Origin of the sequence: Candidatus Skiveiella danica, from assembly GCF_022705245.1 — a bacterium.
GTDB lineage: Bacteria > Pseudomonadota > Gammaproteobacteria > Burkholderiales > Burkholderiaceae_C > Skiveiella > Skiveiella danica.
In genome coordinates this window covers 112776-169429 of the sequence record NZ_JAKJEW010000004.1, presented here as the reverse complement: position 1 = coordinate 169429, position 56654 = coordinate 112776, and the positions used below count along the sequence as shown (strand labels likewise).

52 protein-coding genes (1 of these 52 only partly in view) are annotated in these 56654 nt (G+C 67.2%); 27 read left to right on the top strand and 25 right to left on the bottom strand.

Annotated features, from left to right (window positions below):
• The 8 genes from ACMUOY_RS03975 to ACMUOY_RS03940 form a co-directional block, all read left to right on the top strand.
• A protein-coding gene (locus ACMUOY_RS03975) for a PhzF family phenazine biosynthesis protein (RefSeq protein WP_413891323.1) crosses the window boundary here: on the top strand, window positions 1-954 show its 3' portion. 3 nt of this gene lie to the left of the window's left edge; the window shows 954 of its 957 coding nt (coding positions 4-957); its start codon lies off the left edge, out of view; its stop codon occupies window positions 952-954.
• Complete coding sequence (locus ACMUOY_RS03970) at window positions 951-1664, top strand: VOC family protein (protein ID WP_413891321.1); 714 nt, start codon at window positions 951-953, stop codon at window positions 1662-1664. Before ACMUOY_RS03975 ends, ACMUOY_RS03970 begins: the two co-directional genes overlap by 4 nt.
• Window positions 1661-2620, top strand: a complete 960-nt coding sequence (locus tag ACMUOY_RS03965; protein ID WP_413891319.1) for a threonine dehydratase — start codon at window positions 1661-1663, stop codon at window positions 2618-2620. The genes ACMUOY_RS03970 and ACMUOY_RS03965 overlap by 4 nt, the downstream gene beginning before the upstream one ends.
• Before the next feature lie 132 nt (window positions 2621-2752).
• A complete protein-coding gene (locus tag ACMUOY_RS03960; RefSeq protein ID WP_413891317.1) occupies window positions 2753-3421 on the top strand; it encodes a histidine phosphatase family protein in 669 nt (222 codons plus the stop codon).
• 48 nt (window positions 3422-3469) lie between these two features.
• On the top strand, window positions 3470-5140 hold the full coding sequence (locus ACMUOY_RS03955) for a sigma-54 interaction domain-containing protein (protein WP_413891343.1): 1671 nt from the start codon (window positions 3470-3472) through the stop codon (window positions 5138-5140).
• A gap of 238 nt (window positions 5141-5378) precedes the next feature.
• Window positions 5379-5942, top strand: a complete 564-nt coding sequence (locus ACMUOY_RS03950) for an OsmC family protein (RefSeq protein ID WP_413891315.1) — start codon at window positions 5379-5381, stop codon at window positions 5940-5942.
• Between the two features lie 38 nt (window positions 5943-5980).
• Window positions 5981-7126, top strand: coding sequence for an acyl-CoA dehydrogenase family protein (locus ACMUOY_RS03945; protein ID WP_413891313.1), 1146 nt, complete (start codon window positions 5981-5983; stop codon window positions 7124-7126).
• Window positions 7123-8463: an FAD-dependent oxidoreductase gene (locus ACMUOY_RS03940; RefSeq protein WP_413891311.1), complete on the top strand. Its 1341-nt coding sequence runs from the start codon at window positions 7123-7125 to the stop codon at window positions 8461-8463. Before ACMUOY_RS03945 ends, ACMUOY_RS03940 begins: the two co-directional genes overlap by 4 nt.
• 175 nt (window positions 8464-8638) lie before the next feature.
• Here ACMUOY_RS03940 and cynS read toward each other — a convergent pair whose 3' ends face one another.
• The 6 genes from cynS to ACMUOY_RS03910 all read right to left on the bottom strand — a co-directional run bounded on the left by cynS (window position 8639) and on the right by ACMUOY_RS03910 (window position 14358).
• A complete protein-coding gene (gene cynS / locus ACMUOY_RS03935; protein ID WP_413891309.1) occupies window positions 8639-9082 on the bottom strand; it encodes a cyanase in 444 nt (147 codons plus the stop codon).
• Window positions 9083-9135: 53 nt separating this feature from the next.
• Entirely contained in the window at window positions 9136-9930 is a 795-nt protein-coding gene (locus tag ACMUOY_RS03930; protein ID WP_413891307.1) for an ABC transporter ATP-binding protein, read from the bottom strand.
• A 118-nt stretch (window positions 9931-10048) separates the two neighbouring features.
• Window positions 10049-10921 carry an ABC transporter permease gene (gene ntrB, locus ACMUOY_RS03925; RefSeq protein ID WP_413891305.1) on the bottom strand — a complete coding sequence of 291 codons (873 nt, stop codon included), beginning with the start codon at window positions 10919-10921 and terminating at the stop codon, window positions 10049-10051.
• 3 nt (window positions 10922-10924) lie between these two features.
• Complete coding sequence (locus ACMUOY_RS03920) at window positions 10925-12328, bottom strand: CmpA/NrtA family ABC transporter substrate-binding protein (RefSeq protein ID WP_413891303.1); 1404 nt, start codon at window positions 12326-12328, stop codon at window positions 10925-10927.
• A gap of 138 nt (window positions 12329-12466) precedes the next feature.
• Complete coding sequence (locus ACMUOY_RS03915) at window positions 12467-13150, bottom strand: response regulator transcription factor (RefSeq protein ID WP_413891301.1); 684 nt, start codon at window positions 13148-13150, stop codon at window positions 12467-12469.
• On the bottom strand, window positions 13147-14358 hold the full coding sequence (locus tag ACMUOY_RS03910) for a PAS domain-containing sensor histidine kinase (protein ID WP_413891299.1): 1212 nt from the start codon (window positions 14356-14358) through the stop codon (window positions 13147-13149). Before ACMUOY_RS03910 ends, ACMUOY_RS03915 begins: the two co-directional genes overlap by 4 nt.
• A 208-nt stretch (window positions 14359-14566) precedes the next feature.
• Between ACMUOY_RS03910 and ACMUOY_RS03905 the strand changes: the two genes are divergently transcribed.
• A complete protein-coding gene (locus ACMUOY_RS03905) occupies window positions 14567-14971 on the top strand; it encodes an MAPEG family protein (protein ID WP_413891297.1) in 405 nt (134 codons plus the stop codon).
• Window positions 14972-14997: 26 nt separating this feature from the next.
• On the opposite strand, the gene ACMUOY_RS03900 is transcribed toward ACMUOY_RS03905, so the two are convergent.
• The 5 genes from ACMUOY_RS03900 to ACMUOY_RS03880 form a co-directional block, all read right to left on the bottom strand.
• A complete protein-coding gene (locus ACMUOY_RS03900) occupies window positions 14998-16029 on the bottom strand; it encodes an MBL fold metallo-hydrolase (protein ID WP_413891295.1) in 1032 nt (343 codons plus the stop codon).
• Window positions 16026-17117, bottom strand: a complete 1092-nt coding sequence (locus tag ACMUOY_RS03895) for an RNA methyltransferase (RefSeq protein ID WP_413891293.1) — start codon at window positions 17115-17117, stop codon at window positions 16026-16028. Before ACMUOY_RS03895 ends, ACMUOY_RS03900 begins: the two co-directional genes overlap by 4 nt.
• The gene (locus tag ACMUOY_RS03890) at window positions 17117-18106 is read right to left on the bottom strand and encodes a Bug family tripartite tricarboxylate transporter substrate binding protein (RefSeq protein ID WP_413891291.1); all 990 of its coding nucleotides are present in this window, start codon (window positions 18104-18106) and stop codon (window positions 17117-17119) included. The genes ACMUOY_RS03895 and ACMUOY_RS03890 overlap by 1 nt, the downstream gene beginning before the upstream one ends.
• A gap of 114 nt (window positions 18107-18220) precedes the next feature.
• Window positions 18221-20098 (bottom strand): 7TM diverse intracellular signaling domain-containing protein, encoded by a 1878-nt coding sequence (locus ACMUOY_RS03885; RefSeq protein ID WP_413891289.1) that lies wholly within the window; start codon window positions 20096-20098, stop codon window positions 18221-18223.
• Between the two features lie 18 nt (window positions 20099-20116).
• Complete coding sequence (locus ACMUOY_RS03880) at window positions 20117-20950, bottom strand: creatininase family protein (protein WP_413891287.1); 834 nt, start codon at window positions 20948-20950, stop codon at window positions 20117-20119.
• A 92-nt stretch (window positions 20951-21042) separates the two neighbouring features.
• Between ACMUOY_RS03880 and ACMUOY_RS03875 the strand changes: the two genes are divergently transcribed.
• The 7 genes from ACMUOY_RS03875 to hemE all read left to right on the top strand — a co-directional run bounded on the left by ACMUOY_RS03875 (window position 21043) and on the right by hemE (window position 28270).
• Complete coding sequence (locus tag ACMUOY_RS03875) at window positions 21043-21810, top strand: alanyl-tRNA editing protein (RefSeq protein ID WP_413891285.1); 768 nt, start codon at window positions 21043-21045, stop codon at window positions 21808-21810.
• A 46-nt stretch (window positions 21811-21856) separates the two neighbouring features.
• The gene (locus tag ACMUOY_RS03870; protein WP_413891283.1) at window positions 21857-22210 is read left to right on the top strand and encodes a DUF167 domain-containing protein; all 354 of its coding nucleotides are present in this window, start codon (window positions 21857-21859) and stop codon (window positions 22208-22210) included.
• A gap of 132 nt (window positions 22211-22342) precedes the next feature.
• Window positions 22343-24535, top strand: a complete 2193-nt coding sequence (locus ACMUOY_RS03865; RefSeq protein ID WP_413891281.1) for a protein-disulfide reductase DsbD family protein — start codon at window positions 22343-22345, stop codon at window positions 24533-24535.
• A gap of 45 nt (window positions 24536-24580) precedes the next feature.
• On the top strand, window positions 24581-25195 hold the full coding sequence (locus ACMUOY_RS03860) for a thioredoxin family protein (protein ID WP_413891279.1): 615 nt from the start codon (window positions 24581-24583) through the stop codon (window positions 25193-25195).
• A gap of 75 nt (window positions 25196-25270) precedes the next feature.
• Window positions 25271-25786, top strand: coding sequence for a CoA-binding protein (locus tag ACMUOY_RS03855; protein WP_413891277.1), 516 nt, complete (start codon window positions 25271-25273; stop codon window positions 25784-25786).
• Between the two features lie 10 nt (window positions 25787-25796).
• Window positions 25797-27125, top strand: coding sequence for an O-acetylhomoserine aminocarboxypropyltransferase/cysteine synthase family protein (locus ACMUOY_RS03850; protein ID WP_413891275.1), 1329 nt, complete (start codon window positions 25797-25799; stop codon window positions 27123-27125).
• 29 nt (window positions 27126-27154) lie between these two features.
• The gene (gene hemE / locus ACMUOY_RS03845; RefSeq protein ID WP_413891273.1) at window positions 27155-28270 is read left to right on the top strand and encodes a uroporphyrinogen decarboxylase; all 1116 of its coding nucleotides are present in this window, start codon (window positions 27155-27157) and stop codon (window positions 28268-28270) included.
• A 75-nt stretch (window positions 28271-28345) separates the two neighbouring features.
• On the opposite strand, the gene ACMUOY_RS03840 is transcribed toward hemE, so the two are convergent.
• Window positions 28346-28579, bottom strand: a complete 234-nt coding sequence (locus tag ACMUOY_RS03840; protein WP_413891271.1) for a hypothetical protein — start codon at window positions 28577-28579, stop codon at window positions 28346-28348.
• Between the two features lie 110 nt (window positions 28580-28689).
• Between ACMUOY_RS03840 and priA the strand changes: the two genes are divergently transcribed.
• A complete protein-coding gene (priA, locus tag ACMUOY_RS03835) occupies window positions 28690-30837 on the top strand; it encodes a primosomal protein N' (RefSeq protein WP_413891269.1) in 2148 nt (715 codons plus the stop codon).
• A 27-nt stretch (window positions 30838-30864) separates the two neighbouring features.
• On the opposite strand, the gene ACMUOY_RS03830 is transcribed toward priA, so the two are convergent.
• Genes ACMUOY_RS03830 through ACMUOY_RS03800 form a run of 7 tightly spaced genes read right to left on the bottom strand, consistent with a single transcriptional unit; the run spans window position 30865 to window position 37055 of the window.
• Window positions 30865-32646: a nickel-dependent hydrogenase large subunit gene (locus ACMUOY_RS03830; protein WP_413891267.1), complete on the bottom strand. Its 1782-nt coding sequence runs from the start codon at window positions 32644-32646 to the stop codon at window positions 30865-30867.
• A gap of 12 nt (window positions 32647-32658) precedes the next feature.
• The gene (locus ACMUOY_RS03825) at window positions 32659-33105 is read right to left on the bottom strand and encodes a hypothetical protein (RefSeq protein ID WP_413891265.1); all 447 of its coding nucleotides are present in this window, start codon (window positions 33103-33105) and stop codon (window positions 32659-32661) included.
• A 5-nt stretch (window positions 33106-33110) separates the two neighbouring features.
• Window positions 33111-34376, bottom strand: coding sequence for a (Fe-S)-binding protein (locus ACMUOY_RS03820; RefSeq protein WP_413891263.1), 1266 nt, complete (start codon window positions 34374-34376; stop codon window positions 33111-33113).
• Window positions 34373-35032, bottom strand: coding sequence for a nitrate reductase (locus tag ACMUOY_RS03815; protein WP_413891261.1), 660 nt, complete (start codon window positions 35030-35032; stop codon window positions 34373-34375). Before ACMUOY_RS03815 ends, ACMUOY_RS03820 begins: the two co-directional genes overlap by 4 nt.
• Before the next feature lie 2 nt (window positions 35033-35034).
• Window positions 35035-36126 (bottom strand): hydrogenase small subunit, encoded by a 1092-nt coding sequence (locus ACMUOY_RS03810; RefSeq protein WP_413891259.1) that lies wholly within the window; start codon window positions 36124-36126, stop codon window positions 35035-35037.
• Between the two features lie 46 nt (window positions 36127-36172).
• Entirely contained in the window at window positions 36173-36592 is a 420-nt protein-coding gene (locus ACMUOY_RS03805; protein ID WP_413891257.1) for a hydrogenase expression/formation C-terminal domain-containing protein, read from the bottom strand.
• A complete protein-coding gene (locus ACMUOY_RS03800) occupies window positions 36582-37055 on the bottom strand; it encodes a HyaD/HybD family hydrogenase maturation endopeptidase (protein WP_413891255.1) in 474 nt (157 codons plus the stop codon). Before ACMUOY_RS03800 ends, ACMUOY_RS03805 begins: the two co-directional genes overlap by 11 nt.
• A 145-nt stretch (window positions 37056-37200) precedes the next feature.
• On the opposite strand from ACMUOY_RS03800, the gene ACMUOY_RS03795 reads away from it, so the two are divergent.
• The 7 genes from ACMUOY_RS03795 to hypE all read left to right on the top strand — a co-directional run bounded on the left by ACMUOY_RS03795 (window position 37201) and on the right by hypE (window position 43822).
• Window positions 37201-37452, top strand: a complete 252-nt coding sequence (locus ACMUOY_RS03795; RefSeq protein ID WP_413891253.1) for a HypC/HybG/HupF family hydrogenase formation chaperone — start codon at window positions 37201-37203, stop codon at window positions 37450-37452.
• Window positions 37453-37584: 132 nt separating this feature from the next.
• Entirely contained in the window at window positions 37585-37917 is a 333-nt protein-coding gene (hypA, locus tag ACMUOY_RS03790) for a hydrogenase maturation nickel metallochaperone HypA (protein WP_413891251.1), read from the top strand.
• A 68-nt stretch (window positions 37918-37985) separates the two neighbouring features.
• Window positions 37986-38924 carry a hydrogenase nickel incorporation protein HypB gene (gene hypB, locus ACMUOY_RS03785; RefSeq protein WP_413891249.1) on the top strand — a complete coding sequence of 313 codons (939 nt, stop codon included), beginning with the start codon at window positions 37986-37988 and terminating at the stop codon, window positions 38922-38924.
• A gap of 12 nt (window positions 38925-38936) precedes the next feature.
• Entirely contained in the window at window positions 38937-41339 is a 2403-nt protein-coding gene (locus ACMUOY_RS03780) for a hypothetical protein (protein ID WP_413891247.1), read from the top strand.
• A 25-nt stretch (window positions 41340-41364) separates the two neighbouring features.
• Window positions 41365-41607, top strand: a complete 243-nt coding sequence (locus ACMUOY_RS03775; protein ID WP_413891245.1) for a HypC/HybG/HupF family hydrogenase formation chaperone — start codon at window positions 41365-41367, stop codon at window positions 41605-41607.
• Entirely contained in the window at window positions 41604-42761 is a 1158-nt protein-coding gene (hypD, locus tag ACMUOY_RS03770; protein ID WP_413891243.1) for a hydrogenase formation protein HypD, read from the top strand. The genes ACMUOY_RS03775 and hypD overlap by 4 nt, the downstream gene beginning before the upstream one ends.
• Window positions 42758-43822 carry a hydrogenase expression/formation protein HypE gene (gene hypE, locus ACMUOY_RS03765; protein WP_413891241.1) on the top strand — a complete coding sequence of 355 codons (1065 nt, stop codon included), beginning with the start codon at window positions 42758-42760 and terminating at the stop codon, window positions 43820-43822. The genes hypD and hypE overlap by 4 nt, the downstream gene beginning before the upstream one ends.
• A 55-nt stretch (window positions 43823-43877) precedes the next feature.
• Here hypE and katG read toward each other — a convergent pair whose 3' ends face one another.
• Both katG and ACMUOY_RS03755 read right to left on the bottom strand, forming a co-directional pair.
• Complete coding sequence (katG, locus tag ACMUOY_RS03760; RefSeq protein WP_413891239.1) at window positions 43878-46079, bottom strand: catalase/peroxidase HPI; 2202 nt, start codon at window positions 46077-46079, stop codon at window positions 43878-43880.
• Window positions 46080-46335: 256 nt separating this feature from the next.
• Window positions 46336-47301: an AEC family transporter gene (locus ACMUOY_RS03755; protein ID WP_413891237.1), complete on the bottom strand. Its 966-nt coding sequence runs from the start codon at window positions 47299-47301 to the stop codon at window positions 46336-46338.
• A gap of 107 nt (window positions 47302-47408) precedes the next feature.
• Between ACMUOY_RS03755 and ACMUOY_RS03750 the strand changes: the two genes are divergently transcribed.
• Window positions 47409-49499, top strand: coding sequence for an ATP-dependent helicase (locus tag ACMUOY_RS03750; RefSeq protein WP_413891235.1), 2091 nt, complete (start codon window positions 47409-47411; stop codon window positions 49497-49499).
• A gap of 95 nt (window positions 49500-49594) precedes the next feature.
• Window positions 49595-49960: a hypothetical protein gene (locus ACMUOY_RS03745; protein ID WP_413891233.1), complete on the top strand. Its 366-nt coding sequence runs from the start codon at window positions 49595-49597 to the stop codon at window positions 49958-49960.
• Window positions 49961-49984: 24 nt separating this feature from the next.
• Here the strand turns inward: ACMUOY_RS03745 and ACMUOY_RS03740 are convergent, their stop codons facing one another.
• Window positions 49985-51079 (bottom strand): glycosyltransferase, encoded by a 1095-nt coding sequence (locus ACMUOY_RS03740; RefSeq protein ID WP_413891231.1) that lies wholly within the window; start codon window positions 51077-51079, stop codon window positions 49985-49987.
• A 6-nt stretch (window positions 51080-51085) separates the two neighbouring features.
• Window positions 51086-52636 (bottom strand): glycosyltransferase family 39 protein, encoded by a 1551-nt coding sequence (locus ACMUOY_RS03735; RefSeq protein ID WP_413891229.1) that lies wholly within the window; start codon window positions 52634-52636, stop codon window positions 51086-51088.
• A 212-nt stretch (window positions 52637-52848) separates the two neighbouring features.
• Here ACMUOY_RS03735 and ACMUOY_RS03730 point away from each other — a divergent pair, with 212 nt between their 5' ends.
• On the top strand, window positions 52849-53676 hold the full coding sequence (locus tag ACMUOY_RS03730; RefSeq protein WP_413891227.1) for a hypothetical protein: 828 nt from the start codon (window positions 52849-52851) through the stop codon (window positions 53674-53676).
• Between the two features lie 27 nt (window positions 53677-53703).
• On the opposite strand, the gene ACMUOY_RS03725 is transcribed toward ACMUOY_RS03730, so the two are convergent.
• Together ACMUOY_RS03725 and ACMUOY_RS03720 are read right to left on the bottom strand one after the other, a co-directional pair.
• Complete coding sequence (locus ACMUOY_RS03725) at window positions 53704-55203, bottom strand: VWA domain-containing protein (RefSeq protein ID WP_413891225.1); 1500 nt, start codon at window positions 55201-55203, stop codon at window positions 53704-53706.
• A gap of 13 nt (window positions 55204-55216) precedes the next feature.
• Complete coding sequence (locus ACMUOY_RS03720) at window positions 55217-56599, bottom strand: AAA family ATPase (protein WP_413891223.1); 1383 nt, start codon at window positions 56597-56599, stop codon at window positions 55217-55219.
• Window positions 56600-56654 lie beyond the last annotated feature (55 nt).

Here is a 56654-nt window from a genome sequence, read left to right as displayed (position 1 = left end):
CCCATCCGCCCGTTCAAGCAGATCGACGTCTTCACGGCCACCCCGTACTTCGGCAACCCGCTGGCCGTGGTGCTGGACGGCGCGGGCCTGGACGACGAGGCCCTGCAGCGCTTCGCGCACTGGACCAACCTGTCGGAAACCACCTTCGTGCTGCCGCCCACCGAGGCCGGCCGCGCGGGCGGCGCGGACTACCGCGTGCGCATCTTCACGCCCGGCGGCGAGCTGCCGTTTGCGGGCCACCCGACGCTGGGCACCTGCCACGCGTGGCTCGAAGCGGGTGGCACCCCGCGAGCGTCAGGTGCTGCGGGGGGCACCCCGCGCCACGAGGAGGTCATCGTGCAGGAATGCGGCGTCGGCCTGGTGCGCATCCGCCGCAGGGGCCATCGGCTGGCCTTCGCCGCACCCCCCGTGCAGCGCAGCACCCCCGGCCCGGCCCTGCTGGCCAGGGTGGCCGGTGCGTTGGGGCTGAAGGCGCCGCAGATCCTGGCCGCCCAGGTGCTGGACAACGGCCCGGTCTGGCTCGGCCTGCTGCTCGACAGCCCCGACACCGTGCTCGCGCTGGACCCAGACCATGCCCGGCTCAAGGAATTGGGCCAAAAAGTGGGCGTTGCCAGCGTCAATCGGTCACAAGACGCTATTCAACTGATAGCACGTTCCAGCCGGGAGGCCCGGTCTTTTGCCGGCCACGACGCGCCGGCAAGCCCCGAACCGGACCTGGTGGTCCGCGCGTTCGCCGCGCCGATCGGCGTGAACGAGGACCCGGTCACCGGCAGCCTGAACGCCAGCCTGGCGCAATGGCTGATCGCCGACGGCCACCTGCCAGCGGCGTACCTGGCCGGCCAGGGCGAGTGCCTGGGGCGCGCCGGACGGGTGCACATCGAGCGCGATGCCGACGGCCAGGTCTGGGTCGGCGGGGAGTCGGTCACCTGCATCACGGGCACGGTGACGCTGTGAACGCGCCGTCGCCTGCCGCAGGGCCCGCGCTCGATCACCTGGTGGTGATGGCCGCCAGCCTGCCCGAGGGCGTGGCCTGGTGCGAGGCCACGCTGGGGGTGACACCCGGCCCCGGCGGCGAACACCCGCTGATGGGCACGCACAACCGGCTGCTGCGCATTGCCACGCCGGATTTCCCCAACGCCTACTTCGAGATCATTGCTATCAACCCAGTAGCAAAAAAAGACCAAAGGACGATGGGAAAGCGCTGGTTTGACATGGAAAACCCGGGTTTGAGCGCCCAAGTGGCGCGCGAAGGCCCGCAACTCATCCACTGGGTCGCCCGCGTGCCTGACGTGCAGGCCGCCGTGGCCGATCTGGCGGCGCTGGGCATCGACCGCGGCGATGTGCTCCAGGCCAGCCGCGCTACGCCGGGTGGCCAGCTGCAGTGGCAGATCACCGTGCGCCCCGATGGCCAGCGCCTGTTCGACGGCTGCCTGCCCACGCTGATCCAGTGGGGCGATGTCCACCCAGCCGCGTCCATGCCCGACAGCGGCGTGACGCTGCGGTCGCTTGATCTTCGGCACCCCGACGCCACCGCCCTGCGCGGCGCCTGCGACCGCCTGGGTCTGGTGCAAGCCACCGTCAAGCCGGGCCCGGCGCGCCTGAGCGCCCGCCTGCAGACGCCCAAGGGCCTGATCGAGCTTCACTCAGGGAATCCGCTTTCATGATGCACCTGCCCGACCTTCCCGAAATCGAGGCTGCCGCCCAGGTGGTGTACCGCCAGTTCCAGGCCACGCCGCAGTACCGCTGGGCGCGCTTAAGCGATCGCCTGGGCACCGACTGCTGGGTCAAGCACGAAAACCACACGCCGGTCGGCGCCTTCAAGATCCGCGGCGGCCTGACCTATTTCGACCAGCTGGCGCAAACCGGTGCCCTGCCGCGTGAAGTCATCAGCGCCACGCGCGGCAACCACGGCCAGAGCATCGGCTGGGCCGCGCGCGCCCACGGCGCGGCCTGCACCATCGTCGTTCCGCACGGCAACTCCGTGGAAAAGAACGCCGCAATGCGTGCCCTTGGGGTGACGCTGATCGAGCATGGCGACGACTTCCAGGCCGCCCGCGAGCACGCGCAGCAGCTGGCCGCAGAGCGCGGCGCCCACATGGTGCCCAGCTTTCACCCCGCGCTGATCAGCGGCGTCAGCACCTACTGGTGGGAATTCTTCAAGGCCGTGCCGCAGCTCGACGTGGTCTACGTGCCGATCGGCCTGGGCTCGGGCGTGTGCGCGGCGATTGCCGCCAAGCTGGGGCTGGGTCACCGCGCGCGCATCGTCGGCGTGGTCAGCACCGGCGCCACCACCTATGCCGATTCGCTGGCCGCAGGCCACGTGGTCGAGGCCCAGGTCACCACCCGGCTGGCCGACGGCATGGCCGTGCGCGTGGCCGATGCCGATGCGCTGGCCGTGCTGCAGCAGCACCTGGACCACCTCGTGCAGGTGAGCGATGGCGATGTGGCCCAGGCCATGCGCGACCTGTTCACCGACACCCACAACGTCGCCGAAGGCGCAGGCGCGGCCAGCTTCGCCGCGGCCATGCAGGAGCGCGCCCACCTGAAAGGGCAGGTGGTGGGCACGACGCTGTGCGGCGGCAACGTCGATGCGAGCGTGTTCGCACAGGTCATTTCCTGATCAAAACAAGCACTTCCCAGCGTCGACCGGTCATCGCCTGCTCTGTTTATTGAAGCATCCGGTGATCGACCCGGCAGCTCCCGTCGCGCCGGAGACAAAACCGCCGGCGGGCTTCGTTCACCATCGCGCCCCATGGGAACCCTCTACCTTGTGCGCCATGGCCAGGCTTCGTTTGGCGCGGATGACTACGACCAGCTGAGCGCGCTCGGACGGCGCCAGAGCGTGCGGCTCGGCGAATACCTGCGCGGCAAAGGGCTGACCTTTGACGCCGTGCTGACCGGCACGCTGCGGCGCCATGCCCAGACCTGGGACGGCATCGCCGAAGGCGCCGCCCTCGACCTGAAGCCCGTGCTCTGGCCCGGCCTCAACGAGTACGACAGCCATGCCGTGATCGCGGCGGTGCACCCGCTGCCGCTGGAAAAGCCCGACTCGCCCGAGCTATACCGGCACCACTTCCGCTTGCTGCGCGACGGCCTGGCGCAGTGGATGGCCGGCGTGGTCAGCCCCAGGGGCATGCCCGACTATGTCGATTTCGTGCGCGGCGTCACCAGCGCGCTCGACCACGTTCGTCAGACCTATATCGGCAACGTGCTGATGGTGTCCAGTGGCGGCCCGATCGCCACCGCGGTCGGCCACATCCTCGGCACCCCGGCGGAGACCACCATCGAGCTCAACATGCGCATCCGAAACAGTGCGCTGACCGAGTTCGCGTTCACACCTAAACGCCACATGCTGCTGACCTACAACACACTGCCGCACCTGGACCACGCCGACTACAAGGACTGGGTGAGCTACGCCTGAGGCAGTTTTCCCGGCCCGGAACTTGCTGACTCCTGGGCCATGTCGACGATGCCGCCCCGCCGCCCCCAGCCGGACCCCGGCCTGAGCCCGAGCGAATGGCACACCCAGGAGCTGCTGCTCATGCGCGAGGTCATGCGCGGCATCGGCCGCAGCCTGGCACCCGCGCTCGTCCTGCGCGAAATGCTGCACCTGATGAGCGAGCTGCTCGGCCTGAACCGAGGCCGCATTGTGCTGGCTGATCCGGCGCCGGGGCACAAGAGCCAGCCCCCCACCGCATGCATCCAGCATGCCTACGGCCTGACGCAGGCGGAAGTCGCGCGCGGGCGCTACGCCTGGGGCGAGGGCATCACGGGACGTGTGCTGGCCACCGGACAGCCGGCCATCGTGCAGGACATCGACGCCGAGCCTCTGTTCCTGTTCCGCGCCGTGGAGCGATCCCATCTGCCGCCCGTGACCGTGGCCTTCATCGCCCTGCCCATCGAAGTCAACAACGTGCCGATCGGGGTGCTGGCCTGCCACCGCATCCGCAGCCGCCAGCGCCACCTCAATGACGACCTGGCCGTGTTGCGTGCGATGGCCACACTGGCCGGTCAGTTGCTGCAGCTTGAAGAACTGGTCGCCGAGCAGACGCGCCGGCTCGAAGCCCGCAACGCGGTGCTGGCGCAGGCGCTGAACACCAACAGCGCGCGCTACGGGCTGATTGGCAATTCACCGCCGTTGCTGCAGGCGCTCAACGAGCTTGAGCAAGTGTCACAGACTGCCGCCACGGTGCTGTTGCTGGGCGAGTCGGGCACCGGAAAGGAGTTGTTTGCGCGCGCCGTGCACCTGGCCAGCCCGCGGCGCGACCAGCCCTTCATCAAGGTCAACTGCTCGGCCATTCCGGATGCCCTGTTCGAGTCCGAGCTGTTCGGCTACGAGCGCGGCGCCTTCACCGGGGCTGGCTCGGCCCGCGCTGGATGGTTCGAACAGGCGCATGGTGGCACGATCTTCCTGGACGAGATCGGCGAACTGCCACTCGCGATGCAATCCAAGCTGCTGCGGACCTTGCAGGAAGGTACGCTGGCGCGTCTCGGTGGCAAACAGGAAGTGCGCGTGAACGTGCGCGTGGTGGCCGCCACCAACCGCGATCTGGCGCGCGAAGTGGCCACAGGCCGCTTCCGCCAGGACCTTTTCTACCGGCTCAACGTGATTCCGATCCAGCTACCTTCCCTGCGCGAGCGGCGCGAGGACATCCGCGCGCTGGCGCTTCATTTCGTGAGCCGCGCCAACCAGGCGCACCAGCGCAACGTCAACCTGGCCAGCGACGCCCTGGCGCGCCTGGAAGACCATGCCTGGCCCGGCAACGTCCGCGAACTCGGCAACCTCATCGAGCGCCTCGTTCTGCTGGCCGACCGTCCGCTGCTCACGGCCGTCGACCTGGAGCGATTCCTGCCGCAATCGGATTCAGCACTGGACACAGGTCGGGCGGACTCGCCCTTGCCGGCGGTCGGTCCTGAAGCTGCGGCCGGGCCAGCGCTGGCCCCCCTAGAGCCGCGAAGCCCGCCGCCCACAATCGCCGCCCCGCTGGTGCGGGACTACGCTTGGGCTCACTCCCACAACGTGGACACGCTGCAGGCCGCGCTGGCGCTGGCCCAGGGCAACCAGTCGCGCGCGGCGCAGAGCCTGGGACTGACACTGCGGCAGTTTTCCTACCGGCTGCGCAAGGCCGGGCTGCGCTGATCCCAGCACCGGCCAATGTGTCGACATTGTGTCGACATATTGGCAACCCACCCTAACCCCAAACCAGTATCCCGTGGCTGCGCACGGTGATGAGTCCTGTATTGATAGCAAAGAGCGCCCCATAGACGATGGGCTTGCGCCTATTCGACTCAACACTGGATCCCGTTCGGGTCCTGGCACGCAGGTTGCAATGAAACGGGCAGGCCCCACCCCGTGTCCGTCAAACCAAGGAAACCCCATGTCCACCACCGCTGTCCTCGAGCCCGTCACCACGATCAAGACTTATCTGCGCCCCATCGACGGCACCGGCCTGGCCGCCTTCGCCGCCAAAGGCAAAGCCAACCCCGCCAGCCGCGGCACCAACAAGGTCCACACCGTGATGGAAGGCCAGTACCGCTCGCTGAGCACCGTCGGCAACCACGCCCCGGTGGTGGTCGACGAGCCGCTGCACCTGTTTGGCCAGGACACCGCGCCCGCGCCCGGCGAGATCGTGCTGTCAGGCCTGGGCGGCTGCATCGCCGTCGGCGTGACGGCCGTGGCCACCTGGAAGGGGGTGAAGCTCAGCCGGCTCGAAGTCTTCCTGGAGGGCGACATCGGCAACCCCGCCGCCTGGGGCGCCGGCGGCGCGCTCGAGAAAACACCGCCTGAGATGGGCTTCCAGGCCATCCGCGTGAAGGTGCTGGTCGAGGGCGACGCCCCGCGCGAAGTGCTCGACGAGATCGTGAAACACGCCAACTACTACTCGCCCGTGGCCAACAGCATGCGCAACCCGATCCCGTTCGAGATCAGCCTGGCCGACTGAGCCCCGCTCGCCTTCGCCATTACTCCGAGGATTCCGCCATGAACGCCGCCGACCTGCCCCCCGAACTCGCCCAGCCCGCCACCCCCGGCCTGATGGACGCGGTACGCAGCATCGCCCAAGGGTCGCTGGCCGGCCGGGCCTACGCGATCGATCGCGGCGCTTACCCGGTGGACCTGCTCAAGCAGCTGGCCGCCGCCGGCGCCATGAGTGCCCACCTGGAAAAAGCCGACGGCACCCCCGGCGACTACGGCCTGGCGATCCTGGCCATGGCCGAGGCCGCCAAGGTCTGCGGCGCCACCGGCTTCATGATGTGGTGCCAGTGCGTGGCCGGCCTGTACCTGCAGGCCTCGGGAAACCCCGGCCTCACCGGCGAGCGCCTCGCACGCCATGTGCGCGGCGAAACGCTCGGCGGCACGGGGCTGTCCAACCCCATGAAGAGCTTCGCGCAGATCGAAAGCCTGCTGCTCAAGGCCACGCCCGTGGACGGCGGCTATGTTGTCAACGGCGTGCTGCCCTGGGTCAGCAACCTGGCGCCCGACCATTACTTTGGCGCCATCGCCGCCGTGCAGACGGACGGCCCCGGCGCCAGCCGCGAGATGATGTTCATGCTGCGCTGCAACGCGCCCGGCGTCACACTCAAGACCTGCCCGGAGTTCTCCGGCATGGAGGGCACCGGCACTTTCAGCGTGCACTGCAAGGACCTGTTCGTCGGCGCGGACGACATCGTGGCCGACCCGGCCAAGCCCACCATTGCCCGCATCCGCGGCGGCTTCGTGCTGCTGCAGTGCGGCATCGCGGCCGGCATCATCCAGGGCGCCATCGACAGCATGTGGGCAGTGGAAGGCCAGCTCGGCCACGTCAACCAGTTCCTCGAAGACCGGCCGGCCGATCTGCAGGCCGAGTTCGACGCACTGGCCGGCCGCATCCTGAAGCTGGCCGAAACGCCGTTCGACACGTCCACCGACTACTTCATCGACGTGCTCGACGCCCGCGCCCACGGCGCCGAGCTGTGCCTGCGCGCCGCCAACTCGGCCTTGATGCACCAGGGCGCGCGCGGCTACCTGATGGGCTCCGAAGTGCAGCGCCGCGTTCGCGAAGCCCAGTTCGTCGCCATCGTCACGCCGGCCATCAAGCACCTGCGCAAGGAAATCGCGCGCCTGTCGGCCGAGGAGATGCCGGCATGACCCTGCAACCAACGCCCGTTTCCGCAGCCGTGCAAACCCTCGCGCCTTGGCAAAGTTACATCTGCCACGCCTGCGGCTACATCTACAACGAAGCCGAGGGCGACCCCGACAGCGGGCTGGCCGCCGGCACGCGCTTCTGTGACATCCCCGAGGACTGGGCCTGCCCGCTGTGCGGCGTGACCAAATCGGATTTCGCGCTGTATGAAGCGCCCAGCCTGGACGCGCTGCGAGCCCAGGCCAGCGACTGTGCCACGGCCGCCTGGACCAACACCTCGCGCAGCGCGCACGGGGTGGTCATCGTCGGTGCCGGCCGCGCCGGCTGGCAGCTGGCGGAGGCCGTGCGCGCGCGCGACAGTGCCATCCCGATCACGATCGTCACCGCCTGCGCGGGCGACGTGTACGACAAGCCCCTTCTCTCGGTCGCCCTGGCCCGCCGGATCGCCCCGGAAAAACTCATCAAGGAAACCGGGGTCGCCGCCGCCCGCCGGCTGAAGCTGCGCCTGCTGCCCCACACCCATGCCGTCCGCATCTGCAAGGAAACCCGCCAGCTGCGCACCACGCGCGGCACCCTGCGCTACGACCAGCTGGTGCTGGCCCATGGCGCAAAGGCCTTGTTGCCGCCGGCCCTGCCCGCTGCGCTGTGCTGGCGCATCAACCACCTGGGTGCCTACCTGAAACTGCGCGAAGCCTTGGGCGACGCGGCAACAACCGGCCCCAAAGACCTGCTGATCGTCGGCGCCGGCCTGATCGGCAGCGAACTCGCCAACGATCTGGCCCTGGGCGGGCACCGTGTCACCCTGCTCGACGTACAAGGCGAGCCGCTGGCACGCTGGCATGCCGCCCAGGCTGGCTCCCAGGTGCTGCAGGCCTGGAAAGACCTGCCGATCCGTTTCGTGGGCGGTGTGAAAGTGGCCAACGTCGAGCGGCTGGCGCTGAACGCCGAACGTCTCTGGCACCCTCAGCCCGCAGGCACGGCCTGCGCCGGGCAGACCACGCGGTTGCGGATTACCACCGAATGTGGCCAGCACTTCGCCGCCGACGAAGTGATCGTCGCCGCCGGCCTGCAGACCCCGAGCCGTCTGGCCCGAAGCGCCAATCTGGCCTGGGCCGACGGCATCGCAGTCGACCCCCACACCCTGCGGACCAGCGATGAACGCATCCATGCGATGGGCGACTGCGTCACGCTGGATGGACAAGCCAGCCGCTTCATCGAACCGATCTTCCGCCAGGCGACAACGATCGCGGCCACCATCACCGCTTGTGCGCCCGTTCCTTATGAGGTGAGGCCCACCATCGTGCGGGTCAAGACGACATCATTGCCTTTGACCCTGCATTGAACGTTGACCGCCGGGACCCGCGCCCAGGCCTTTGCGCCAGGCGCGGGTCACTGCGCACGACCGACTGAAGCCGGAAACCCCAAAGAAAAAGCCCCCGGCCCAGCGTCGGAAGGTCACCGTTCGCTATGAATTTGTGACCCTCCTGAGGTTGACACCGAGGCGAATATCCGGGGCCTCAATACTCCTTGTACGGCAAGAACTTGCCCGACAGCACCACATTCACGCGGTCGCCCTTGGGGTCGGGCTGGCGCACGATGTCCATGGAGAAATCGATGGCGCTCATGATGCCGTCGCCGAATTCCTCGTGGATCAGTTCCTTGATGGTGGTGCCGTAGACGTTGACGATCTCGTACCAGCGGTAGATCAGCGGGTCGGTCGGCACGGCGGTCGGTAGCGAACCCTTGTAGGGCACGACCTGCAGCCATTTCTGTTCCTCGGCATTGAGCCCGAAGATCTTGCCCAGGATCTTGGCCTGCTCCGGGCTGGCGGTCATCTGGCCCAGGCACAGCGCGGTGGTCCATTCCTTGGACTGCCCGACCTTCTTGGCGACGTCGGCCCACTGGATGCCCTTGGCAACTTTTGTGCTGATGATTTTTTCGGTGACTTCAAGGCGATTCATGGCTTGCTCCTGCATTCTTGGGGGAGGTTGATGGGAAAAGTGGTGAAGTGAACTCAATGCGCGGTCGCGCGGGTCACAAGGAAATCCACGATGTGGTTGCGAAAGTCGTAATAGCCGTCCAGATGGTGCAGGCTGGCGCGGGTGCGCTGGCGCGGCAGCGGGTTCGTCACCACCTCGGCAATGCCGCCAGGCACATAGCCGGCGCCGGTTTCACTGCCATTGCTCATCAGCAGGATGCGATCGGCCAGCAGGATGGCCTCGTCCACGTCGTGCGTGATCATGAAGACGGTCTGTTGCGTCTCGCGCACGATGGCCATGAGCTCGTCCTGGATGGTGCCGCGCGTCAGCGCGTCCAGCGCTCCGAAGGGCTCATCGAGCAGCAGCATCTTGGGCTGGATCGCAAACGCCCGCGCGATGCCCACGCGCTGCTTCATGCCGCCCGAGAGCTGGGAGGGCTTCTTGTCGATGGCCGCACTCAGGCCCACCATCGCGACGAACTTCTCCACATGCCTGTTGATCTCGGCCACTGACCACTGCGGCCAGCGCGACTTGACGGCGAAGGCGATGTTCCTGCGCACCGTCAGCCATGGCATCAGCGCATGGCTCTGGAACACCACGCCACGCTCCAGGCTGGGGCCGGAGACTTCGCGGCCGTCCATGAACACATTGCCGGACGTGGCCGTGTCCAGCCCGGCGAGCACATTGAGGATGGTGGTCTTGCCGCAACCCGAGTGGCCGATGATGCACACGAACCCGCCGCGGTCCAGCGTGAACGACACGTCGGCGAACACCGGCTTGGCGGCGACATACGCCTTGCTGAGTGCTTCGATCTTGAGAAAGTCCTGCATGGCCCTGTCCTTTGGATGATGCTGGCCGATGTGGGGAGCGGCGTCCCGGATCAGGTCTGGGGCAGGCTCGCCCAAGGCCGCCAAAACAGCCTGCGGCGAGGAGACCGCAACGCCGGTTTCACTCCACATAGGTCACCGCCTTCTGCAACTGGCCGAAGGCCAGGTCCAGCAACATGCCGACCACGCCGATCACCAGGATCGCAAAGATCACATTGGTCAGCGAGAGGTTGTTCCACTCGTTCCAGACGAAGTAGCCGATGCCCGTGCCGCCCACCAGCATCTCGGCAGCCACGATCACCAGCCAGGCGATGCCCATGCTGATGCGCATGCCGGTCAGGATCGTGGGCGCTGCCGCAGGAAGGATGACCTGGAAGGCCTTGCGCAACGGCGTCACCTCCAGCGTACTGGCCACGTTGAGCCATTCGCGCTTGACCGAGGCCACGCCAAACGCCGTGTTCACCAGCATCGGCCAGACCGAGCAGATGAAGATCACGAAGATGCCGCTGATCGACGAGTCCTTGATGGTGTAGAGCGCCAAGGGCATCCAGGCCAGTGGGCTGATCGGTTTCAGCACCTGTATGAAGGGGTCGAACGCCCGGCGCAGCAGGGGCGACATCCCGATCACGAAGCCCAGCGGAATCGCCACCAGGCAGGCCAGACCGAAGCCCAACCCCACGCGCAGCAGCGAATGGGCGAGCTGGATGGCGATGCCCTTGTCGTTGGGGCCGTTGTCATAGAAGGGGTTGGCCAGGTGGCCCCAGACCGTACTGCCCATCTGGGTCAGCGTGGGAAAGCCGCCACTCTTGCCAGTGCCCACCTCCTTGCCCATCATCTTGGCGTATTCGATCTGTTCTGGCGTCAGGCCTGAGGCCCCGCCACCGGCAGCAACCGTGGGGGCCGTGGCGGCGTACCAGATGGCCAGAACCAGCAGCAGGATCAGCGCGGACACCACGCCGGCCCGAAAGCCCAACGACCTGAAAAGGGTAGCCATGGTTCAGCCCGCTTTGGCGATGGCGAAGCTCTTGGCGTAGGCGTCGGCCTTGGCCGCATCGAACTCCTTGCCCATGATGGTGAACTTGGGGAACGCGCCATCGGGCACTTTCTGGTCCAGTGCCTTCATCTGCTTTTTGGCATCGGTGATCAGGAAGACCTTTTCGGCAATCTGCTTGTAGTTGATGTCGCCCTTGACGTAGCCCCAGCGTTTCATCTGGGTCAGCATCCACACCGCCATGGACTGCCAGGGCATGGGATCGAAGTCCACGCGGTCCGGGACGTTCCTGATGTTGCCCAGCCCATCGGGGAACCGGCCGGTCAGAACTTGCGTGAGAACGGCCTCGGGCTGGTTCAGGTAGGCCTGCGGTGCAATCACCTTGGCAATCAACTCGCGATTCTTCGGGTCGCGCGCCATCGCGGCCGCCGTCAGAACCGCACGGTACAGGGCGGCGAAGGTATTGGGGTTCTTCTGGATGAACTCGGTGCTGGTGCCAAAGGCGCAGCACGGGTGGCCGTTCCATAGATCCTTGGTCAGGACGTGGATGAAGCCCACCTCCTCGTAGACGGCGCGCTGGTTGAAGGGATCCGGACCCAGGAAACCGTCGATGTTGCCGGCGCGCAGGTTGGCCACCATCTCGGCCGGCGGCACGACGCGCAGCTGCACGTCGGTGTCGGGGTTCAGTCCCGCCTCGGCCAGGTAGTAGCGCAACAGGAAGTTGTGCATGCTGTACTCGAACGGAATCGCGAACTTGAAGCCCTTCCAGTTCTTCGGGTCGCGGTTGTCCTTGTGTTTCAGGGCCAGCGTGATGGCCTGGCCGTTGATGTTCTGGATCGTGGCCACGTTCATGGGCGTCGCGTTCGAGCCCAGGCCCATCGAGATGGCCAGAGGCATGGGGCTCAGGAAATGCGTGGCGTCGTATTCCTTGTTCATCATCTTGTCGCGGATCAGTGCCCAGCCGGCGGTCTTGGTCACCTCGACGTTCAGGCCCTGTTGCTTGTAGAAGCCCAGCGGGTGCGCCATGATCAACGGCGTGGCGCAGGTGATCGGAATGAAGCCGATCTTGAGATTGGTCTTCTCAAGCGCGCCTTTCTCCTGCGCCATGGCCTGCAGGCTGGCCACGGGCAGCACACTGGCAATGGCTGCCATGGCCGTGCCCTTGCCCACCGCGCGCAGGAAGTTGCGGCGCACGTCGTCATGGGGGAATATGGCCTTGACCAGCGTGGCCTCGATAAATTCGTTGCTGTAGACCTCGAACTCGCTGGTGAGGCTGCGCCGGCGCAGTTCAACGGCAGCGGCATCGGCGGCCACTTCGGCGTGATGATCGGCCAGCGTATGGTCACGCCCGCAACTGCACTTGAGCATCAGGGGACGGTCAGCGTCGTAAGGGGAGAAAAACTCGGACATGGCGCACCTCTGCAAAGTTGATGCATCGACTACGCAAGTGGCGGGCCAGCTTTGCGCCACGAAGCCATCGGCCTGGCATTTCATGGCCGCTCGAACGACAGGCTGTAGGGCCAGCCCTACAAACGCCCGTCGACAGGACTACAGCCCGGCCGCAGGCCCCTGCCGTTCGGCCAGCAGGGCCAGCTCCACATCGTTGCGCGCGCCGGTCTTTTCGAGAATGCGCATGCGGTAGGTGCTGACCGTGTTGGGCGCCAGCCGGAGCTGCGCACCAATTTCGCTCACCGTGCGCCCGCTGATCAGCAAACGGAACACCTGGTGCTCGCGATGCGACAGGGATTCAATGCCGGCCGGGGCACCCGAACGCACCAGCCCGGTGCGCCCCACCGCACCGGCCAGCGCCTCGGCGGTCGCGTCCGTCAGATAGCGCCCGCCACCGGCCACTTTGCGCACCGCGGCCACCATGTCGTCGGGATCGGCGCTCTTGTGCAGATAGCCCGCCGCACCAAGCTGGATGCAGCGCACCGCGTACTGCTTTTCCGGGTAGGTGCTCAGCATCAGCACAGGCAGGCCGGGATATTCGCGCCGAATGACCTGCAGAACGTCGAGCCCGTCGCGCTCGGGCATCGCGATATCCAGAAGCACCACGTCGAGCCCGGTCCTGTCGCCCTGCGGGGCCGCGCCCATCAGCGCCTGCACCTGGGCCAGCGCTTCGGTACCCGTGCGGGCCTCGCCACACACCATGATGTCCGCATCGTCGGCGAGCACCTGCCTGAGCCCCTCGCGCACGATGCGGTGATCGTCACACAGCAGCACCCGGATCATTGGAAACGCTCCGCCCGCATCAGGGGCCAGAAGAGGCTGCACAACGTGCCACGCCCGCTGTGGCTGAGGATCTCCATGGTCCCCCCGAAATGCAGGGCCCGCTCGCGCATGCCCATCACGCCGTAGGCATCGGCGGCCTCGAAGGCCTGCGCTGGCGCGCCGCGGCCGTCGTCCTGCACCGAGAGTGCCAGCAGCCCCTCCTCGACGGCGATGCGGATCACGACGCGGCTGGCCTGGGCATGCCGCACGACGTTGCTCAGCATTTCCTGGAAGACGCGGAACACCGCCATGGCTTCGGCCTCGGGCAGGGTCAGGCCCGACGGCACATCCATGTGCCAGTCGAGCGCCAGTTCGGCGGCCGGCAGCAGATCGTGTGCCTGCCACTCCAGCGCTGCCCAAAGGCCCTGGTGATCGAGGATGCTGGGACGCAAGTCGGTGATGATGCGCCCCACGTTGTCCACCGCCGTCTCGATCAGGCGGCTCATGTTCTGGCATTTGCCGCGCATGCGCCGGCGCATGTCCTGTGCCGCTTCGAACGTTCGCGCTTCCTGTTCACCCAGGCGCTTGTCCAGCCAGTTCACGTCCATCTTCAGCGCCACCAGAAGACTGCCCAGCTCGTCGTGCACCTCGCGCGCGATGCGCGTGCGCTCGTCCTCGCGCACCTTCTCCGCGCGGGCGGCCAGTTCGCGCAACTGGCCCAGCGCGGCGGACAGTTCGCGGGTGCGCTCGCTCACGCGCAGTTCCAGTTCATCCTTCGCCTTCTGCAGCGCCTCTGCGGCAGCCCGGCGCCCGGTGATGTCCACAAAAGTCACGACCGCACCGCGCACCTGTGCTCCGTCCAGGATCGGGTAGCTGGAATACTCCACGGGAAAGGCCGATCCATCACGGCGCCAGAACACCTCGGCGTCGATGCGGCAAGGGCGCGCTTCGCGAAAGGCGTTGAAGATCGGGCAATCGTCCACCGGATAGTGCCGTCCGTCCGGGTGCGAGTGATGGGTCAGTTCATGCATGTTGCGACGCAACACATCAGCAGGATCCCAACCCAACATGCCTGCGCCGGCGCGATTGATGAAGGTGCAATTGCCGTCCATGTCGATGCCAAAGATCCCTTCGCCGGTGGATTCCAGCAGAAGGCTCAAGGGGTCCGGCCACAATCCGGTGCTTGCCGCGCTGGCGCCATCAGGCGGGAGTTGGGGGTCGTAGGGCATGCACCAGCCCTCAAGCAATGGGTATGCCAGCACACCTGCAAGCGACCGGAACCCGCGCGGCGTGTCTGCGCGACACCCATCCATTCCTGAAAAAATGGCCTCCTCCCACCGTCGAATGATCATTCATTGCTATAAATGGGTGACTCTTCAGCGCTCCGGAGCTGTCCCTGCCAGGCCCTGAATCCCATTTTTTGAAAGCCGTAACACCATGACCCCGATCCAGGTCCTTCTCGGTTTCGCCGCATGGACCCTGCTCCTGATCGCCGGCGTTTTCCTGTACCGGGGCATGCGGTTCCTTACCGGCACCCCCATCAACCACTGGCCCCGCGGCAACAAGCCCGCCGATGACGCGCCCTTCGTCAAGCGGCTCGAAGACGCCCACGCCAACTGCCTGGAAAACCTGCCGGTCTTTGCTGTGATCGTGCTGGTGGCGGCCGCCCTCGGCCGGCTGGCCGACATCCAGGCATTGGCGCCCTGGGTGCTGTATGCACGCATCGGGCAGTCGCTCGCGCACCTGTCCGGAACCGGGCCCGTGAACGTGTTCGTCCGCGCGAGTTTCTGGAGCGTCCAGCTCGCGCTGTTCGGCTGGATGCTGGTGAAGCTGCTGGCCTGAAGCCGGCGCAGGTCAAGTCGCCCTGCTCAACCCGACGCCAAAGGTATCGCGCGGGTTTCCCCATGACGCAGCAGCCAGACCGCATCCGGCCGCAACCCGCGTTCGCGCAATGCAACAGCCAGATCGCGAGGCGGCTGGTCGAACGCTTCCTGCGTGAGCCGGAACGTGCCCCAGTGCACACCCATCGCCTGTTTCGCCTCCAGGTCCAGCAGGATCTGCACCGCATCCGCGGGGTTGGCGTGCATGGCTTTCATGAAGTCACGCGGCAGATACGCACCGATCGGCACCGCCAGGAAATCCACCGGTCCCAGGCGTTCGCGGATGCGCTTGAAGTCCCCCGAATAACCGGTGTCGCCCGGGAACAGGAAGCGCCAGGGTTGGGCGCCCCTGCGATGCCATTCCAGCATGAAGCCACCCCACAAGGTGGCATTGGTGTCGAACGGGGTGCGCCGGCTCCAGTGCTGGGAGGGTGTGAAATGGATGCGCAGGTGCGCGCCGGCCACACGGGTGGGCACATCGACGCTGTCCCACCAGTCCAGCTCGGTCACTGGCCCGATGCCGCGCGCATCGAACCAGGCCTTCAGGCCGAGCGGCACGAGAATGCAGGGCTGCTGGCCTGCCGCGATCAGGCCCGCGATCGTCGCATCGCACAGGTGGTCGTAGTGGTTGTGGGAGACCAGCACGATGTCGATCGGCGGCAATTCGCGCGGCATCAGCGGCGCCGGCACCATGCGCGGCGCGCCGAAGCGGCCGTACGGCCCGGCGAAGCCGGCCAAGGTCGGATCGGTCAGGATGTTCAGACCGGCCACCTGCAACAGAACCGTGACATGACCGAGCCAGGTGACGACCGGCTCAATCCGGCGCACCGCAAGCCGCGCACGATCCACCGGCATGCTCCAGTCCCGCGCAAAGCCGGCGTAGCCGCCCGCGGGCTTCGCCAGCGGCGTGAAATCGCCGCGCAGCCCGCGCCAGACCATCTCGTACCAGGGGAAGTTACCGATCACGATAGCGGGGTTGCTGTTGCGAAAGCCGCCACTGCGGTGATGGCTGGGCTTCATGCCTGCACGACAGAATGCTGTGCACTTGACCGCTTGGCCACCCAGCGGATGGGCGCCGGCGACAGGCTACGCGCGCGCAGTTGCCCGCAACCACCCTCGACATCCTGCGCCGCCGACTGGCGCAGCTTGGTCAGCACACCACGCCGGTGCAGGGCCCGCGCCATCTCGGCCGCACGCTCCCAGGACGGGCGCTCGAACGGCAGGCCTTCGACCGCGTTGTAGGGGATCAGGTTCAGGATCGCGTAACGGCCCGCCAGCAGGCGCGCCAGACCTTCGATCTCGTCGTCGCCGTCATTGACACCGCGCATCAGCGTCCACTGGTATTGAATGGGATAGCCGGTGGCGCGGGCATAGCGTTCACCCTGTTCGATGAGATCGGCCGGATCGATGCGCGGCGCGCGTGGCAGCAACCTGGCCCGCAACGCCGCATCCGTGCTGTGCAGCGACAGCGCCAGCGCCGGCTTGACCCGCCCCAGCGGCAGTCGCTCGAACACGCGCGCGTCGCCCACCGTGGAGAAGACCAGGTTCTTGTGCCCGATGTTGCCCACCGTGCCCAGCAGATCGATGGCTTCCAGCACCGCGTCCAGGTTGTGAGCCGGCTCGCCCATGCCCATGAACACGACTTTGTTCACGGCGCGCCGCGCGCGCGCCAGCGCCACCTGCGCCACGATTTCGGCACTGCCCAGTTGGCGCAGCAAGCCGCCCTGGCCGGTCATGCAGAACACGCAGCCGACTGCGCAGCCCACCTGGGTGGACACGCACAGTCCGGCGATGCGGCCCGGCGGCAGCAGCACGCTCTCCACCGTCTGCCCATCGGCCAGCTCGACCAACAGCCGGGCCGAGCCGTCCTGCGCCGGGTGTTCCGATCGCAGGCGCGCCAGGCCGGCCAGGCCCTCAGCCACCGCCGGCAACGCGGTGCGCAACGCGGCGGGCAGAAAGTCCTCCAGCCGCCGACGTCCACTGTCCTGGGGCAGGGCCTGGGCCCACAGGCGAAGCACCCGCTGCTCATGGCCGGGTCCGGCACCCAGCGCACGCAACTGGCGGCGGATATCCGCCAGGTCCTGCAAGGCCAGCGGGCCCGAATCCATCACTGCGGCTGGAAACCGCTGTGCTTGATGATGCGCGCCCAGACCTGGGCATAGGCCTGCTCGCGGGCTGCGAGTTGCTGCGGCGTCATGTAGCCGACCGTCAGACCCATCGCGGTGAGCTTCTCGCGCACCTCGGGCATGGCGATCGCCTTGGCCACGGCGGCCGAGAACTGGTCGACCGTCGCCTTGGGCGTGCCGGCCGGCGCGAAGATGCCGTAGTAGGGCACGTCCTCGAAACCGGCCAGGCCCAGTTCGGCAAAGGTCGGCACATCGGGCATCGCGGCCTGGCGCTTGTCGCCCAGCACGCCGACGACCCGCACCTTGCCGGCCTTGTGGTTCTCGATGAAGTCCGGCACCGAGGCCACGCCGGCCGCGATCTGGTTGCCCAGCATGTCGGCCATCATCGGTGCGCTGCCACGGTAGGGCGCCGCCACCAGATCCAGCTTGTATTTCTCGCCGATCACCTTGACCAGGAACTCGGGCGTGGAAGCGGGCGCCGGCACGCCCACAGAGCCCTTGCCGTTGCCCTGGGTACGCACCCAGTTGACGTACTCGTTGAACGATTTGGCCGGCGTGCCGCCGGAGACCGCAAACGCATTGACGAACGTGGCGAAACCGGCCACCGGCATGAAGTCGGTCGCCGGCGCAAAGCCGGGATTCTTCGTGACCATCGGCAGGATGGTGATGGTGTGGTCATGCGACAGGAAATAGGTCGTGCCGTCGGCCGGCGCGGCCTTCAGCGCCTGCGCCGCGATCTGGCCGCCTGCGCCGGGCTTGTTTTCGACGATGACCGGCACGCCCAGCTCATCCTTGAGCCGCTCCGCCAGGATGCGCGCGATTGCGTCGGTGCCGCCACCCGGCGGGAAGCCCACCATCAGCTTGACCGGCTTGGCGGTCTGGGCGCTGGCCACGCCGAGCGCGCCGAAAGCGGCCAGGGCAATAATGGTGCGGGACAGGCGGGACAAGAGTCCGCGGCGCGAGTAGGTCATGGGCGACTCCGGTGAACAAAGGACAGACAAGCCCAAATTATCGTTCCTGCGCCCGGCTCCGCCGCCACGGCCGACCGCACACCGGGCGCCAGGCGCCAGGCGCCCTCCCGATCATCAGACGATCGCGCCCGGGCCGGCGGAGTCGGGGCCGCTTGAGCGGCCCTGCGAACGGCCCCTGGAACCGGACTGGCTGCTGACCGTTCCCGCCGGCGCACCCCCGTCTGTCGGGTTGTTCCGTGGTGGCCCCCGGCTGTCGTCAGGATCCAGGAAGCGGATCGGACGGCGCGTGCGCGGCGACATGCTGGCCAGCAGCCGGTCCAGGTCGCGCAGGAGCAGAGCGGGCGTCATGACCCGCTCGCTGAGCAGCACGCAGGCCAGGTGAAACTGCAGCGGAATATCCAGCGCCGCGCCGCGCGCCGGTGTCAGCCCGGCTGTCAGCAGGCGCACCATGCGCTCCTGCAACTCGGCGCGCGAGCGCACGCCTTCCAGCACCAGGCCGAAGCGGCCGGGCGCAATGCGCCCGGCCGGATCGGAATCGCGCACCACGCGGTGCAGCTTGATGACCGCGCGAAGCAGGCATTGCTCGGCCATTTCATCCCCATAGGCCTGTCGGATGGCCTGCAGGTTGACCACTTCCACCACCACGACGGCCGCGGCCTCCCGGCGCATGATGGCGCCCGACACCGCACCCTTGAGTTGCTCCTCGAACGCCATGGCGGACAGCAGACCGGTCAGCGCGTCCTGCTGGGTGAGCTTGTTCACGCGGGTGCGCACGCCATGGCGGTCCCGCGAACGCGCATGGAGCGCCCCCAGCAGAAGCGGCACGGCCAGCGCCGAGGCCGCCGCACTGGCGTCGAACGTGAGCCAGCTCGCGGTGATCCACCCATACAGGCGCACCACCACCACCACGATCGTCAGGGCCAGAGGCGCGTAGGCCAGCAGCACCCAGCCACCCACGGGATCGCCGCGGCGCCACGCCAGACCGGCCAGAACGAACGTCAGAACCAGGCTGGCCAGCAGACTGAAGGAAACCATGGCATTGCTGGCCCAGCCTTCGACCCAGGGATAGGCAGCGCTCATCAACAGAACCAGAACGCCTGTCCCTAACGCCAGCCGGTCGACCTTCGGGTAGCGCGCGGCCAGGCTGCACAGGTGCCGCAGGAACAGGATGTTGATCCCGGACAGCGCAATGGGCAGCACACCTTGCGCACGGTCGGCCCAGAACGGCGACTGATTCCAAAACAACTGGCCGGCCACCCCGGTGACCGCGGCCATCGTGAGGGTCATCGCGGCCGCGTAGAGACCGTACCAGGCGTACACCGGATCCCGATGAATGCCCGCCTGGATCAGGCACCACGCGGTCAGCAGCAGCAGCGTGCCCAGAATCATGCCCAGGGGAAGGTAGTCGATCTTGCGTCCCTGCTCCAGCGCAGACGCCGGCGCGATGCGCAGCTCGAATCCGATCGGGTCGCGGTGGCGCACCTGCAGAAAGACCTCGCGCGTGACGCCGGGCGGCAGGTTCAGGTCAAAGCTGGCATAGCGCCCGGGCCGGCTCCAGGAGGCGACGGCCAGCGTGTCGCCCGCGCGCTGCGCTGACCATTTGCCATCCGGCCCTTTTTCGTAAAGCGTCACGAAATCCAGCAGGGGGACCGGCAGGTCAAGCCCCCATTCAGGCCTGTCGCCAGGATCGGCCTGCAGCCGCAGGCGCAACCACAAGGTCTTGCCCGGACCCAGGTCATGCACCGCATCGGGCAACACCGGCTTGAAGCGCTGGGCTGCGGCGGCGCTGACCTGATCGATCGTGGCCTGGGTGCCGTTCTCGATCCAGCCGTCAAGCGACTGTCGCGCGGTCTGGGCGCTGTGGGCCGCGCCGACCAGGATCAGGCCCAGCACGAAGGCCAGGAAAGCCGAACCCAGGATCTTGCTCCAAGCCCGCCACGCCGACGCGCACCGGATCCACGGTGATCGTCCGGACAAGGTCGCGCGCATCATGGGTTGCTCGGCGCGATGTCAGGCTGCGCCACCCGCATCGGCAAGGGTGGACAGGGACAACTGCGACACCTCCAGCAGCAGCCGGGCCAGTTGCAGGCCCGCTGCCTCAATCACGCAGCGTCCCTTTTCCGGCGTGGCTGCCGCCGCATCGCCCACGGCGCCGGCAGGGTGGTAGTCCTGCATCTGCCAGCCCAGCTTCGCGCTGCGTCCGTTGCCCAGCAGCGGCCAGGCGGCCGCGCGGTCCTGGGACGTGGACCGGAAATTGCGCGCGTGCTGCATGCGCACCTGTTCGGGCCGCAGCGCCAGCATCATCGAGGTTTCGATGTCGCCCGCATGGATGCCGAACCGGTGCTCGTCGGCGCTGAACAGCGCTGCGACATCACGCCCTTGCGCATCGAGCATCGGCAGGTTGAACCAGTTCACGCTGTACACCAGCAGGCCGCGGCGCGCGCGCAGGTCCCGCGCCACCGGGTCCATCAGGCCGACCTGCCCGCCATGGGCATTGAACAGCACCAGCTTCTTCAGGCCGCTGTCGGCCACCGAGTCGCCGATGTCGGTCCACAGGCGCAGCACCGTCTCGGCCTTCAGCGTCAGCGTGCCGGCAAAGCGCGCGTGCTCCGGGCTGAAGCCGACAGCCTGCGTGGGCAGGAACAGCACCGGGAGATCCGCCGGCAGGTGAGGCAACGCGGCCGCCACGATGCCATCGGCCAGATCGGCATCGACGGACAAGGGCAGGTGCGGCCCATGCTGCTCGGTCGCTGCGACCGGCAGCACGGCCACGGTGCGCGTGGCATCGAGCCCGGCAAAGTCGGTGGTGGCCAGGTCAGACCAGAAGCGAGGCAGCAAGCTCATCGGCCGCATCTTAATGCGAATGGTTGCATCGTGGCGCCCGGAAAAGGCACTGCCCAGTTCGAGCACCCGCACCGCCGAACTATCATCCGTCCATGACCCAGGACCTCTTCCGCACCGATGCCTATCTGGCCGAATGCACCGCCACCGTCACGGCCATCACCGACCAGGGCGTCGTGCTGGACCGCACCGTGTTCTACCCGCTGGGCGGCGGGCAGGCAGGCGACGCGGGCACCCTGATGCTCGCCGACGGCCGTGCGCTGCCCATCAGCGACACCCGCAAGGGAAAAGACGCTGAAGGACAGTTTACGAACGATATCTGCCATGTCCCAGCACAAGATGGTCATTCTTCGCTATCGATTCAGGACTTCTGTCAACAGCAAGGACTGCAGGTCGGCGACACGGCGACCGCCCGCATCGACTGGGCGCGGCGCCACCGGCTGATGCGCTTTCACACCACCACCCACCTGCTGTGCCATGTGGTGCCGCAGCTGGTCAACGGCTGCTCCATCACGCCCGACTACGCGCGCCTGGACTTCAACATGACCGATCCACTGGACAAGGATGCGCTGACCGCCGCCATCGCCGCGCTGGTGACCGCAGCGCACCCGGTGGCGGTGGGCAGCATCACCGATGCCGAGCTCGACGCCAATCCGGCACTGGTGAAAAGCATGAGCGTGCAGCCGCCGCGCGGCAGCGGCACCATCCGGACGATCCGCATCGGCGCGACCGAGCTGATCGACTTCCAGCCCTGCGGCGGAACGCATGTGGCCAATACCGCGGAAATCGGCGCGGTGGTGGTGACCAAGATCGAAAAGAAATCGGCCACCACGCGCCGTGTGGTGCTCGGATTCGCCACCTGATGCGTCGCGCGCCGGAGCAAGGCGCGCCCGGACATCCGCCCCCTTCATGCAGCACCGCAACATCACCGGCGATTCGTTCTTTTGCTGGGAGGGCGATGTGCTGATCGTCAACATCCTGGGCAAGCCCAGCGCCAGGAGTGACGCCATTGGCGAACCCCTGGGCAACCAGCTGCGTGTCAGCGTGAAGGCCAAGCCCGAGAACGGCCGGGCCACCGACTACATGGTCAAGTTCCTGGCGCCGCTGTTCGGCGTGCGCGTGACCGACATCGAGGTGGTGTTCGGCCAGGAAAACGTGAACAAGCAGCTGCGCATCAAGGCGCCCCAAAGATTGCCCGCCGTGTTCGGGGCCGCACCGCCGCCCGCAACGACAGGCCCGGCCGCACCCCGCCGCGCCCGCTGAGCACCCCTGCAGCGGCCGTCCCGGCAAGCGGCGACAATGGCAGCTGTCGCGCCCGACCGGGCTGCGGCGGGTGCTGCCGGGGAACCAAATCCGACCCGACGCACTCCCACGGCCTCAGCCCCAGCATCAACCATGATTCGATTCCGTCTGCCGCGCATTCTCTTTCCTGCTTTGATTCTGATAGCAGGATGGGTCCATTCGACGCTGGGATGGGCTCAAAATTCTTCCAAAACCGTCGTCACGACGCCTCAGGTGCGCGCCGAGCTGCTGGCGTTCGCACCGCAGGGCGTTCCTGTGGGACTCGGCGAAGCGGCAGCGGCCAAGCAACCGGTCTGGGTCGGGCTGCAACTCGCGCACAAGGCCGAGTGGCACACCTACTGGAAGAATTCCGGCGACTCCGGCCTGCCGACCACGCTCGAATGGACGCTGCCGCCGGGCGTGATCGCCGGCGACATTGCCTGGCCGATCCCGAAGAAGATCCCGATTGGCAGCCTGGCCAACTACGGCTACGAGGGCACGGTGCTGCTGCCGGTGCCGCTGACGATCACACCCGACTTCAAACCGCCTCTGACGGGCCACACGCTGGACGTCAAGCTCAAGGCGTCCTGGCTGGTGTGCCGCAAGGAGTGCATCCCGGAAGAAGGCGAATTCGCCCTCCAGATCCCCCTCAAGGGCTCCACGGCGCTCAACGGGGCGGCGTTTGAGGCCGCTTTCAAGGCCCAGCCCCGGCCAGCGCTGACCACCCAGGGCATCCTGCCCGACAGCGTGGTCCGGATCGACGGCAACCTGCTGCGCTTCAGCGTGCAGGGCCTGCCGGTGGAGTTGCGCGGCAAGACACTGGATGTCTTCCCGGAAACGCCCGAAGTGATCGAGACCGCCGCCACGCCCAAACAGGCCTGGAATGGCGCCGAATGGACCGCGAGCATCCCGCTGGCGCCACAGCGGCTGAACAGTCCTTCCTTGATGCCGGTCGTGTTTGCGTCGGGCGGCCAAGGCTGGCGCGCCGAGCTCAAGGTGCTGGGCGAATGGCCCAAGGTCGCCGCCGGCCCAGGCGTATCGAGCGCACCCGACACCGCGCTCAAGGCCAACGCCGCCGCAACCGCCGCGGCGCCTGCGGGCGGCTCCACGTCGCTGGTGCTGGCGCTGCTGGGTGCTCTGCTCGGCGGCCTGATCCTGAACCTGATGCCCTGCGTGTTCCCGGTGCTGGCCATCAAGGTGGTCGGCTTCGCCCGCCACGCCGATGACCGGCGCGCCCACCGCCTCAGCGGCGTGGCCTACACCGCCGGCGTGGTTCTGTCCTTCACCGCGCTGGGCGCGCTGCTGCTGGCCTTGCGCGCCGCCGGCGAAAGCCTGGGCTGGGGCTTCCAGCTGCAGAGCCCCGGCGTGGTGGCGGCGCTGGCGGCGCTGTTCACCCTGATCGGCCTGAACCTGGCCGGTCTGTTCGAGTTCGGCTCGTTCCTGCCCTCCAGCGTGGCCAGCCTGCAGGCGCGCCATCCGGTGCTCGACGCCTTCCTGACCGGCGTGCTGGCGGTGGCCGTGGCCTCGCCCTGCACCGCGCCCTTCATGGGCGCCTCGCTCGGGCTGGCCGTCAGCCTGCCGGCTGTCCAGGCGCTGGCCGTTTTTGCCATCACGGGTCTCGGGCTGGCGCTGCCCTACCTGGCCGCCAGCCTGGTGCCGGCGGTGGCGCGCGCGCTGCCCCGCCCCGGCGCCTGGATGCAGACCTTCCGCCGCCTGATGGCCTTCCCGATGTTTGCCACCGTGGTCTGGCTGGTCTGGGTGCTGGGCCAGCAGACCGGGATCGACGGCGCCGGCGCCCTGCTGACGCTGCTGGTCAGCGGCGCGTTCGTGGTGTGGGCGCTCACGCTGAACGGCCGCGCCCGCCTGGTCTTCGCTACGTTATCCATAGCAGGCTTCACCCTGTTGACGCTGGGGATTGGCCAAAATATCGTGAAATTTGCCGATTCCACGCCAGTATCAGGCTCCGCCGAGCGCTGGCAGCCCTGGGCGACGGGCAAGGTGGACAGCCTGCTGGCGGCCGGCCAACCGGTGTTCGTCGATTTCACCGCGGCCTGGTGCGTGACCTGCCAGTACAACAAGAAGACCACGCTCGCCAACGCCGCCGTGCTGGCCGACTTCGACGCGAAAAAGGTGCACCTGCTGCGCGCCGACTGGACCCGCCGCGACCCCGCCATCACCGCCGCGCTGAGCGCCCTGGGGCGCAATGGGGTGCCGGTGTATGTGCTCTACCAGAAAGGTCGTGCCCCGGTGGTGCTGTCGGAGATCCTGGGCGTGGACGAGGTGCGCTCGGCATTGGCCGCGCTCTGACATGGGGTTCGGTTGTTCCGTCTCTCAAATGGAGGTGAAAGCATCATGCAACGTCGTTCATTCCTGAGCGCTGCCGCCGCGGCAACCATCCTCATGCAGGGCCATGCCATGGCCGCACCCGCGGTGGTGGGCCAGAGCGCGCCCGGCTTCACCCTCACGGACACCGCCGGCAAACCGGTGCGCCTGGCCGATTTCAAGGGCAAGACCGTGGTGCTGGAATGGAACAACCCCGGCTGCCCCTTCGTGCGCAAGCACTACCAGGGCAACATGCAGGCGCTGCAAAAGGAAGCTGCCGCACAGGGCGTGGTCTGGCTGGCGATCAACTCCACCGAGACCGCCAGCGGTGACTACCTGAGCCCCGCGCAGCTGGCGCGCTGGATGCAGGACAAGCAGGCCGCCCCCACCGCCACGCTGATGGACGAGGACGGCGTCGTGGGCAAGGCCTACGGCGCCCGCGTCACGCCGCACATGTACATCGTCAACGCCCAGGGCGTGCTGGTGTATGCCGGCGGCATCGACAGCATCCCGTCGTCCCGCGTGGACGATATCCCCAAGGCCAACCCGTACATCCGCCAGGCGCTGGGCGAAATCAAGGCCGGCAAACCGCTGTCGGTGTCCACCAGCCAGGCCTACGGCTGCAGCGTGAAGTACAAGTCCTGATCGGGGCGCGCGGGCCCTGATGCGATGGCAGCGCCGTCGCGTTCTGTCAGCGCGGCGAGTGCGTACACTGCGCCCATGAGCCGCACCCCCGACACCATCAGCACCCTGCGCGACGTCCTGGGCCACTGCCGCACGATCGCGGTGGTGGGCCTGTCCCCACAGTGGCACCGCCCCAGCTACTTCGCCGCCAAGTACATGCAGTCGCACGGCTACCGCATCATCCCGGTCAACCCGCTGGTGGCCCGCGAGGACGGCAGCATCCTGGGCGAGCGCTGCTTTGCCAGCGTGGTTGAGGCGGCGCAGGCGATCGCGCAGCAGGGTGGGCGCATCGACCTCGTGGACTGCTTTCGCAAGAGCGACGACATCCCGCCGCTGGCCGAGGAAGCCATCGCCATCGGCGCGCGCTGCCTGTGGCTGCAGCTCGGCGTGGTGAATGAGGAAGCCGCCGAGCGCGCCGAGGATGCCGGCCTGCAAGTCATCCAGAACCGCTGCGTGAAAATCGAACACGCGCGCCTGTTTGGCGGCTTGGGCTGGGCGGGCGTGAACACCCGCGTGATCTCGGCCAAGCGGCCGCAGCAGCTGCCGTATTGAGGGCCGCACCATGAGCCAACCTCCAAAAAGCGGTGACCGTGACTACGCATTCGCCACCCGCGCCATCCACGCCGGCGCCATCCCCGACCCGGTGACCGGCGCGCGCGCCACACCCATCCACCAGACGACCAGCTTCGTGTTCGACAGCGCCGAACACGCGGCCAGCCTGTTCAACCTGCAGACCTTCGGCAACGTCTACAGCCGCATCAGCAACCCGACGGTGGCGGTGTTCGAGGAGCGCGTGGCCAGCCTGGAGAACGCACGCGCGGCGCTGGCCTGCGCCAGCGGCATGGCGGCGCAGATGACGGCGCTGCTGGCCATCCTGAAAGCGGGCGACCACATCGTCGCGGCCAGCACCTTGTATGGCGGCACGGTGGGGCAGCTCGGCATCGGCTTCTCGCGACTCGGCATCGAAACCACCTTTGTCGATCCGTCCGACCCCGAAAACTTCGCGCGCGCGATCCGGCCCAACACCCGCGCGGTGTATGGCGAGACCATTGGCAACCCGCTGGTCAACGTGCTGGACATCGCGGCCGTGGCCGAGGTGGCGCACGCGCACGGCGTGCCGCTGGTCATCGACAACACCGTGGCCAGCCCGTATCTCTGCAACCCCTGCGACTGGGGTGCCGACATCGTGGTGCACAGCGCCACCAAGTACCTCGGCGGCCACGGCACCACCATGGGCGGCGTGGTCGTCGAAGGCGGCAAGTTCCCCTGGGACAACGGCAAGTTCCCCGAGATGGTGGAGCCCAGCCGCGCCTACCACGGCGTGAAGTTTTACGAGACTTTTGGCGACTTTGGCTACACCATGAAGGCGCGTCTGGAGGTCAACCGCACCTTTGGCGCGGTGCTGTCGCCCATGAGTGCCTGGCAACTGCTGCAGGGCACCGAGACACTGCACCTGCGCATGCGCGAGCACTGCCGCAACGCGCTCAAGGTCGCCCAGTTCCTGCAACAGCACCCGAAAGTGCGCTGGGTCAATTACCCCGGCCTGCCCGATTCGCCGTACTACGAGCTGGCAAAGAAGCAGTTCCGCACCGTCGATGGCCAGCCCGGTGCATCGGGCATCCTGACCTTCGGCATCGAGGGCGGCGCCGCGGCCGGCGAGCGCTTCATCGACGCCTGCGAGTTCCTTAGTCACCTGGCCAACATCGGCGATGCCAAGACGCTGGTGATCCACCCTGCGTCCACCACGCACCGCCAGCTCAACGACGAGGAACTGCGAAAGGCCGGCGTCAGCGCCGACATGGTGCGCCTGTCTGTGGGTATCGAGGACGTGGACGACATCCTCTGGGACATTGACCAGGCCCTGGAGCGCGCCACCCGCGGCGCAGCCTGACCCCTACCGGGGCCTGCGACAATCGGGGCATGACTTCCACGTTCGCCCCCCTGAAAAACGACACGTTCCTGCGCGCCTGCCTGCGCCAGGCCACCGACTACACCCCGCTGTGGCTGATGCGCCAGGCCGGCCGTTACCTGCCCGAATACTGCGCCACGCGCGCCAAGGCCGGCAGCTTCATGGGGCTGGCCACGAATGTGGACTACGCCACCGAAGTGACGCTGCAGCCGCTGGAGCGCTATCCGCTGGACGCGGCCATCCTGTTTTCCGACATCCTGACCGTGCCCGACGCCATGGGCCTGGGCCTGTCGTTCGCGCAGGGTGAAGGCCCGCGCTTTGCCTCGCCGGTGCGCGACGAGGCCGCCGTGGCCGCGCTGCAGGTGCCGGACATGGACAAGCTGCGCTACGTGACCAACGCCGTCACCTCGATCCGCAAGGCCCTCGATGGCCGCGTGCCGCTGATCGGCTTCTCGGGCAGCCCCTGGACGCTGGCTTGCTACATGGTCGAGGGCAAGGGCAGCGACGACTATCGCCTGGTGAAGACCATGCTGTACAGCCGCCCGGACCTGATGCACCGCATGCTGCAGGTCAACGCCGATGCCGTGGCGGTGTACCTGAACGCGCAGATCGATGCCGGCGCGCAGGCCGTGATGATATTCGACAGCTGGGGCGGCGTGCTGGCCGACGGCGCGTTCCAGGCCTTCAGCCTGGCCTACACGGCCCGGGTGCTGGCGCAGCTGAAACGCACCGGTGTGGACGGCCAGATCGTGCCGCGCATCGTCTTCACCAAGGGCGGCGGCCTGTGGCTGCAGGACATGAAGGCGCTGGACTGCGAGGTGCTGGGCCTGGACTGGACCATGAACCTGGGCGCGGCGCGCCAGATCGTGGGCGGTGACGTGGGCGGCCCGGGCAAGGCGCTGCAAGGCAACATCGACCCCAACGTGCTGTTTGCGCCGCCCGAGGCCATCCGCGCGGAAGTGGCGCGCGTGCTCGACAGTTTCGGCCTGCCCCACACCGACCGCGGCACCAGCGGCCCGACGCAGATCTTCAACCTGGGCCACGGCATCAGCCAATACACGCCACCCGAGAACGTGGCCGTGCTGGTGGAAGCGGTGCATGCCCACTCGCGCGCGCAGCGCGCCTGAAGATTCGGTCCGCCGGCTCGGGCGCGGGTCCGGACCGGGCCCGACGCGCGCTTCTAGGGCGCAAAATCGATGCCGTCAAGCCTTTTCGGCAGGTTTCCCAGAAAAATAATTCGCTACCCAAGGGGACTTATGCACAAAATTTGTGGTGCGGTGCCGCAATGTATTGTTGAAGCGCCCAGTCACGCTATAAAACCCATAGTGATCGCAAGTCATTGATTCATATAGGTTTAAAAGTTTGCTTTTTTCATGGGCAATCCAGCCAAAGCCTTGATTTTCAAGGCTTCCGGGGCCGCCGGGACAGGTTTTCAACAAAGTTATCCACAGAAACGTTGGATTGCCCTTCAATCCCTTCTAAATCAACGACTTGAGGCCGCTTTGCAAAGAAGACTTCAAGAAAGCCCGGTAAACGCCGCCTTCGCATGAACCACTGGATCTCGGTCGCCGTCCAGACACCAGCGCACAGTTCGGTGGCCGGACCGCTGACCTACCGAAGTGAGTTGCCACTACCGCCGGGAACGCTGGTGCGTGCGCCCCTGGGGTCGCGCGAGGTGCTGGGCATCGTCTGGTCACCGGCCGACGGACCGCCGGATGGGCGGGCCGCGGAGGCCACCCGGACGATCGCGGGCGCGCTGGAGGGCATCGAACCCCTGTCCGCGCCCTGGCTGGAACTGGTGGCCTTTGCGGCCGGGTACTACCAGCGCGCCTTGGGCGAACTGGCGCTGGCCGCACTGCCGCCGCAGCTTCGCGAGCTCAGCAGCACCCAGCTGGCCCGCCGCCTGAAGGCCGGCGCCGGCAAACCGCGCGACGTCGGCGCCGGCAATGCCGCCGGGAAAAGTCCTGATTTCATAGCACTCAGCGACCAGCAGGCGCTGGCATTGGCCGAATTTGATTCAAAACCAGGCCCGTTTCTGCTGTTTGGCGCCACCGGCAGCGGGAAAACCGAGGTCTATCTGCACGCCGTGGCCGCGCTGCTGGAGCGCGACCCAGGCGCGCAGGCATTGGTGATGGTGCCCGAGATCAACCTCACGCCGCAGCTGGAGGCGCGTTTCAACGCGCGCTTCGCGCCGCGCTACGGCGACCGCGCCGTGGTCTCGCTGCACAGCGGCATGACCCACCCGCAGCGTCTGAAGAGCTGGCTGGCCGCGCACAGCGGCGCCGCGCGCATCGTGCTGGGCACGCGCATGGCGGTGTTTGCCTCGATGCCGGCGCTCAGGCTGATCGTGGTCGACGAAGAGCACGACCCCAGCTACAAGCAGCAGGAAGGTGCACGTTATTCGGCGCGCGACCTGGCCGTCTTTCGGGGTCGGCTCGACGGCGCCAAGGTGCTGCTGGGCTCGGCCACGCCTTCGCTGGAAAGCTGGCACCACAGTCGCCCTGCCAGCGTGGACGATCCCGGCGGCCGTTACACCCGGCTGGTGATGCCGGGGCGCATCGGCGATGCCGGTTTCCCGAAGGTGCGGCGGGTGGACATGAACCATCAGCCCATGAGGACCGTGTTCTCGGCGCCGCTGCTCGATGCCATTCGTGCCCGGGTGGCGCGCGGCGAGCAGTCCATGGTATTCCTGAACCGGCGCGGCTACGCCCCCGTGTTGCATTGCGCCGACTGCGGCTGGAAAAGCGAGTGTCCGCACTGCAGCGCATTCCGCGTGTTCCACAAGATCGACCGCACCCTGCGCTGCCACCACTGCGGTTTCACCGAACGGGTGCCACGGGCCTGCCCGGCCTGCGGCAACATCGACATCGCCCCGCTGGGCCGCGGCACCGAGCGGCTGGAGGAGCACCTGGCGGAGCTGCTGGAAGGCGTCACCCGGCCGGACGGCACGCCGATTCGCATCGTGCGCATCGACGCTGACACGACCAAGCTCAAGGGCGCGCTCGAATCCCAGCTGGCGCAGGTGCATTCAGGCGAGGTGGACGTGCTGGTCGGCACGCAGATGATCGCCAAGGGCCACGACTTTCGCCGCATCACGCTGGTGGCCGCAGTAAACCCGGACGGCGCGCTGTTCTCCAGCGATTTCCGCGCACCGGAGCGGTTGTTCAGCCTGCTGATGCAGTCGGCCGGACGCGCCGGGCGCGATGCCGCCCTGGTCGCTGCCAGCGATTCGGCCAGCGAGATGTGGATCCAGACCTTCCACCCGGCGCACACGCTGTTCGAGGCGCTCAAGAAACACGACTACCCGGCGTTCGCCGCGCGTGAACTTCAGGAGCGCCAGGCGGCGGCCATGCCGCCCTTCAGCTTCCAGGCGCTGGTGCGGGCGGAGGCGCGAACGCAGGAGGTAGCGCAAGGCTTCCTGAACGCGGCGAGCACTGGCGCCCAGGACACGCTGGCCGCCCGGGAAGGCTTCGAGGAGGTGATGGCGCGCATCACCCTGTATGGCGCGGTGCCCATGACGGTGCAGCGCGTGGCCAACGTGGAGCGCGCGCAGATGCTGGTGGAAAGCGGCTCGCGCGCCGCGCTGCAGCGCTTTCTGGCCGCCTGGCAGGAGGTCCTGCGCCAGACGCGGACCGACCCGGCGCACAAAGGCCTGATCCGCTGGGCCATCGACGTGGACCCGCTGACGATCTGACAGGACCGACCGTCCCGCCGAAGCGGCTCAGGTCACCTTCACCTGCACCAGTTCCTCGCCTTGCGGATCGGTCACGTGCACGGCGCACGCGATGCAGGGGTCAAAACTGTGCACCGTGCGCAGGATCTCCAACGGTTTCTTGGGGTCGTGCAGGACATGGTTGTCCTGCAAGGCAGCTTCATAAGGCCCGGGCTGGCCCTTGGCATCTCTCGGGCCGGCGTTCCAGGTGCTGGGCACCACGGCCTGGTAGTTGCTGATCTTGCCGTCATCGACCACGATCCAGTGCGAGAGCCCCCCGCGCGGGGCCTCCATCAAGCCCACGCCCTGCATGTGTTTCGGCCAGCTGGAAGGATCCCAATACTGGTCGTTGAAGGTGCGCACGTCGCCCGCCTTGATGTTGGCAATCAGCGCGTCGTACCAGCCCTGCATGGCGTCGGCGATGATCTTTGATTCGAGTCCCCGTGCCGCCGTGCGTCCCAGGGTGGAAAACAGCGCGGAGACCGGCACATCCAGGGTTTTCAGGGTGGAATCGACGAGTGCCCGGGTCTGCTGGTGACCCTTGGCGTACATCAACAGCACACGCGCCAGCGGGCCCACCTCCATGACCTTGCCCTTCCATCGCGGCGACTTGATCCAGGAGTATTTCTTGTCCACGTCCAGGTGCTCATACGGCGGCTTCGGACCGGTGAAGTTGAGGGCCGTCTCGCCCTTGAAAGGATGCAGGCCTTGTGCGTCTCCGGCGCCGTACTGGTACCAGGAGTGGCTCACAAATTCCTGGATCTCGTCGTCCTTGTCCAGATCGATGGGATGAACGGTGGAGAGGTCGCCATTGAGAATGACACCGCGCGGGATGAGGAAGGAATCCTTGTCCCAGATGGACTTCCCAGGAAGGTCACCGAAGGCCATGAAGTTGCCGCCGGTGTTGCCGATGCCGCCCCAGTCCTTGTAGAACGATGCGATGGCCAGCAAGTCGGGCACGTAGACCTGATCAACAAACTCCTGCATCTGCTTGATCACGTTCTGCACGATCTGCAGCCCGACCATGTTGACGGCTGTAGCCGCCTGACCGCCGCCGCCGCGCTGCGGGCCGGCACTGGTCTGAACCGAGATGGCGCAAGGCACGCCGCCGACCACGAAATTCGGATGCGGGTTCTTGCCGCCAAAGATGGTGTGCAGTTTCACCACCTCACGCTGCCAGCTGAGTGCTTCGAGGTAATGGGCCACTGCCATCAGATTGGCTTCCGGCGGCAGCTTGTAAGCTGGATGGCCCCAGTAGGCATTGGAGAAAATGCCCAGTTGCCCCTGATCGACGAAGGTCTTGATCTTCTTTTGCACATCCGCAAAGTAGCCCGGCGAGGACTTGGAATAGCTGGAGATGCTTTGCGCCAGCGCTGAAGTCGCCTTGGGGTCGGCCTTGAGGGATGAAACCACATCCACCCAGTCGAAGGCATGCAGGTGGTAGAAGTGCATGACATGGTCATGCACGTACTGGGTGGCGATCATCAGGTTGCGGATCAGCTCCGCGTTGCGGGGAATGGTGTACCCGGGGATGGCGCGATGCAGCGCATCCTCGACGGAACGCACCGAGGCGACCCCATGCACCAGGGTGCAGACCCCGCAGATGCGTTGGGCGAAGGCCCAGGCGTCCCGCGGGTCGCGTCCGCGCAGGATGATTTCGATTCCGCGCACCATGGTGCCGGCGGAATAGGCCTGGGTGATCTTGCCGGCGGCATCGGTCTGCGCCTCGATGCGCAGATGGCCTTCAATGCGCGTGACAGGGTCAACAACAATGCGCTGTGCTGTGGTCATGGTCAGGTTTCCTCAACGCTGCAGGAAGGTTTCAAGAATCCGGTATTGCTCCCGGGCTTCGGTGTTCTCGGTGCCCAGGCCTTCCGCGACTGTCTGGCAGGTCCGCGCCAGTCGCGCCTGCATGGCGGCGTCCCATGCGATGCTCTCGCCCGGAACAGCGATTCGCACGCACGCCTGCGCGGCCTTGGCAACAAAGTGGCCGGACTGCGCGGTCCAGCTGGCGTCGCTCCCGCACTGGGCAAAGCTGTCCACCCGCGCGGCATGGGCGGCATGAGCGGCCAGCTGCAACTCGGCCTCCGTGATGTCGGGCCTCCCGGCGGACTCCAGGGCGGACTTCACCCGCGCATCGTGGGAGAGGTCCAGGACCCGCCGGCAAAATGCGACGGCGACCTGGCGTTGTCGCTCAACGGGCAGACTCGCCAGCGCCAGCTTGAATGCCTTGTCATCGGTGATCGTCATGGCGGCTAGGCTCCTTTTGCAACGAGATGATCGGCGACCATCTCGGTCAGGCCGACCACGGGCAGGTCCATCTGGTAGTGCTCCAGACCTTCTTCAAGAACGATGCGGCAGTTGGCGCAGGCGGTGACCACGCGGTCCGGCTTGACGGTCTCGAACTGGGACTTCTTGACCTTGAAAGCCTCCAGGCGCAGTGCCTCGCCTTCCTCGATCGCGGAGGCACCGCCGCCGCCGCCGCAGCACCAGTTCATGTAGCCGGCATCCGGCATCTCGACGAAGTTCTTCGCCACCATGTTCAGCAGATTGCGCTGCGGCTGGATGACGCCGCCTCGACGCGCCAGCTGGCAGGGGTCATGGAAGGTCAGACGGTCTTTCTCGAAGCCTTCCGTCTTGAGCAGGCCGAGTTCCTGGAACTCGCCCAGCACTTCAACGATGTGCTGAACCTTGAAGGTGAACGGTCGGCCCACCAGGTTGGCGCCTTCCCAACGCAGGGCGGTGTAGGCGTGTCCACACTCCGGGCTGATGACCGTCTTGACCTTGAGCTTTTCCGCACCTTCGACGATGCGCGAGACGATGACCCGGGCCAGGTCCGAATTGCCGATCTGCATGCCGGCATTGGTGGCTTCGAATGCGGTCGAACACAGCGTCCAGGTCTTGCCGACATGCTGCATGATCTTGGCAATGGCCCCGAGGTACTCGGGAAAGTTCATGATCTCCATCGACGACAGCATGACCATGTATTCGGCGCCTTCCACATCCATCGGGATCGGGATGCCGAAGTCTTTCTCCACATGCTTCATCTGCGCCTTCACGGCGGGCAGCTTCACCCCCATCGGGCTGCCAATCGTGATCGTTCGATTGGCCGCACCCTTGATGCCTTCGGGCGCGTTGCCGGAGGCAGACATGCCTTCACGGAACTTGCGCACCATGTAGACGATGTCGTTGCCGACCGGGCACACCGCCGAGCAGCGGCCGCACAGGGTGCACGAGTTGTAGACCAGTTCCTGCCATTCGCCGAGCTCGGCGTCCGTGACCGGCTTGGACAGTCCCACCGTTTTCTTCAGCCGACCCAGCAGCGTGTATTCCTGCTCGTACAAGCGTCGCATGGGTTCCAGCTTGTGGATCGGGGTGTACTTGGGATTGCCGGTTTCGGTATAGAACAGGCAGGCCTCGGCGCACAGGCCGCAATGGACGCAGCTGTTGAAGTAGCTGGCGATGGGCGCATCGATAACTTCCTTCAGGACGCGCACGCCCTTTTCAAGAGAGGCAGTCATACGGCAACTCCTTTGTGACCGTTGATGGCGCCAATGAACCAGCGTGATCCGAACACCGTGAAGGCGTGAAACAACTTGGTAAACGGCAGAAACACCAGCAGCAGCTCAACACAAAGGATGTGCAAGGCCAGCATGGTGGTGTAAGGCAGCAACAGGTGCCGGACAGCCAGCCATCCAGTCAGGACTGGCAGGAAAGTCAACGTCCAGGTGAACCAGTCTTCAAAAGTGGAGAGAAAGCGCTTCACCGGATTCATGATGCGATCGGCCAGCAGCACCAGCATCGCGACGAGGGTTACGATGGTGACGAGGTCGATGAACTGCGAAGGCAAAGCGGGCCAGGAAATGCCGATCAGACTCTGAATCAGCTTGATGTGGGGTGCGAACAGGAACACCACGATGGCCAGCCCGATGTGAAAAATGGCACCTGCGATGTAGGTGACGGGCGCCTTCTTCAGCATGCCCTCGGCGGGAAGAGTCCGCCGGAAAATCGTCCGCCATCCGGATGCGCCGGGCAGCGCACGCGGTGCCGAGAGGTCTTTCTTGCGTCCCAGGCTGTAGATCTCGAACAAACGCCACAGCACGCCGAGCACAAATATTCCCACGGCAAGGTTGAGGCCCGGTCCGCGGACCCAGGTCAGCAATTGCATTTCATTCATGATCATTTCTCCAGATCGGCCAGGGTGGTGGTCTCATGGCCCGCCTTGGCGGCACGCTTCTTGGCCCGGTTCAGAAAGCTCACGGCAGCGCCGGTCGCCACGCCAACGGCCGCCGCCGCGCCCACCATTTGCAGCGGACCCGCAGGCACCGAAAGCGCCCGGTAGAAACCGCCCGCGTCCCAGAAATCAGGTTCCGAGCAGCCCAGGCAACCATGCCCGGATTCCACGGGCCACGAGGTGCCCGCATTCCACTTGGTCGTGGCGCAGGAGTTGTAGGTCACCGGCCCCTTGCAGCCGAGTTCGAACAGGCACCACCCATTGCGTGCGCCTTCGTCATCGAAGGTCTTCGCGAACTTGCCCTGGTCGTAAAACGGGCGACGGTAGCAGCGGTCGTGGATGGTTTCGCCATAGAAGGCCTTGGGCCGTCCCAAGGCGTCGAGTTCGGGCAGGCTGCCAAAGGTGATGAAATGGGCCAGCACCCCGGTCATCACCACCGGTATGGGCGGGCAGCCAGGAACATTGACGATCGGCCTGTCCTTGATGATGTCCGACACCGCCACCGCGCCGGTGGGATTTGGATTGGCATGGGGGAGCCCCCCGAACGCCGCGCAGGACCCCATGGCCACGATCGCGGCGGCGCCCCTTGAGGCCTCTTTCAGCAACTCCAGGTTGGTCCGGCCGGCGATGCAGGAATACGCGCCCTCCAGTGCCAAGGGAACGGAGCCATCGACGATCAGCAGGTACTTGCCCTGGTTCTCTTTCATCGCGGTGTGCAGTGCCTCCTCGGCCTGGAAGCCCGCAGCGGCCATCAGCGTCTCCTGATAGTCCAGCGAAACCATGTCGAAGATCATGCCTTCGATGGTGGGCGAATGCGATCGGGTGATCGATTCGGTGCAGCCGGTGCATTCCTGGAACGGCAACCAGATGACCGAGGGGCGCCGGGTGGCGGCCGGTGTCGCGGCCAGTGCAGACGCCATGGCGCGCCCCGCAACCGGCGACAGCGCCATCATCGACGCCAGGGTGGCGCAGTATTTCGAAAACGTGCGCCGGCTCACGCCTTGCCGCGCGAGGGTTTCGATCAAGGGACCTTGCATGATGTTTCACCTTCCAATCCGTCACACACTGACGCAACAAACCGTCTCAACCCAAATCCGAAATCAGCAGATCCAGCCGCTCCAGACCGGCTGCGACGTCGTCGATCGGTGCCTTCACCAGTTCGGGCACCACGGCGACTTCGATGAACGCGGACGCCACCCCGCCTTGTCCGTTGTGGTGCGTGACCCACCAGACACCCGGGCAGCTGGTTTCATCCAGCCTGGATTCGCCGCCGGCATCCAGACTGATGTGGGTCTCGCCGTTTCCCAGAGATTCGCGCAGCCATTCGAGGTCGGCCGCAGTCAGCGGCATCGCCAGCAGGTCAATGGTGGAGGCCTCGTTTGCATCCACCAGCCTGCGCACTTTCTGCGCAATCTCGCGGAGCACGACGGGGGCATTGCCGGACAACCCGGCCGCACGACCAGGCACAGGAACCGACACGACGGGAATGCGGTCAAGCTTCATGCTGCCAGGCCCCCACGAGATCGAAAATCGCAGCGGCCACTGCGGGGATGGCGGCGGCCACCACGGGCGTCGGGAATTCGCCCCAGTCCATGACCTGCGGCTGGATCGCCAACATGGCGCGCTTGCCGGGCCAGTGCCCTGCCAACAAGGCGATGGCGCGCAGGTCCGTCAGGCCGACTTCATGCACGGTGGACTTGCGATTTCCCAGCAGGAAAGCATCCATGGCATCGCCTTCGATCAGGCGCCATTGCCCGGCTGGAGAATCGATGTTGGCAGCATCGACCACGATCAGGGCGTCCGCATCCTGAATGGGGCCGGCCAGCGTGAACGACAGCGTACCGCCATCCAGAAGCTCCACATCATCGGGCAGCGCCGGACCTGCCCGCAGCGCCGACAGCACATGAACGCCCACCCCCTCATCCATCAGGAGCGTGTTTCCAATGCCGAGCACCAGGATTCTCATGGTGGCTCAGTTTAGACTTAAGCGTTTGCTGATGTATAGGCCGAGATTTCGGACTTATTGATCCAGATCAAAGCCTGGGCGGGCGCGCAAAGATGCGCCTGCGACGAGGTTATAACGACCTGCCTCCCAAGGAATTTTTTCTGCCATGTGTCTTGCCATACCGATGCAAATCACCGCGATCGACGGACTTTTCGCCCGTTGCGAAGCCCGTGGCACCTTCCGTGACGTATCGGTCTTCATGATCCGGGACGAACTCCCGCAGGTGGGCGACCACGTGATGGTCAGCGCCGGGCAAGCGGTCCGCAAGGTCAGCGAGGAAGATGCGCGACTGTCCTGGGAACTCTACGACCAGATCCTGGCGGAAACGCCAGAGCCACCGGCGCATGGTGATCTGTGACACGTCTTTTCAACCCGTCCGAGCGTTCGAAGATGGCCCGGGCCGCGAAACAGCCCGGCTTGTCGCCAACCGGGTCCGGCGTTTCGCTGACGTCGTGCACAGCGCGCCGTAGCGCTTCAGTCCATGCATGAGATGTCGCTCGCCGAGGGGGTTCTGCAACTGATCGAGGACGCGGCGCGCCTGCAGGCCTTTGCGAAAGTGCGCACGGTCTGGCTGGAGATCGGCCAGCTGTCCGGGGTCGAGCCAGAGGCCATGGCGTTTTGCTTCGACGCCGTCACACGCGGCAGCATCGCGCAGGGCGCGCGCCTGGAGATCATCCGACTGCCCGGCACGGGCTGGTGCATGGCCTGCGCCCGTACCGTCCCGATGACCGAGGTCTTTGGCGAATGCCCCGTGTGCGGCGGCCATCAGATGCAGGTCACCGGCGGCACGGAGATGCGGGTCAAGGAACTCGAAGTAACATGAAACCCGCAGCCCGGGCTGCGACCGGCAGCGCAGGCCCGCGCTGCCCCCAAACGGACCAGGAGACCTGAATGTGCACCACATGCGGCTGCGGCACCGATGAAGTGAAGCTCGAAGGCGGCAACGCCGGGCACGGGCACGGCCATGAACACGTTCATGCCGATGGCACGCGGCACAGCCACGAGCACGGGCATGACCCTGCGCACGAGCACGGACATTCCCACGCGGCAGACGAAGGGCATGGCCATTCACACGCCCCGGGCCTCAGCGCCACGCGCAGGGTGCAGATCGAGCAGGACATCCTGTCCAGGAACAACGCCTATGCGCATGAGAACCGCCAGCATCTGGCCGGGCACGGCATCTTTGCGCTGAACCTGGTCTCCGGCCCCGGATCGGGCAAGACGACGCTGCTGTGCAAGACCATCACGATGCTGGCCGGGCTGCCGGTGGCCGTCATCGAAGGCGACCAGCAGACCAGCATGGACGCCGAACGCATCCGGGCCACCGGCGCGCCCGCCGTCCAGATCAACACCGGCAAGGGCTGCCATCTCGACGCCCACATGGTCGGCCACGCCATGAGCCGGCTGGGCCTGAAGGACGACTCCCTGCTGATGATCGAGAACGTGGGCAACCTGGTCTGCCCCGCCGCCTTCGACCTGGGCGAGGCGCACAAGGTGGTCATCCTGTCGGTGACGGAGGGCGAGGACAAGCCCATCAAGTACCCGGACATGTTCCGCGCGGCCAGCCTGATGCTGCTCAACAAGATCGACCTGCTGCCGCACCTGGACTTTGACGTGGAGGCCGCCCTGGGCTACGCCCGGCGGGTCAATCCGCGGATTCGTGTGATCCAGCTGTCGGCCACCCGCGGCGAGGGCATGGACGAATGGCTGCAGTTTCTGCGTGACGGCCTGGCCAGCGCGGTTGCCGCGAAACAGGAAACCGTCGACAGCCTCAGGCAGCGCATCGCACAGCTCGAGGCGCAGCTGGCGAGTACGCCCGCACAGGGTTGAGCTGGCCCAACGATGTCCGGCCGCCCGGCCCCTGACGCGCTCGCACTGGCAGGCTCCCTATCCTTGGTCGTGGGCGCGATATCGCCGATCCAGGGTGGGCGGCCGGTGCTTTCCGCCGGCCTGCTCGACCGCCTCGCCAGCAGGTACTCCATCGACCAATGGCCAGAGCAGCTGGGCCGCCTGTTCAACCTGTGCGGACACGCCCAGACACTGGCCTCACAACTGGCGCTTCAGGGCACCGGGTCGACCGAATCCAGCGGGGTGATGACGGCCCGCATCGGATTGCTGTTGCGGCTCGTCACAGCAGGTGAACAATTGCAGCGCATGGTGCTGGACTGGCCATCGGCCTGCCCCCAACCCGGGCTGGCGCCCGACATGGCCTTGCTCAAGGCGGCACGACCCGCCACACCCCCCGCTCAAGCGTCCCTCGCCGAGCTCCAGCACCAGATGGACACGCTTTCCACGCTACTGGCCGAGCGCCTGTTCGGCATGCCAGCGGCGGACTGGCTGCGGGAATGGCAGACTCAGCCGGTGGCCTGGCTGCACCACTGGTCCCAGGATTCACACAGTTCAGTGGCGCGCTGGCTGCATGCCATCAGGCCCGACGCGTGCGCTGTGCGCCTGGCCCATCGGGTCCTGCCCACCCCCCAGACCGATCCGGCGGGCTTTGCCGATCTCGGCCAGCGCCTGCTGAACGACCCGGCGCAGTCCCAACGGCCCTCCTGGCACGGCCTGGCGGCGGAAACCGGGCCGTGCACCCGGGGCTGGCAAGGAGGTGGCGCGCCAGGCGACGAGTCCCTGTGGTGGCGACTGGGGGCGCGGGTGGCAGACTTGGCCGCCATCCTGAGCCGGCCTGACAGCCTGCTTTTTGGTTCCCTGACGCTCAGCCCGGACACCGGACTGGGCTGGTGCGAGATGTCGCGCGGCCTGCTGGTGCATGTGGCGCAGGTTCAGCGCCCAACCCCGGAAGCGGCACCCACCATCACCCGCTACCGGCTGCAGGCACCCACCGAGTGGAACTTCCACCCTGACGGTGCGCTGGCCCATTGGCTGCGCCTGACCCCGCCCACGCCCACGCCCGACGGCCTGCGCCTGGCCCGGCTGGCGGCCACGGCACTGGACCCTTGCGTGCAACTCGACGTGCATAGCGCCGAGGAACCGCCGCAGCCGACTTCAGGCCAGATGACTGGCACCGTCCCCTGGGCAGCCCCGTCCCCGTCTGCGCAAACGCTGCCCCGGGCGCTGCCCGCTTGCGTGCTCGCCTTGGGCGCCCACCTGAAAAACAAAGCCTGCCTGGTGGCCGGCGCGCAGGTGTTCTGGTCGGATGCCCATGGCGATCTGGCCGACGTGCAGGCCTGCACCAACCTGCAAGCCTCGGTGGATCGAGTTCTGGCGCTGGCCCGGGCGCAGGGCCATGCCATCCAGGCCGTGGCGCATGACCTGCACCCCGACTTCTTCAGCACCCGGCTGGCGCTGCAGACCGCCGAACGGCTCGGCGTGCCGGCCATCCCCGTGCAACACCATCACGCCCATGTGGCGGTGCTGCTCGCTGAAGCAGGGCTGACCCAGGCGACGTCCGGCCTGGGGCTGGACGGCTATGGCATGGGCAGTGATGGCACGGCCTGGGGTGGCGAGCTGCTACGGGTGGACACGACCGGATGGCAGCGACTCGGCCGCCTGAGCCCGCTGGCCCTGCCCGGCGGCGACAGAGCCGCCCTCGAGCCCTGGCGCATGGCGGCGGCCGCCCTGCACGCAATGGGGCGGGGCGGCGAGATCGTGCCGCGCTGGTCGGCGGCCGTGGGCGAGCCTGCTGCCCAGACGATTGCGGCGATGCTGGAACGCGACGTGCGTTGCCCCCTGACATCGAGCGCCGGCCGCTGGTTCGACGCCGCCGCGGCAGCGCTGGGCCTGTGTCTGCGCCAGAGCCACGAGGCCGAGGCCGCCATCGCCTTGCAGCAGTGCGCGCAGGCCTGGCTGGACCGCCAGCCGCCCGGCGACCTTCCCGACCTGGACGCCGTCACCCGACACCGCCTGGGCCCTGAGAGTGAACTGGTCCTGTTGGGCCTGCTGGAGCCCTTGCTGGCGCTTGGTGATCCGGCTGCGAAGCGTGACGATGACGCCATCGGTCGCGCCGCCGCGCAATTTCACATCTCACTGGCCTCGGCACTGACCGACTGGGTCTGCCGCACCATGCCCGCAGACCCAGAGCCGTTCGTGGTCGCGCTCTCGGGCGGCTGCTTCCACAACGGACTGCTGCGTGATCATGTGCAGCGCAAACTGGCGCAAAGCGGCGGCGCCATACTCGCCACGACCGAACCCGGCGATGCGACACTGGCGCTGGGCCAGGCGTGGGTCGCCGCCTGGCACGTGGCCAATGGGTGTGCCAGCACAATGACCGACTTGACCGCACCCTGATCCCCATCCCGAAGGAAAACAAATCATGTGTCTCGCTGTCCCCGCCCGCGTGGTCGAATGCCTGGAGGGCGACCGCGCCCTGATCGACCTGGAAGGCGTGCGCATGGAGATCTCCCTCGAACTCATCGACGACGTGCGCCCGGGCGACTACGTGATCGTGCATGTCGGCTACGCCATCGGCAAGCTCGACGAAGAAGAGGCGCTGGCCACGCTGCAGGCCATGGCCGCGATGGCGCAGGCGGATGCCCGCGACGGCGCAAAACCATGAAATACGTCGATGAGTTTCGCAACGCCGACCTGGCCCGCGGCTTGGCGCGCGCCATCGCCCAGGCGGTGGCGCCCGGGCACCGCTACAACCTGATGGAGTTCTGCGGCGGCCACACCCACGCCATCGCCCGCCATGGCCTGCGCGCTCTGCTGCCGCCCGAGATTGAACTGATCCACGGCCCCGGCTGCCCGGTCTGCGTGCTGCCGATCGGCCGCATCGACCAGGCCATCGCGCTGGCGCGTGACCACGGCGTGCTGCTGTGCACCTACGCCGACCTGATGCGGGTGCCGGCCTCCAACGCCAGCTCGCTCATGAAAGCGCGTAGCCAGGGTGCCGACGTGCGCATGGTGTATTCGGCCATCGACGCGCTGAAGCTGGCGCAGCAACACCCCGATCGTGAGGTGGTGTTCCTGGCCATCGGCTTCGAGACCACCACGCCGCCCACCGCGTCAGTGCTGCGCCAGGCCCGCGCCCTGGGTCTGCGCAACTTCTCGGTTCTGTGCAACCACGTGCTGACCCCGCCGGCCATGCGCGGCATCCTGGGTCCGCCGCCGGGCAGCGCCACCTCGGCGCACCTGCACGGATTCATCGGGCCGGCCCACGTCTCGACCGTGATCGGAAGCGAGCCCTATCGCTTCTGCGCCGACGACTACCACCGTCCCGTGGTGATCACGGGATTCGAGCCGCTGGACGTGATGCAGGCCGTGCTGATGCTGGTGCGCCAGCTCAACGAGGGTCGTGCCGAGATCGAGAACCAGTTCACCCGCTCCGTGACGCCGCTGGGCAACCAGAAGGCCCAGGCCTTGATGGCCGAGGTGTTCGAGCTGCGCGACAGCTTCGAGTGGCGCGGGCTGGGCAGCCTGCCATTTTCGGCGCTCAAGTTGCGCCCCGAATACGCCAGCTTCGACGCCGAGCAACGCTTTGCCGCGCCCTACCGCGCGGTCGCCGATGCCAAGGCCTGCGAATGCGGCGCCATTCTGCGCGGCGAGAAGCGCCCGCAGGACTGCCGCGTGTTCGGCACCGTCTGCACGCCGGACAACCCGATCGGCTCGTGCATGGTGTCGTCCGAAGGCGCCTGCGCTGCCCACTACACCTACGGCCGCTTCATGACCGACATGCCAACGATTGCAGAAAAGCCAGGAGCCACCGCATGAGCCCTGTCAAGCCCGGCTACACCCGGCCGCTGGACGTGCGCCATGGCCGCATCGACATGAGCCACGGCAGCGGCGGGCGCTCCATGGTGCAGCTGATCGAGCAGATCTTCCTGAGCGCCTTCGACAACCCGGCGCTGGCCGCCCGCGACGACCACGCCGTGCTGGCCACCCCGCCCGAGCTGGCGCTGGGCGGCCGGCTGGTGATGGCCACGGACAGCCACGTGGTCTCGCCGCTGTTCTTCCCCGGCGGCGACATCGGCTGCCTGTCGGTGCATGGCACGGTCAACGACGTGGCCATGGCCGGCGCGCGCCCGCTGTGGCTCTCGGCCGGCTTCATCCTGGAAGAAGGCTTTCCACTGGCTGACCTGCAGCGCATCGTGACCTCCATGGCGCGGGCCGCCGCCGAGGCCGGCGTGCCCATCGTCACCGGCGACACCAAGGTGGTGCAGGCCGGCAAGGGCGATGGCGTGTTCATCAACACCACCGGCGTGGGCGTGACGCGCCCCGGCATGCACATCAGCGGTTCGCTGGCGCGACCAGGTGACGCCATCCTGGTGTCCGGCACGATGGGCGACCACGGCGTGGCCGTGATGTCGGTGCGTGAGGGCCTGAGCTTCGGCACCACGCTGTTGTCCGACACCCAGTCGCTGCACACCCTGGTGGCGGCGATGCTCGACGCGGTGCCGGGCATCCACGTGCTGCGCGATCCGACGCGCGGCGGCCTGGGCGCCACGTTGAACGAAATCGCCAGCCAGTCGGGCGTAGGCATGCGCCTTGTGGAGTCCGCCATTCCGGTGCGCGGCGCGGTGCGCGCCGCCTGCGAGTTGCTGGGGCTGGACCCCTTGTACGTGGCCAACGAAGGCAAGCTGCTGGCCATCTGCCCTGTGGATCAGGCTGACGCCTTGCTGGCCGCCATGCGCGCCCACCCGCAGGGGCGCGACGCCGCGCGCATCGGCAGCGTGGTGGACGACCCCAACCGTTTCGTGCAGATGACCACCAAGCTGGGCGGGCAACGCATGGTGGACTGGCTCTCGGGCGAACAGTTGCCGCGCATCTGTTGAGGGCGAAGGGCCCCACAGTCCCCGGCGCCGTTCAGGTCGCCAAACGCCAGCCCGGTTATCGCAAGTCGAAGCGGTCCAGGTTCATGACCTTGGTCCAGGCGGCGACAAAGTCGCGCACGAACTTCTCCCGCGCATCGTCCTGCGCATAGACCTCGGCCAGCGCGCGCAATTGTGAATTGGCGCCGAAGGCCAGGTCGACACGGGTCGCGGTCCACTTCAACGCACCGCTGCGGCGGTCGCGGCCTTCGTAGGCGTTTTCACCCACCGGCGTCCAGGCGATGCCCATGTCCACCAGATTCACGAAGAAGTCGTTGCTGAGCCGGCCGAGCCGGTCGGTGAAGACACCCTCGCGCGCACCGTCCACGTTGGCGCCCAGCACGCGCAGGCCGCCCACCAGCACGGTCATCTCCGGCGCACTGAGCGTCAGCAGCTGCGCCCGGTCGAGCAGCATCTCTTCGGGCGCCACGCGCAAGGCGCTGCGGCGCCAGTTGCGGAAACCGTCAGCCTGCGGTTCAAGCACCGCGAAAGAGGCCACATCGGTCTGCGCCTCGGTGGCGTCGGTGCGCCCCGGCGTGAACGGCACCTCCACCACATGGCCAGCGGCTGCAGCCGCCGACTCCACACCGGCGTTGCCCGCCAGCACGATCAGGTCGGCCAGCGACACCTGCTTGCCACCGGTTTGCGCGGCGTTGAACGCGCTGCGCACACCAACCAGCACCGCCAGGACGCGGGCGAGCTGTGCCGGCTGGTTCACGGCCCAGTCTTTCTGTGGTGCCAGGCGAATGCGCGCGCCGTTGGCACCGCCGCGCTTGTCGCTGCCACGGAAGGTGGAGGCCGAGGCCCAGGCGGTGGAAACCAGCTCCGGGACGCTCAGGCCGCTGGCCAGCACCTTCGCCTTCAACAGGGTGATGTCCCCGGCGTCGATCAGCGGATGGTCCACAGCCGGCAGCGGGTCCTGCCAGACCAGGTCTTCAGCCGGCACTTCCGGGCCCAGGTAACGCGCCTTCGGCCCCATGTCCCGGTGGGTCAGCTTGAACCAGGCGCGGGCATAGGCATCGGCAAATTCGTCGGGGTTCGCCAGGAAATGACGCGAGATCTTTTCGTAGACCGGGTCGAAGCGCAGCGACAGGTCGGCGGTCGTCATCATCGGGCGGTGCTTCTTCGTCGGGTCGTGCGCGTCGGGGATCAGGTCTTCCTCTGCCACCTCTTTCGCCAGCCACTGGTGCGCGCCAGCGGGACTCTTCACCAGTTCCCACTCGTACTTGAACAAGGTCTTGAAATAGCCCATGTCCCAGGTCGTGGGGTTGGGTTTCCAGGCACCTTCAATACCGCTGGTGGTGGTGTCGCCACCCTTGCCGGACCTAAACGCGTTGATCCAGCCCAAGCCCTGGGTTTCCATGGGCGCCGCCTCGGGCTCCGGGCCGACGAGCTTGGGATCACCGGCGCCATGGGCCTTGCCGAAGGTGTGACCGCCGGCCACCAGGGCCACGGTCTCGTAGTCGTCCATGGCCATGCGGGCAAAGGTTTCGCGCACGTCGCGGCCGGAGGCCACCGGGTCGGGCTTGCCATTGGGGCCTTCGGGGTTCACGTAGATCAGGCCCATCTGAACGGCGGCCAACGGGTTTTCCAACTCGCGTTCTCCGCTGTAGCGCTGGTCGCCCAGCCAGTCGGCCTCGGCACCCCAGTAGATATCTTCCTCGGGCGCCCAGATGTCTTCGCGGCCTCCGCCGAAGCCAAAGGTCTTGAAGCCCATCGACTCCATCGCCACGTTGCCGGCCAGGATCATCAGGTCGGCCCAGGAGAGGGCGTTGCCGTACTTGCGCTTGATGGGCCACAACAGGCGGCGCGCCTTGTCCAGGTTGCCGTTGTCCGGCCAGCTGTTCACCGGCGCAAAACGCTGGTTGCCGGTGCCGGCGCCGCCACGGCCATCGGCCGTGCGGTAAGTGCCGGCGCTGTGCCAGGCCATGCGCACGAAGAGGCCGCCGTAATGGCCCCAGTCGGCGGGCCACCAGTCCTGCGAATCAGTCATGAGCGCCACCAGATCCTGCTTCAGCGCCGCATAGTCCAACGTGCCGAAGGCATGGGCGTAGTCGAAATCCGCGCCCAGCGGGTTGGACGCGGGCGCGTGCTGGTGCAGGATGGCCAGGTTGAGCTGGTTCGGCCACCAGTCCCGGTTGGACCGGGTGCCGGCGGTGGTGCGGGCGCCGTGCGCGCCGGCAAAAGGACATTGGGCAGCGGGGTTGGACGATGTGCTCACGGGTGATCTCCGGAATCGGGTGGAAGACATGCAGCCGTTCAGAAGGCTGCGGCAAAGGCCGTCAGAGTGTCCAGCCAGAAGGCGAAAGCGGTTAGGTTCGTCGTCATGGTCGGGCCCCGACAGGTCAGGAAGCCTCGAATGTAGGCAGCCCCTGTGTCGAAGTAAATTCAATTGATTGAATCAATGCAATAGGCAAAGCCAATGCACAAATCCATCTTTGTCAGCGCCACCCCACGGGCCGTGCCCGCGCGACCGGTCAGATGAGCAGAGAAACCGCGCCGGAAAACGTGAGGAAGGCCGCTGCCGTGGACACCAGGATGATGCGCGCGATGCGCCCGTTGTCCGCGCCAAAGCGCTCGGCCAGCAGCGACACATTGCTGGCGCTGGGCAGCGCCGCGATCAGCACCATCACCGTGAGCGCAAACCGGTCCAGCGGCACCCCAAGCGCAATCGCCGTCGCGCCCACCAGCAGCACCAGCAAGGGGTGAAGCAGCAGCTTGATGGCCGCCACCGGGAGGTAGTCGATCAGCGGCACGGCGGGGTGGTCGTGCAGCGCCGCACGCATCTGCGAGCGCGCCAGCACCGCGCCGATGGTGAACAGCGCCACCGGCGAGGCCGCGTCCGCCAGCAGGCCCACCGTCTTGAGCACCGGGCCCGGCAGCTCGAAGGTGAAGAACGAGGCCAGCGCGCCCAGCAGGATGGACCACGGCAGCGGGTTGACGAGCATGCCCTTGAGCGCGTTCTGGGCCGCGTGAGCCACGCCGTGCTCGTCGGCGCTGTCCAGCCGGGACAGCGCAATGCACAGCGAGGTGGTGATCACCATGTCCACCATGATGGTCACGATGATGGGGCCTGCGGCGCGCGGCCCCAGCAGGGCCACCAGCAGCGGCACGCCCATGAAGCCGGTGTTCGGGAAGGCCGCCACCAGCGCACCGAAGGCGCCATCGTTCCAGCCGATGCGGGCATTCAGGCTGATCGTCACGGTGAAGGCCACGATCACCAGCGCACACAGCAACCAGGTGAAAAACACGCCCGCATCCAGCAACTGCGCGATCGGCGTGGTGGCACCAAAGCGGTACAGCATGCAGGGCAGCGCAAAGAACAGCACAAAGCCGTTGAGCCCCGCGATCGCCTCCAGCGGCAGCATGCGCTGGCGGGCCGCAATGTAGCCGGCCAGAACGAGTGCAAAGAAAGGGAAAGTGACGAGCAGGATGGAGAGCACGGGGGCTATTGTCCCCGCAACCTGAAAACCTTTCGCGCGCCGCCATGGCCCCCGGTATGATTCGCCGCTCGGTCCGCCCCTACCCGCCTTTCGCAGCCCCTCCCCCCATGTCCTCCGGTCTCAATCTCGCCCAGCAGGAAGCGGTGAACTTCATGCACGGCCCCTGCCTGGTGCTGGCGGGCGCGGGTTCGGGCAAGACGCGGGTGATCACGCACAAGATCGCGCGGCTGATCCAGGCCGGGATGGAGCCCAAGCGCATCGCCGCGATCACCTTCACCAACAAGGCCGCCGCCGAGATGCGCGAGCGCGCCAAGGGGCTGATCGGCCGCGGCGCGAAAGAGGTGGTGGTCTGCACTTTTCACGCCCTGGGCGTGCGCATGATGCGCCAGGACGGCGCGGTGCTGGGCCTCAAACCCCAGTTCAGCATCCTGGACAGCGACGACGTGACCAGCATCCTGAAGGACTGCGGCGGCACCACCGATGCCGCCACCGCGCGCCAGTGGCAGTGGGCCATCAGCCTATGGAAAAACACCGGGCTGAACGCCGCCCAAGCCGAGGCGCAGGCGAAGGACGACAGCGAGCGCATCACCGCGCGCATCATGGCCCGATACGAAGAGCGCCTGAGCGCCTACCAGAGCGTCGATTTCGACGACCTGATCGGCCTGCCGCTAAAGCTGCTGGCGGAGTTTCCGGAGGTGCGCGCCAAATGGCAGGCGGCGCTGGGCCATGTGCTGGTGGACGAGTACCAGGACACCAACGCCTCGCAGTACGAGGTGCTCAAGCACCTGGTGGGTGAGCGCGGGCGCTTTACCGCCGTGGGCGATGACGACCAGTCCATCTACGGCTGGCGCGGCGCGACGCTGGACAACCTGAAGCGTCTGCCGCAGGATTTTCCCCAACTCAAAGTCGTCAAGCTGGAGCAGAACTACCGCTCGACCAGCGCCATCCTGCGCGCGGCCAACAACGTGATCGGCCCCAACCCCAAGCTCTACCCCAAGACGCTGTTCAGCGAGCTCGGCGAAGGCGAGCCGGTGCGCGTGGTGGACGCGGACAACGAAGAGCACGAGGCCGAGCGCATGGTGGCGCGCATCCAGAGCCTGCGCGAGACCTCGCAACACAAGGAATGGCGCGACTTTGCCGTGCTGTACCGCGCCAACCACATGGCCAAGCCCTTCGAAAAGGCGCTGCGCCGCGCCAACGTGCCGTACAAGGTGTCAGGCGGCCAGAGCTTCTTCGACCGCGCCGAGATCAAGGACCTGTGCGCCTGGTTCCGGCTGTGGGTCAACAACAACGACGACCCGGCCTTCCTGCGCGCCATCACCAGCCCGAAGCGTGGCATCGGCCACCAGACGCTGCAAAGCCTGGGCGAGTTCGCCGGTAAATACCGCCTGAGCCTGTTCGCCGCGCTGTTCTCGCACAGCCTGCCGGCGGCCTTGCCGGCGCGCGCCGTGGGCAGTCTGCACGAGTTCGGCCGTTTCGTGAACGACCAGGAATACCGCGCCCGGCACACCCATGGCGCCGAAGCCGCGCGCGCCTTTCTGACCGACTGGCTGAAAGACATCGGCTACGAGAAGCACCTGTACGAAGGCGAGGAGAACGAGAAGGTGGCCGCCGCGCGCTGGACCAACGTGATCGAGTTTTGCGACTGGATGGGTGCGCGTTGCGGCGGGGAGATCGACGACGCGGCCGGGGTCAGCATCGCCAGCGAAAAGAAAAGTCTGCTGGAAGTGGCCCAGACCATCTCGCTGCTGTCCACCCTGGACGAGCGCGAGCAGGACCCCAACATGCTGACCCTGTCCACGCTGCATGCGTCCAAAGGGCTGGAATGGCCGCATGTGATGCTGGTGGGGGTGAACGAGGGCCTGCTGCCTTTCAAGCTCGGTGATGACGAGGCGGCATCCGGGCAGGCCGGCGGCCCGATGAGCGAGGGCATCCTGCAGCGCCTGCAGGAAGAGCGGCGCCTGATGTACGTGGGCATCACCCGCGCGCAGCGCACGCTGGCGGTGAGCTGGACGCGTCGGCGCAAGAAGGGCCGCGAAGTCGTGCCCGCGCAGCCCAGCCGCTTCATCGCCGAGATGGCGCTGGATGCGGCCACCGTGCGCGAGGACCCGCGCGAGAAGCTGCGCGCGCTGCGCGCCGAATTCGCGAAGAAGGCGCTGGCCACGGCCGACGCTGCCGCCGCTGGAGCTCGCGCATGAAACGGCTGGCCGGGCTGTCAAACGCTATTGTTTTGGTAGCTATTTGTGTCCATCCCGCGCTGGGAAATGCCCAAAATTCTTCTGAAACGGTCCCGGTGGCGTGCCCACAAGCCTCGGAAGTCACCGCGTTGCACCTGTACGGCGCCTGGCAGGCGCGCTGGGAGGGCGTGCGCGAAGCGGCGACGCTGACGCTGGGCCGCAGCGAGGACCACCCCGATGGCTTGCGCGGCACGATTCGGCGCCCGGCGGGCCAGAGCCCGGCGCAGGCCCTGGTGGCCGGCGATGTGGACAACGGCGCCTTCACCCTGGAGGAGTCCACCGACGGCCGCGCCATCAGCGCCACCTGGAGCGGCAGCTTTGCGGATCAGGCCTGCGGAAAGGAAATCCGTGGCACCTGGACCGATACCGCCACGCGCATCGAGCGAGCGTTCGTGCTGCGCAAGCAGCCGGGTTGGCAGTAGCGCGCCGAGCGCTGGCGGGGATCCTCAGCCGGCCTTGGGCGTTTTCCAGGTGTAGACCGCGGTCACGGCGTAGTTCCACACCGCCCCCACCAGCACGCCGGCAATCGCCGAGGTGATCCAGAAGCTGTCCTTGTGGAACAGGTAGTCGGCGATGCCGACGTTGGCCAGCGCCCCGACGCTGCAGGCCACCACGAACGACAGCCAGCCCCGCACGAAGCTCCAGCCGCGCAGACGCATGTCGCGGTAGGTCAGTACGTTGTTCATCACGTAATTGCTGGTCATGGCCACCAGCGTGGCGCCACTCTGGGCCCACAAAAAGGACGTGCCCATGCCCTTGAACATTCCGGCCAGCACGATCAGGTGCACCACCAGGCCCAGGCCGCCGACCAATGAGAACGCGATGAAGCGGATGGGCACCACGCCGCCGGTGAACTTGTCCAGCAGCATGATGAAGTATTCCCAGGCCACGTTGGTATCCAGCTTGCTTTCGCCGGCGACGCGGTTGCGGAACTCGTAGGGCAGCTCGCGGTGGCGCAGCGGCGTGGGCGACGTGGCGAACAGATCCAGCAGGATCTTGAAGCCGACGCCGGACATGCCGGCCTTGATGCAGGCCAGGGCGGCCTCGTGGCGGATCATGAAGAAACCGCTCATCGGGTCTTTCAGGTCGGCCTTGAGCACCACGCGGCTGAGCTGCGTGGCCCAGCGGCTGAAGGCCGCGCGGGATGAATCCCAGTTGCCGATGCCGCCGCTCTCCACGTAGCGGCTGCCGACCACCACGTCCAGATCGCCGCCCTGGATCAGCTCGAACATTTTGGGCAGCAGGCGTTCATCGTGCTGCAGGTCGGCGTCGATCACGGCAACGATGGGCGCGGATGAGGCCAGCATGCCCTCGATACAGGCGGTGGAGAGCCCGCGGCGACCGATGCGCTGGATGCAGCGCACACGCCGGTCCGCCTGCGCCATCTCGCGCACCGCCTGAGCGGTGCCGTCGGGCGAGTTGTCGTCCACAAAGATCATCTCCCAGTCGATGCCGGTGAGCGCCTCAGCCACGCGGTTGCGCAGCTCGACGACGTTGCCAAGCTCATTGAAGGTCGGCACGATGACGGAAAGTTGTGGCATTGTTTTTTACCTTGTCTGCGGGTCGGTCCCGCCCGTGGCCGCCCGCGCCCCATTGTGTCGCGGATGGCCTTTGTAATTGGTGCAGCGGTAGATGTCCACCCGCCGGGTGACCTTGCCAAAGGCGCGCGCCTCCACCGTCTCGATGCGCTCCACCGAATCGAACCAGGGTTTCAGGCGCTCCAGGTCCAGGTCGCCCGCGTCCTGGTCCGACACCACCAGGATGCCGGTGGCGCCGCGCAGGTCGCGATCCAGCGGGAAGTAATCGAACTGCAGCGCCTTGTCGCCGTAGATGTCGTGCGCGTAGGTGCGCGGCTGACCGGGCAGGTAGTAGCGCATCAGTGAGCTGATCTTGTAGTTCGGGCCGAACACGAAGGTCTCGCGGCCCTCGGCGCGCAAGCTGGCTTCAGCCTTTGCGACCCGCGTCGCGGCCTTCTGCCAGCCGCTCCAGCTGTTCATGTCGCCCGGAACCGGCAGGTTGGGAATCCAGAACACCAGGCCGGCCGCCAGCAGCAGGATGGCGGACGACGCCAGCCCGCGCACCAGGCGCCGCAAACCGCCGTCACGCGTCAGCACATATTGCACGCCCAGGATCACCAGCGACCAGTAGGCCGGCGCCAGCCAGTTGATCTTGGCAATCGAACGGAAGCTGACCAGGGTGAACACCAGAATCGGCACCGCACCACTGAGCAGCAGCAGCCGCGTGCGGTCGTCCACCGATGCGCCCAGTCCACCGCGCGCGCCGCGAATCAGCGCGCCGATCGCCACGACAAACAAGTAAGGCGTGAGAAGCAGGAACTGCGTGGCCACCAGCATCAGGAAATAGCGCGGCTTGAAACCGCCCATCTCGCCGACGCGGCGGCTGCTCTGGAAGGCCAGGGAGACCCAGTCGTGCTGGGCGTTCCAGATCAGCACCGGCGCGAACACCGCGATCGCCACCCCAACCGCCAGGTAGGGTTGCGGCTTGCCGAACCAGTGGCGCTGGCGCGGCGAGGTCAGCAGGTACAGCAGCACCACCGGCCCCAGCAGCACGCCGGAATACTTGCCCAGCATGGACAGCCCGATGAAGCCGCCAGCGGCGAACCACCAGCGGGCGTTACCGGTCTGGCTGAGGCGCCAGACCGCCCAGATCGCGCCGGTCCAGGCGAAGATCAGCGGGCTGTCGGGCGTCGGCCCGAGCCCGAAGGCCTCGTAGACGAAGGTCAGGTTCAGCGCCGCGATACTCCAGAAGGCCAGCCGGCGATCGCCGTACATGTCCAGGATCAGGCGCACCCAGAGCAGGTTCCAGCCCAGCGCCCACAGCACGGCGGCGGACTTGATGCCGAAGATCGACTGGCCGAACAGCGCGGTGGTCAGCACCATGCTGTAGGTGGCCAGCGGCGGATGGTCGAAATACGACCAGTCCAGATGCCGGCTCCAGCTCCAGTAATACGCCTCCTGCGGCAGCAGCGGCGCGGTGGCCGCCAGCAGCAGGCGCAGCACGGTGAAACCGGCGATCAGCCAGGCGATGGAATGGGTCCGGTCGGGGAGTGACTGCCAGCGGCTGTCCGGAAGAGGCATGAAATGAAGCGAGGGTGGGGATCGCGTGCCCGGCGCCGCACCTCTGCTGGACGCCCGAAACGATGCTGCGGATGGTAAACGATCGCGCCGATGGCTCCCTGACAGCGCGGGAACGCGACGACCGGGCATGGATAATCAACGCGGCCCGCCGGGCGTGGCATCAGCCCCCAGAATCCGCTGCCTCTGCCCCGGCCCACACCGAAACAGACCCCGTGATCGAACCCCCGAACACCCCCCTCATCGACGCTGCAGCCGCTGCACTGGCCGCCAGCACCGACCGCGTCGTGATCCTTTCGCACTCGGGGCGGCGCTACGTGGCCAAGCGCGTGGCGCCGCAGCCGCGCTCGCGCCTGCAGGCCGTGGCCGTGCGCTGGCTGGTGAAAGGGATCACCGGGCAGTCGCTGCCGATGCAGACGCTGCGGCTGGCCGATGCGGCCACCGGCGTCGGCTTCGAGGCACGCCGGCTGCGCGCGCTGGAGCAGGCCGGCCAGCGCGTGCCGCACCTGGTGCACGAAGGCCCGGACTACCTGCTACTGGAGCATTGCGGCAACACCGTCGCCAACCTGCTGGAGGACTGGACGGCGGACACCTGCCGCACCGAGATGGAGAACGAGGCGCGCGAGCTCGGTGCCTTCCACCGCGCGGCCCAGTGGCACGGCGCGTCGCAGATCAAGAACCTGACGCGCCACGGCGGCGCCACCTGGCGCATCGACTTCGAGGAAGACTTCGGCGAGCTCGTGCCACTGCCGGTGGTGCAGGCGCTGGATGTGATCCTGTTTCTGAACTCGGTCTCGCTGGCCGGGGCCGTGGACGAAGCCGAATCCCGCCGGCTGCTGCCCCGGCTGCTGGCTCTGTGTCTGGAAGAGAACCCCGACTCTCGCGTGCGCGACACGCTGCTGCGCGCCCGCCCCTGGGTCAACCGACTGGCCTGGCTCAGCGCCCCGCTGCGCCGGCGCACCGTGCGCGGGCGCCAACGCAAGGGCGCTCTGAGGCTGGCGCTGCTGGCCGATGCGCTGGCAACCCTCTCCGACGCGCCTTGATCGGGGCCCGCGGCGCGGCCGCCGGCGTCAGCGCCGGATCGCGTTCGGGAAAAACTGCGCCGTAATGCTGCGGTTGCTCACCGGTGAAAAGCCGTCGGCATACGCGGCGTGCGCATCGCTGGCGTAGCGGCGCCAGTCGCGCACCCAGTGGATCGCGTCGCAGACCTCCAGCAGGCCGATGGTCTCGCGGTCGCCGATCAGGATGCCGTGCACGCGCAGCCCCAGGTCGGCTTTGCACGCCCGCAGTGCCGCCAGCGTGGCCGGGGTCACCCCGAATTCCCCGTCACTCACGATCAGGATGTCGGCCAGCGCCCACGCCTGCGTGTGCACCAGTGCAATCGCGCGCTCCAGCGGCGTCTGCACATCCGTGCCGCCATCGAAACTCTGGCCCATCACGGCCAGCAACGCATCGAGGCCTTGCAGGTCGGGCGCCAGGTCGCGCTCGACGACTTCATCCGGGCCACCAAAGGCCAGCAGGCGGCAGCCGCGCCGGGCCTGGTGCGCCGTGCGCAGCACCTGCAGCACGCAAGCCTTGGCCACGTTCTCCGGCGCGCCGCGCATCGAGCCCGACGTGTCCAGGCACACGATCATCGGCCCCTGGCCCCGCGGCGCCGGCTCCGGGGCTGCCGCCAGCGCACGGCGTTCATCGGGGCAGACCACCCACTGCGTGAGCACCGCCTCATCCTCGTAGCTCAGCAGCTGTGACTCGGCCAGGCGCGCGCGCCACAGGCGGTGCAACACCGGGTGGCGGATCAGCGCCGCCTCGCTGGCCAGCATGCGGCTGATCAGTCCCGAGCGCTTGATGCCACGCACCGCGCCGGGCTGGTCCACCAGCCGGATCTCGATGGCCTTCACGGCCAACGGGCGTGGCGGCGCCGCTCGCGGCGTGTCGTTCTGGCGCGGCGGCAGGTCGTCACGGCGCTGCGCGCGGCCGACCCGCTCGATGAATGCCGCCAACTGGGGCAGCGCAGCCAGCACCTCGCCGATGCGTTGCGCCTCGCGCCATTCGCGGCTGTTCAGGCGCCCCTTCAGCTCGTCCCAGCGCAGGCGCGCCAGGTCACCCAGCGTCTGCAGCAGCGCCAGCACCTCTTCCCAGCCCTGGCGCTCCACCGTCCACTCCTCGCGAAAGGCCTGCGCCATGGCGGCGATCGCCTCGGCGCGGGACTGCCCTGCTGGGCGGTCCACCAGCCTGTCGAGATGCCACAGTGCTGTGCGCAGAACCTGCACCGCAAGCGGCTCGCTGCCCTGGGTGAGCGCGGTCAGCGCCAGCTCGCCAATGACCTGGCGCAGCGCTGCACTGGCCGCCTGCTCACCCAGCGCATGCACCGCGTCCGGCAAGGCCCCGCCCAGCAGCGCGTCACGCCAATGCGCCAGGGCGTCGAGCCGCTGTGCGGTGGCGCCGCTGCTGCAGACGATGGCGGGCAGCCACAATTCCCGCGGCAGTGTCGCCAGCGCGTGAAACGGGGCGTTGAAGGCCGCCGCGCCCGCAACGGTTGCGCCGAAAGGCATGGGCGGCACGGCGGACATCGTCACGCGAGGTTCAGGCCAGGATCTGGACCGCGGCCGGCTCCACGGCAGCCAGCGCGGGATCCACCGGCAGCTCGGCGAATCCCTCGGCCACGCCTTGCAGCCGCGCCCGCAATTGCGCCAGCGTGCGCACGTTGTCACGATGCACAGCGTCGATGGCATCGCGCCAGGTGGGCGGCAGCCACGCATGTGCATGAGCCTGCGTCCGCATGGCTTCAGCCGTGGCCTGCACGGCCTGAAGAGCAGCAACCGCCCGATCAAGCACCTCCTGCACCTGCGCCCCGCGCGCGGCCAGATGCAAGCCGCTGTAGCGCTTGCGCGCCTGGTCGGCCACCATGCGCACCAGCCCCTGCCCGACGTCGTGCACGCCCGGCCCCGCGATTGCACGCGCCAGTGCCAGCTTGCCCGCACCATCGTCATCTGAGCTGGCGGGTGCGGACATTTCTATCTCCAACTGTTTCTCGAACGCCTCGGTGGCGCGGACAAGCCAAAGCACATCCACCGGCACCGCCTGGCCGACCCCGGCCAGGAACCAGTCGCGCAACATGGGCACTTGCGCCGGGCGCGCCGCCAGCACGTAGGGCAGCACCCACAGGTCCCACGGGCTGACGGTTGCATCGGAATCGTCTGCGGCCAGCCGGCTGACCGCCTGCACCTGCAACAGGGCGGCCAGCTTGCGCCAGCGACGGTCCGAAACGGTGATCTGCTGCGCCGCACACAGCGCGCGCGCCTCCACCAGCTGCTCGAGCACTGACTGAGGCAGCGGCAGCGCGGCGGCGCGCGTGCGCAGGCCCTCCAGCGCCTGGGCCTCCAGGCGTGCGCATGGCTGCGGCAGCTCGGCCGGCAGTTGCAGCAAGGCAGCAAAGTGCGCATCGTCAACCGGCTCCACCGGCACGCGCAGCGCAAAACGGTCGTAGAAGGCCTGCAGCGCCTCGTCCTCGGGCACCTCGTTGGTAGCGCCCACCACGCTGATCAACGGCACCGCCACACGGCCGCTGCCGTTGTCGAACTCGCGCTCGTTGAGCAGCGTCAGCAGGGCGTTGAGGATGGCCGAATTGGCCTTGAACACCTCGTCCAGGAAAGCCACCTGCGCCGTGGGCAGGAAGCCGTCGATGAGACGTTCGTATCGGTCATCCTCCAGCGCCCGCAGCGACAGCGGCCCGAACAGCTCCTCCGGCACGGAAAAGCGCGTCAGCAGGCGCTCGAAATAGCGCGCGCCGGCAAACACCCGGCGCAGCCGCCGCGCCAGCTCACTCTTGGCAGTTCCCGGCGGGCCGATCAGCAGCACATGCTCGCCGGCCAGCGCTCCCAGCAACAGCACCCGCACCGCAGCGTCGCGCTGCAACAGGTCACGGTCAAGGTCGGCGAGGCAATCCTGAAGAGTCCGAATGTCCATGGCGCGATGGTACGCGGACTCCACGGGTACCGGCACTACGCCATACCCACTTCAC

Bases quoted from the DNA above. Each gene is read 5' to 3' on its own strand.
- ACMUOY_RS03965 (WP_413891319.1), top strand. From the start codon at position 1,661: ATGATGCACCTGCCCGACCTTCCCGAAATCGAGGCTGCCGCCCAGGTG.
- ACMUOY_RS03960 (WP_413891317.1), top strand. From the start codon at position 2,753: ATGGGAACCCTCTACCTTGTGCGCCATGGCCAGGCTTCGTTTGGCGCG.
- ACMUOY_RS03955 (WP_413891343.1), top strand. From the start codon at position 3,470: ATGCCGCCCCGCCGCCCCCAGCCGGACCCCGGCCTGAGCCCGAGCGAA.
- ACMUOY_RS03950 (WP_413891315.1), top strand. From the start codon at position 5,379: ATGTCCACCACCGCTGTCCTCGAGCCCGTCACCACGATCAAGACTTAT.
- ACMUOY_RS03945 (WP_413891313.1), top strand. From the start codon at position 5,981: ATGAACGCCGCCGACCTGCCCCCCGAACTCGCCCAGCCCGCCACCCCC.
- ACMUOY_RS03940 (WP_413891311.1), top strand. From the start codon at position 7,123: ATGACCCTGCAACCAACGCCCGTTTCCGCAGCCGTGCAAACCCTCGCG.
- cynS (WP_413891309.1), bottom strand. From the start codon at position 9,082: ATGAATCGCCTTGAAGTCACCGAAAAAATCATCAGCACAAAAGTTGCC.
- ACMUOY_RS03930 (WP_413891307.1), bottom strand. From the start codon at position 9,930: ATGCAGGACTTTCTCAAGATCGAAGCACTCAGCAAGGCGTATGTCGCC.
- ntrB (WP_413891305.1), bottom strand. From the start codon at position 10,921: ATGGCTACCCTTTTCAGGTCGTTGGGCTTTCGGGCCGGCGTGGTGTCC.
- ACMUOY_RS03920 (WP_413891303.1), bottom strand. From the start codon at position 12,328: ATGTCCGAGTTTTTCTCCCCTTACGACGCTGACCGTCCCCTGATGCTC.
- ACMUOY_RS03915 (WP_413891301.1), bottom strand. From the start codon at position 13,150: ATGATCCGGGTGCTGCTGTGTGACGATCACCGCATCGTGCGCGAGGGG.
- ACMUOY_RS03910 (WP_413891299.1), bottom strand. From the start codon at position 14,358: ATGCCCTACGACCCCCAACTCCCGCCTGATGGCGCCAGCGCGGCAAGC.
- ACMUOY_RS03905 (WP_413891297.1), top strand. From the start codon at position 14,567: ATGACCCCGATCCAGGTCCTTCTCGGTTTCGCCGCATGGACCCTGCTC.
- ACMUOY_RS03900 (WP_413891295.1), bottom strand. From the start codon at position 16,029: ATGAAGCCCAGCCATCACCGCAGTGGCGGCTTTCGCAACAGCAACCCC.
- ACMUOY_RS03895 (WP_413891293.1), bottom strand. From the start codon at position 17,117: ATGGATTCGGGCCCGCTGGCCTTGCAGGACCTGGCGGATATCCGCCGC.
- ACMUOY_RS03890 (WP_413891291.1), bottom strand. From the start codon at position 18,106: ATGACCTACTCGCGCCGCGGACTCTTGTCCCGCCTGTCCCGCACCATT.
- ACMUOY_RS03885 (WP_413891289.1), bottom strand. From the start codon at position 20,098: ATGATGCGCGCGACCTTGTCCGGACGATCACCGTGGATCCGGTGCGCG.
- ACMUOY_RS03880 (WP_413891287.1), bottom strand. From the start codon at position 20,950: ATGAGCTTGCTGCCTCGCTTCTGGTCTGACCTGGCCACCACCGACTTT.
- ACMUOY_RS03875 (WP_413891285.1), top strand. From the start codon at position 21,043: ATGACCCAGGACCTCTTCCGCACCGATGCCTATCTGGCCGAATGCACC.
- ACMUOY_RS03870 (WP_413891283.1), top strand. From the start codon at position 21,857: ATGCAGCACCGCAACATCACCGGCGATTCGTTCTTTTGCTGGGAGGGC.
- ACMUOY_RS03865 (WP_413891281.1), top strand. From the start codon at position 22,343: ATGATTCGATTCCGTCTGCCGCGCATTCTCTTTCCTGCTTTGATTCTG.
- ACMUOY_RS03860 (WP_413891279.1), top strand. From the start codon at position 24,581: ATGCAACGTCGTTCATTCCTGAGCGCTGCCGCCGCGGCAACCATCCTC.
- ACMUOY_RS03855 (WP_413891277.1), top strand. From the start codon at position 25,271: ATGAGCCGCACCCCCGACACCATCAGCACCCTGCGCGACGTCCTGGGC.
- ACMUOY_RS03850 (WP_413891275.1), top strand. From the start codon at position 25,797: ATGAGCCAACCTCCAAAAAGCGGTGACCGTGACTACGCATTCGCCACC.
- hemE (WP_413891273.1), top strand. From the start codon at position 27,155: ATGACTTCCACGTTCGCCCCCCTGAAAAACGACACGTTCCTGCGCGCC.
- priA (WP_413891269.1), top strand. From the start codon at position 28,690: ATGAACCACTGGATCTCGGTCGCCGTCCAGACACCAGCGCACAGTTCG.
- ACMUOY_RS03830 (WP_413891267.1), bottom strand. From the start codon at position 32,646: ATGACCACAGCACAGCGCATTGTTGTTGACCCTGTCACGCGCATTGAA.
- ACMUOY_RS03825 (WP_413891265.1), bottom strand. From the start codon at position 33,105: ATGACGATCACCGATGACAAGGCATTCAAGCTGGCGCTGGCGAGTCTG.
- ACMUOY_RS03820 (WP_413891263.1), bottom strand. From the start codon at position 34,376: ATGACTGCCTCTCTTGAAAAGGGCGTGCGCGTCCTGAAGGAAGTTATC.
- ACMUOY_RS03815 (WP_413891261.1), bottom strand. From the start codon at position 35,032: ATGAATGAAATGCAATTGCTGACCTGGGTCCGCGGACCGGGCCTCAAC.
- ACMUOY_RS03810 (WP_413891259.1), bottom strand. From the start codon at position 36,126: ATGCAAGGTCCCTTGATCGAAACCCTCGCGCGGCAAGGCGTGAGCCGG.
- ACMUOY_RS03805 (WP_413891257.1), bottom strand. From the start codon at position 36,592: ATGAAGCTTGACCGCATTCCCGTCGTGTCGGTTCCTGTGCCTGGTCGT.
- ACMUOY_RS03800 (WP_413891255.1), bottom strand. From the start codon at position 37,055: ATGAGAATCCTGGTGCTCGGCATTGGAAACACGCTCCTGATGGATGAG.
- ACMUOY_RS03795 (WP_413891253.1), top strand. From the start codon at position 37,201: ATGTGTCTTGCCATACCGATGCAAATCACCGCGATCGACGGACTTTTC.
- hypA (WP_413891251.1), top strand. From the start codon at position 37,585: ATGTCGCTCGCCGAGGGGGTTCTGCAACTGATCGAGGACGCGGCGCGC.
- hypB (WP_413891249.1), top strand. From the start codon at position 37,986: ATGTGCACCACATGCGGCTGCGGCACCGATGAAGTGAAGCTCGAAGGC.
- ACMUOY_RS03780 (WP_413891247.1), top strand. From the start codon at position 38,937: ATGTCCGGCCGCCCGGCCCCTGACGCGCTCGCACTGGCAGGCTCCCTA.
- ACMUOY_RS03775 (WP_413891245.1), top strand. From the start codon at position 41,365: ATGTGTCTCGCTGTCCCCGCCCGCGTGGTCGAATGCCTGGAGGGCGAC.
- hypD (WP_413891243.1), top strand. From the start codon at position 41,604: ATGAAATACGTCGATGAGTTTCGCAACGCCGACCTGGCCCGCGGCTTG.
- hypE (WP_413891241.1), top strand. From the start codon at position 42,758: ATGAGCCCTGTCAAGCCCGGCTACACCCGGCCGCTGGACGTGCGCCAT.
- ACMUOY_RS03750 (WP_413891235.1), top strand. From the start codon at position 47,409: ATGTCCTCCGGTCTCAATCTCGCCCAGCAGGAAGCGGTGAACTTCATG.
- ACMUOY_RS03740 (WP_413891231.1), bottom strand. From the start codon at position 51,079: ATGCCACAACTTTCCGTCATCGTGCCGACCTTCAATGAGCTTGGCAAC.
- ACMUOY_RS03735 (WP_413891229.1), bottom strand. From the start codon at position 52,636: ATGCCTCTTCCGGACAGCCGCTGGCAGTCACTCCCCGACCGGACCCAT.
- ACMUOY_RS03725 (WP_413891225.1), bottom strand. From the start codon at position 55,203: ATGTCCGCCGTGCCGCCCATGCCTTTCGGCGCAACCGTTGCGGGCGCG.
- ACMUOY_RS03720 (WP_413891223.1), bottom strand. From the start codon at position 56,599: ATGGACATTCGGACTCTTCAGGATTGCCTCGCCGACCTTGACCGTGAC.